The organism is Planotetraspora sp. GP83 (assembly GCF_041262585.1).
GTDB lineage: Bacteria > Actinomycetota > Actinomycetes > Streptosporangiales > Streptosporangiaceae > JAOEGB01.
Genome location: NZ_JBGCBZ010000030.1, coordinates 1 through 56,880, shown reverse-complemented (window position 1 = coordinate 56,880; position 56,880 = coordinate 1). Strand labels below are relative to the sequence as shown.

Annotated in this window: 55 protein-coding genes (1 of these 55 only partly in view); 40 read left to right on the top strand and 15 right to left on the bottom strand. The window is 69.6% G+C overall.

All coding sequences use genetic code 11. The features are described from left to right. The 10 genes from rpsP to ABH927_RS30590 all read left to right on the top strand — a co-directional run. Positions 1–298, top strand: partial view of a 30S ribosomal protein S16 gene (rpsP, locus tag ABH927_RS30635; protein WP_370027318.1) — the 3' portion only. It extends 161 nt beyond the left edge of the window; only the last 298 of its 459 coding nucleotides appear in the window; the start codon falls outside the window, past its left edge; its stop codon occupies positions 296–298. Position 299: 1 nt separating this feature from the next. Continuing rightward, entirely contained in the window at positions 300–542 is a 243-nt protein-coding gene (locus ABH927_RS30630; protein ID WP_370027316.1) for an RNA-binding protein, read from the top strand. A 141-nt stretch (positions 543–683) separates the two neighbouring features. After that, a complete protein-coding gene (gene rimM / locus ABH927_RS30625) occupies positions 684–1,202 on the top strand; it encodes a ribosome maturation factor RimM (RefSeq protein ID WP_370027314.1) in 519 nt (172 codons plus the stop codon). Between the two features lie 10 nt (positions 1,203–1,212). Continuing rightward, the gene (gene trmD / locus ABH927_RS30620) at positions 1,213–2,133 is read left to right on the top strand and encodes a tRNA (guanosine(37)-N1)-methyltransferase TrmD (protein ID WP_370027312.1); all 921 of its coding nucleotides are present in this window, start codon (positions 1,213–1,215) and stop codon (positions 2,131–2,133) included. Between the two features lie 168 nt (positions 2,134–2,301). Then, entirely contained in the window at positions 2,302–2,667 is a 366-nt protein-coding gene (rplS, locus tag ABH927_RS30615; protein WP_261581774.1) for a 50S ribosomal protein L19, read from the top strand. Between the two features lie 109 nt (positions 2,668–2,776). Next, positions 2,777–3,625 (top strand): signal peptidase I, encoded by an 849-nt coding sequence (lepB, locus tag ABH927_RS30610; RefSeq protein ID WP_370027310.1) that lies wholly within the window; start codon positions 2,777–2,779, stop codon positions 3,623–3,625. A 4-nt stretch (positions 3,626–3,629) separates the two neighbouring features. Then, positions 3,630–4,229 (top strand): signal peptidase I, encoded by a 600-nt coding sequence (lepB, locus tag ABH927_RS30605; RefSeq protein WP_370027308.1) that lies wholly within the window; start codon positions 3,630–3,632, stop codon positions 4,227–4,229. 78 nt (positions 4,230–4,307) lie between these two features. Next, on the top strand, positions 4,308–5,033 hold the full coding sequence (locus ABH927_RS30600) for a ribonuclease HII (protein WP_370027306.1): 726 nt from the start codon (positions 4,308–4,310) through the stop codon (positions 5,031–5,033). A gap of 39 nt (positions 5,034–5,072) precedes the next feature. Then, on the top strand, positions 5,073–5,396 hold the full coding sequence (locus ABH927_RS30595) for a DUF2469 domain-containing protein (RefSeq protein ID WP_030511723.1): 324 nt from the start codon (positions 5,073–5,075) through the stop codon (positions 5,394–5,396). 136 nt (positions 5,397–5,532) lie between these two features. Next, entirely contained in the window at positions 5,533–6,411 is an 879-nt protein-coding gene (locus ABH927_RS30590; protein ID WP_370027305.1) for a murein hydrolase activator EnvC, read from the top strand. A 101-nt stretch (positions 6,412–6,512) separates the two neighbouring features. On the opposite strand, the gene ABH927_RS30585 is transcribed toward ABH927_RS30590, so the two are convergent. The 4 genes from ABH927_RS30585 to ABH927_RS30570 all read right to left on the bottom strand — a co-directional run bounded on the left by ABH927_RS30585 (position 6,513) and on the right by ABH927_RS30570 (position 10,846). Then, positions 6,513–7,424, bottom strand: coding sequence for a tyrosine recombinase XerC (locus ABH927_RS30585; RefSeq protein WP_370027303.1), 912 nt, complete (start codon positions 7,422–7,424; stop codon positions 6,513–6,515). 270 nt (positions 7,425–7,694) lie between these two features. Beyond that, positions 7,695–8,888 carry a DNA-processing protein DprA gene (gene dprA, locus ABH927_RS30580; protein WP_370027301.1) on the bottom strand — a complete coding sequence of 398 codons (1,194 nt, stop codon included), beginning with the start codon at positions 8,886–8,888 and terminating at the stop codon, positions 7,695–7,697. Position 8,889: 1 nt separating this feature from the next. After that, on the bottom strand, positions 8,890–10,491 hold the full coding sequence (locus ABH927_RS30575; RefSeq protein ID WP_370027299.1) for a YifB family Mg chelatase-like AAA ATPase: 1,602 nt from the start codon (positions 10,489–10,491) through the stop codon (positions 8,890–8,892). 1 nt (position 10,492) lies between these two features. Further along, positions 10,493–10,846, bottom strand: a complete 354-nt coding sequence (locus ABH927_RS30570) for a YraN family protein (protein ID WP_370027297.1) — start codon at positions 10,844–10,846, stop codon at positions 10,493–10,495. A 128-nt stretch (positions 10,847–10,974) separates the two neighbouring features. On the opposite strand from ABH927_RS30570, the gene ABH927_RS30565 reads away from it, so the two are divergent. The 6 genes from ABH927_RS30565 (at position 10,975) to ABH927_RS30540 (ending at position 17,263) form a co-directional block, all read left to right on the top strand. Beyond that, on the top strand, positions 10,975–12,486 hold the full coding sequence (locus ABH927_RS30565) for a CoA transferase (protein ID WP_370027295.1): 1,512 nt from the start codon (positions 10,975–10,977) through the stop codon (positions 12,484–12,486). A 221-nt stretch (positions 12,487–12,707) separates the two neighbouring features. Further along, a complete protein-coding gene (gene rpsB, locus ABH927_RS30560) occupies positions 12,708–13,673 on the top strand; it encodes a 30S ribosomal protein S2 (protein ID WP_370027294.1) in 966 nt (321 codons plus the stop codon). Positions 13,674–13,828: 155 nt separating this feature from the next. Next, on the top strand, positions 13,829–14,662 hold the full coding sequence (gene tsf / locus ABH927_RS30555) for a translation elongation factor Ts (RefSeq protein ID WP_370027292.1): 834 nt from the start codon (positions 13,829–13,831) through the stop codon (positions 14,660–14,662). Positions 14,663–14,787: 125 nt separating this feature from the next. Further along, positions 14,788–15,486, top strand: coding sequence for a UMP kinase (gene pyrH, locus ABH927_RS30550; protein ID WP_261581874.1), 699 nt, complete (start codon positions 14,788–14,790; stop codon positions 15,484–15,486). A gap of 9 nt (positions 15,487–15,495) precedes the next feature. Next, a complete protein-coding gene (frr, locus tag ABH927_RS30545) occupies positions 15,496–16,053 on the top strand; it encodes a ribosome recycling factor (protein ID WP_370027290.1) in 558 nt (185 codons plus the stop codon). 103 nt (positions 16,054–16,156) lie between these two features. After that, positions 16,157–17,263 (top strand): phosphatidate cytidylyltransferase, encoded by a 1,107-nt coding sequence (locus ABH927_RS30540; RefSeq protein WP_370027288.1) that lies wholly within the window; start codon positions 16,157–16,159, stop codon positions 17,261–17,263. A 21-nt stretch (positions 17,264–17,284) separates the two neighbouring features. Here the strand turns inward: ABH927_RS30540 and ABH927_RS30535 are convergent, their stop codons facing one another. Then, positions 17,285–18,322, bottom strand: coding sequence for a suppressor of fused domain protein (locus tag ABH927_RS30535; RefSeq protein WP_370027286.1), 1,038 nt, complete (start codon positions 18,320–18,322; stop codon positions 17,285–17,287). 129 nt (positions 18,323–18,451) lie between these two features. Here ABH927_RS30535 and rlmN point away from each other — a divergent pair, with 129 nt between their 5' ends. After that, a complete protein-coding gene (gene rlmN, locus ABH927_RS30530) occupies positions 18,452–19,570 on the top strand; it encodes a 23S rRNA (adenine(2503)-C(2))-methyltransferase RlmN (protein ID WP_370027284.1) in 1,119 nt (372 codons plus the stop codon). A 15-nt stretch (positions 19,571–19,585) separates the two neighbouring features. Here the strand turns inward: rlmN and ABH927_RS30525 are convergent, their stop codons facing one another. After that, positions 19,586–20,248: a hypothetical protein gene (locus ABH927_RS30525; RefSeq protein WP_370027282.1), complete on the bottom strand. Its 663-nt coding sequence runs from the start codon at positions 20,246–20,248 to the stop codon at positions 19,586–19,588. Positions 20,249–20,294: 46 nt separating this feature from the next. Beyond that, positions 20,295–21,056, bottom strand: a complete 762-nt coding sequence (locus ABH927_RS30520) for an ATP-binding cassette domain-containing protein (protein WP_370027281.1) — start codon at positions 21,054–21,056, stop codon at positions 20,295–20,297. Between the two features lie 161 nt (positions 21,057–21,217). Here ABH927_RS30520 and ABH927_RS30515 point away from each other — a divergent pair, with 161 nt between their 5' ends. Beyond that, positions 21,218–22,120, top strand: coding sequence for a DivIVA domain-containing protein (locus ABH927_RS30515; protein WP_370027279.1), 903 nt, complete (start codon positions 21,218–21,220; stop codon positions 22,118–22,120). A 105-nt stretch (positions 22,121–22,225) separates the two neighbouring features. Beyond that, complete coding sequence (locus tag ABH927_RS30510; protein ID WP_370027277.1) at positions 22,226–23,644, top strand: M1 family metallopeptidase; 1,419 nt, start codon at positions 22,226–22,228, stop codon at positions 23,642–23,644. Here ABH927_RS30510 and ABH927_RS30505 read toward each other — a convergent pair. Next, positions 23,641–25,176, bottom strand: a complete 1,536-nt coding sequence (locus ABH927_RS30505; RefSeq protein WP_370027275.1) for a PucR family transcriptional regulator — start codon at positions 25,174–25,176, stop codon at positions 23,641–23,643. The genes ABH927_RS30510 and ABH927_RS30505 overlap by 4 nt on opposite strands. A 258-nt stretch (positions 25,177–25,434) precedes the next feature. On the opposite strand from ABH927_RS30505, the gene ABH927_RS30500 reads away from it, so the two are divergent. The 3 genes from ABH927_RS30500 to speB all read left to right on the top strand — a co-directional run bounded on the left by ABH927_RS30500 (position 25,435) and on the right by speB (position 28,647). Next, entirely contained in the window at positions 25,435–26,961 is a 1,527-nt protein-coding gene (locus tag ABH927_RS30500; protein WP_370027274.1) for a cytosine permease, read from the top strand. A 22-nt stretch (positions 26,962–26,983) separates the two neighbouring features. After that, positions 26,984–27,625 carry a cyclase family protein gene (locus tag ABH927_RS30495; protein ID WP_370027272.1) on the top strand — a complete coding sequence of 214 codons (642 nt, stop codon included), beginning with the start codon at positions 26,984–26,986 and terminating at the stop codon, positions 27,623–27,625. A 62-nt stretch (positions 27,626–27,687) separates the two neighbouring features. Beyond that, a complete protein-coding gene (gene speB, locus ABH927_RS30490; RefSeq protein ID WP_370027270.1) occupies positions 27,688–28,647 on the top strand; it encodes an agmatinase in 960 nt (319 codons plus the stop codon). Between the two features lie 31 nt (positions 28,648–28,678). On the opposite strand, the gene ABH927_RS30485 is transcribed toward speB, so the two are convergent. Further along, positions 28,679–29,167: an Lrp/AsnC family transcriptional regulator gene (locus ABH927_RS30485; RefSeq protein ID WP_370027268.1), complete on the bottom strand. Its 489-nt coding sequence runs from the start codon at positions 29,165–29,167 to the stop codon at positions 28,679–28,681. Between the two features lie 221 nt (positions 29,168–29,388). Between ABH927_RS30485 and ABH927_RS30480 the strand changes: the two genes are divergently transcribed. From ABH927_RS30480 to ABH927_RS30455, 6 genes are all read left to right on the top strand, one after another. After that, positions 29,389–30,822 carry a gamma-aminobutyraldehyde dehydrogenase gene (locus tag ABH927_RS30480; RefSeq protein ID WP_370027266.1) on the top strand — a complete coding sequence of 478 codons (1,434 nt, stop codon included), beginning with the start codon at positions 29,389–29,391 and terminating at the stop codon, positions 30,820–30,822. Positions 30,823–30,874: 52 nt separating this feature from the next. Continuing rightward, on the top strand, positions 30,875–32,023 hold the full coding sequence (locus ABH927_RS30475; protein WP_370027264.1) for an ABC transporter ATP-binding protein: 1,149 nt from the start codon (positions 30,875–30,877) through the stop codon (positions 32,021–32,023). Between the two features lie 101 nt (positions 32,024–32,124). Continuing rightward, a complete protein-coding gene (locus ABH927_RS30470) occupies positions 32,125–33,384 on the top strand; it encodes a spermidine/putrescine ABC transporter substrate-binding protein (protein WP_370027262.1) in 1,260 nt (419 codons plus the stop codon). Continuing rightward, entirely contained in the window at positions 33,381–34,244 is an 864-nt protein-coding gene (locus ABH927_RS30465) for an ABC transporter permease (RefSeq protein ID WP_370027260.1), read from the top strand. The genes ABH927_RS30470 and ABH927_RS30465 overlap by 4 nt, the downstream gene beginning before the upstream one ends. Continuing rightward, positions 34,241–35,026 (top strand): ABC transporter permease, encoded by a 786-nt coding sequence (locus ABH927_RS30460; RefSeq protein ID WP_370027258.1) that lies wholly within the window; start codon positions 34,241–34,243, stop codon positions 35,024–35,026. Before ABH927_RS30465 ends, ABH927_RS30460 begins: the two co-directional genes overlap by 4 nt. Before the next feature lie 46 nt (positions 35,027–35,072). Continuing rightward, the gene (locus ABH927_RS30455) at positions 35,073–36,467 is read left to right on the top strand and encodes an NAD(P)/FAD-dependent oxidoreductase (RefSeq protein ID WP_370027256.1); all 1,395 of its coding nucleotides are present in this window, start codon (positions 35,073–35,075) and stop codon (positions 36,465–36,467) included. A gap of 281 nt (positions 36,468–36,748) precedes the next feature. Here ABH927_RS30455 and ABH927_RS30450 read toward each other — a convergent pair whose 3' ends face one another. From ABH927_RS30450 to ABH927_RS30435, 4 genes are all read right to left on the bottom strand, one after another. Continuing rightward, positions 36,749–37,633, bottom strand: coding sequence for an aryldialkylphosphatase (locus tag ABH927_RS30450; protein ID WP_370027254.1), 885 nt, complete (start codon positions 37,631–37,633; stop codon positions 36,749–36,751). Positions 37,634–37,776: 143 nt separating this feature from the next. Further along, complete coding sequence (locus ABH927_RS30445; RefSeq protein WP_370027252.1) at positions 37,777–38,427, bottom strand: hypothetical protein; 651 nt, start codon at positions 38,425–38,427, stop codon at positions 37,777–37,779. Next, positions 38,382–38,567, bottom strand: a complete 186-nt coding sequence (locus tag ABH927_RS30440; RefSeq protein WP_370027250.1) for a hypothetical protein — start codon at positions 38,565–38,567, stop codon at positions 38,382–38,384. Before ABH927_RS30440 ends, ABH927_RS30445 begins: the two co-directional genes overlap by 46 nt. 119 nt (positions 38,568–38,686) lie before the next feature. Further along, the gene (locus tag ABH927_RS30435) at positions 38,687–39,412 is read right to left on the bottom strand and encodes an SDR family oxidoreductase (RefSeq protein WP_370027248.1); all 726 of its coding nucleotides are present in this window, start codon (positions 39,410–39,412) and stop codon (positions 38,687–38,689) included. 102 nt (positions 39,413–39,514) lie between these two features. Between ABH927_RS30435 and ABH927_RS30430 the strand changes: the two genes are divergently transcribed. Further along, on the top strand, positions 39,515–39,982 hold the full coding sequence (locus ABH927_RS30430; protein WP_370027246.1) for a nuclear transport factor 2 family protein: 468 nt from the start codon (positions 39,515–39,517) through the stop codon (positions 39,980–39,982). A gap of 38 nt (positions 39,983–40,020) precedes the next feature. On the opposite strand, the gene ABH927_RS30425 is transcribed toward ABH927_RS30430, so the two are convergent. Next, a complete protein-coding gene (locus ABH927_RS30425) occupies positions 40,021–40,671 on the bottom strand; it encodes a VC0807 family protein (RefSeq protein ID WP_370027244.1) in 651 nt (216 codons plus the stop codon). A 245-nt stretch (positions 40,672–40,916) separates the two neighbouring features. Here ABH927_RS30425 and ABH927_RS30420 point away from each other — a divergent pair, with 245 nt between their 5' ends. Continuing rightward, positions 40,917–41,762: an LLM class F420-dependent oxidoreductase gene (locus ABH927_RS30420; protein WP_370027243.1), complete on the top strand. Its 846-nt coding sequence runs from the start codon at positions 40,917–40,919 to the stop codon at positions 41,760–41,762. Positions 41,763–41,771: 9 nt separating this feature from the next. On the opposite strand, the gene leuE is transcribed toward ABH927_RS30420, so the two are convergent. Next, the gene (leuE, locus tag ABH927_RS30415; protein ID WP_370027241.1) at positions 41,772–42,461 is read right to left on the bottom strand and encodes a leucine efflux protein LeuE; all 690 of its coding nucleotides are present in this window, start codon (positions 42,459–42,461) and stop codon (positions 41,772–41,774) included. 119 nt (positions 42,462–42,580) lie between these two features. On the opposite strand from leuE, the gene ABH927_RS30410 reads away from it, so the two are divergent. The 10 genes from ABH927_RS30410 to ABH927_RS30365 all read left to right on the top strand — a co-directional run bounded on the left by ABH927_RS30410 (position 42,581) and on the right by ABH927_RS30365 (position 56,725). After that, entirely contained in the window at positions 42,581–43,969 is a 1,389-nt protein-coding gene (locus ABH927_RS30410; RefSeq protein ID WP_370027239.1) for a selenium-binding protein SBP56-related protein, read from the top strand. Beyond that, entirely contained in the window at positions 43,966–44,580 is a 615-nt protein-coding gene (locus ABH927_RS30405) for a hypothetical protein (RefSeq protein ID WP_370027237.1), read from the top strand. The genes ABH927_RS30410 and ABH927_RS30405 overlap by 4 nt, the downstream gene beginning before the upstream one ends. Before the next feature lie 248 nt (positions 44,581–44,828). Next, on the top strand, positions 44,829–45,419 hold the full coding sequence (locus tag ABH927_RS30400) for a hypothetical protein (protein ID WP_370027236.1): 591 nt from the start codon (positions 44,829–44,831) through the stop codon (positions 45,417–45,419). After that, positions 45,374–46,060 (top strand): hypothetical protein, encoded by a 687-nt coding sequence (locus ABH927_RS30395; RefSeq protein ID WP_370027234.1) that lies wholly within the window; start codon positions 45,374–45,376, stop codon positions 46,058–46,060. Before ABH927_RS30400 ends, ABH927_RS30395 begins: the two co-directional genes overlap by 46 nt. Then, the gene (locus ABH927_RS30390) at positions 46,057–48,216 is read left to right on the top strand and encodes a peptidase domain-containing ABC transporter (RefSeq protein WP_370027232.1); all 2,160 of its coding nucleotides are present in this window, start codon (positions 46,057–46,059) and stop codon (positions 48,214–48,216) included. Before ABH927_RS30395 ends, ABH927_RS30390 begins: the two co-directional genes overlap by 4 nt. 307 nt (positions 48,217–48,523) lie before the next feature. Next, entirely contained in the window at positions 48,524–50,620 is a 2,097-nt protein-coding gene (locus ABH927_RS30385) for a cellulase family glycosylhydrolase (protein WP_370027230.1), read from the top strand. A gap of 290 nt (positions 50,621–50,910) precedes the next feature. Beyond that, positions 50,911–52,032 (top strand): glycoside hydrolase family 18 protein, encoded by a 1,122-nt coding sequence (locus ABH927_RS30380; protein WP_370027229.1) that lies wholly within the window; start codon positions 50,911–50,913, stop codon positions 52,030–52,032. 253 nt (positions 52,033–52,285) lie between these two features. Further along, the gene (locus ABH927_RS30375) at positions 52,286–53,641 is read left to right on the top strand and encodes a cellulose binding domain-containing protein (protein ID WP_370027227.1); all 1,356 of its coding nucleotides are present in this window, start codon (positions 52,286–52,288) and stop codon (positions 53,639–53,641) included. A gap of 5 nt (positions 53,642–53,646) precedes the next feature. Further along, positions 53,647–55,254: a chitinase gene (locus tag ABH927_RS30370; RefSeq protein ID WP_370027225.1), complete on the top strand. Its 1,608-nt coding sequence runs from the start codon at positions 53,647–53,649 to the stop codon at positions 55,252–55,254. A gap of 7 nt (positions 55,255–55,261) precedes the next feature. After that, on the top strand, positions 55,262–56,725 hold the full coding sequence (locus ABH927_RS30365; protein ID WP_370027223.1) for a carbohydrate-binding protein: 1,464 nt from the start codon (positions 55,262–55,264) through the stop codon (positions 56,723–56,725). The last annotated feature ends 155 nt before the right edge of the window (positions 56,726–56,880 follow it).

Sequence of the window (56,880 nt, the reverse complement as noted above, 5' to 3'; positions counted from 1 at the left end):
GCGGGCGCAGTACTGGCTGGGCGTCGGCGCGCAGCCGACCGACCCGGTCCTCAAGCTCTTCAAGCTGACCGGCGACTGGCAGAAGTTCAAGGGCGAGGCCGCTCCGGCTCCGCTCCTGGTCGCCGAGGCGAAGCCGGACCGGCACGCCGCCTACGAGGCCGCGGCCAAGGAGTCGCTGTCGGGTGACACCGGCGGCGCCGCCACCACGCAGAAGAAGGCCAGGAAGCCCGCCAAGGCCGAAGAGACCGCCGAGACCCCGGCCGCCGCCGCCGAGGAGAAGCCGGAAGGCGAGGCCTGAGGTGCTCGAGGAGGCCCTCGAGCACCTGGTTAAGGGCATCGTCGAGCATCCCGACGACGTCCAGGTCCGGGCTCGGCGCATCCGCACCGGGCGCGTTCTCGAGGTCCGGGTCCACCCCGAGGACCTCGGCAAGGTCATCGGTCGCGGGGGCCGTACGGCCAAGGCGTTGCGCACCGTCGTCAACGCCCTGTCCGACGGCAAGTACGTGCGGGTCGACCTGGTCGACCTGGATGAGGCCCGCTGAGCAGAACCGCATGTCCGGGGGACCCTCGTACGGGGGTCCCCCGGCTCGGTTTCCGGGGTCTCACAGTTTCGGCGGCGGTTCCGGCGGCGGTTCCGGCGGCGGTTCCGATGGCGGTTCAAGGGTCTGGAGGGAAGGCGAGAAGTGCAGCTAGTCGTGGGCAGGATCGGCCGACCGCACGGCGTGCGGGGTGAGGTCACCGTCGAGGTGCGCACCGACGACCCCGAGCTGCGCTTCGCCCCTGGTACGGCTCTCGCCACCGATCCCGCCAATGTCGGGCCGCTCACCATCGAGCGGGCCCGCTGGCACTCCGGCATCCTGCTGCTGACCCTGGCCGGCGTCCACGACAGGGACGCCGCCGAGGAGCTCCGCGGCACGATGCTGGTGGTCGACTCCGCCGAGATCCCGCCCTCCGACGATCCGGACGAGTTCCATGATCACCAGCTCATCGGCCTCGCCGTCGTGACGACGGAGGGGGAGAAGGTGGGAGAGGTCAGCGACGTCCTCCACCACGGCCAGGACCTCCTGGTAGTCAGCCGCTCGTCCCGGGACGACGTCTATGTCCCGTTCGTCAAGGCGCTGGTCCCCGAGATCGACCTCGGCAAGGGCGTCCTCGTCGTTGACGCCCCGCCTGGCCTGCTCGACCTCGATAGGGCCGAGTAGAGGGGGACGGATGCGCGTCGACATCATCTCGATCTTCCCGGAGTATTTCGCACCACTCGACGTCTCCCTGATGGGCAAGGCGCGTGAGCGTGGCATCCTCGACATCCGCCTCCACCAGCTCCGCGACTGGACCCGCGACGTCCACAAGACCGTGGACGACACGCCGTACGGCGGCGGCCCCGGGATGGTGATGAAACCGGAGATCTGGGGAGAGGCCATCGACTCCGTCGTCGCTCAGGGGCAGCGGGACCAGCAGGCTCACCAGGGTCATCAGGCTCACCAGGGCGGTGTGGAAGGCGGTATGCCGGCCGTACTGCCCCGGATGATCGTGCCCACGCCGAGTGGCCGGCCGTTCACGCAGGAAGTGGCCCTGGAGTACGCCAAGGAGCCGTGGCTTCTCTTCGCCCCCGCTCGCTACGAGGGGATCGACTCCCGCGTCATGGCCGAGTACGGCTCCCGCCTGCGGGTCGACGAGGTCAGCATCGGCGACTACGTCCTGGCGGGGGGAGAGGCGGCCGTCTTAGTGATCGTCGAGGCGGTCGGGAGGCTGCTGCCCGGGGTCCTCGGCAACGCGTGCTCGGTAGCCGACGACTCCTTCGCCCCCGGCGCGATGGCCAACCTGCTCGAAGGGCCCGTCTACACCAAGCCGCCCGTGTGGCGCGGCCACGAGGTGCCGGAGATCCTCCTGTCGGGCCACCACGGGAAGATCGCCCGCTGGCGGCGCGACGAGGCGCTGCGCCGTACGCTGGAGAAGAGGCCGGAGCTGGCCGCCAGGCTCGACGCCGGCAGCCTCGACGCGCTCGACCGGCGCGTACTTGAAGAGTTCGAGGGCCGGTCGTCCCGTGGCTCTTCCGGTGGCGCTTCCAGCGACCTGTCCGGTGGCGCTTCCAGCGACTCGTTTCGCGCCGGGCCGGAAGATGTGGCAAACTAAATCGCTGCTGCCGACTTTCGTTGTCGCGGCATGGCCGGGCGAGGTCCGGTCCCAGACGTAAAGTCAGACGTATCAAAAGCCAAGCGTGCGTGTCCCCCTCGTCGCCGAGCCCTCCGGGCCGGCCGGGTGGACCTCCGTGCGCGCTCATGTCAATGAGGAACCGCTGCCATGCACACGCAGATCCAGGAGCTCGAGAAGGCTGCCCTCCGCAGCGACGTACCGGCGTTCCGCCCGGGTGACACGCTGGAGGTCCACGTCCGCGTCGTCGAGGGCAACCGGTCCCGCATCCAGGTGTTCAAGGGCTTCGTCCTGCGCCGCCAGGGCGGTGGTGCCCGCGAGACGTTCACCGTCCGCAAGGTCAGCTACGGCGTGGGCGTCGAGCGGACCTTCCCGGTCCACAGCCCGGTGATCGAGAAGATCAACGTCCTGACCCGCGGTGACGTCCGCCGGGCGAAGCTGTACTACATGCGTGACCTGCGCGGCAAGGCCGCCCGCATCCGCGAGAAGCGTGAGGCGCTCCCGGCCTCCAAGTAGGCGATCGATGATCGTGGTCCGTGCCGTACGGTGCGGACCACTTTCTTTTGCCGCCGATGGCCGAGTCCACGACCATGACTGTCGTGGACATCATCTAGGCTCAGCAGCGATGGCTATTGAGGGACAGGGGTCCGGCGGGCGCCGCCCTGCCGAGGACGGGGTGGACGTGGTCGCGGAAGACACCCAGCAGGCCGCCAAAGGCGGCGGGGGGAAGAAGGGCTCCTTCTGGCGGGAGTTGCCCGTCCTGATCGTGGTCGCCGTCGTTCTGGCGCTGCTCATCAAGTCCTTCGTGGTCCAGGCGTTCTACATCCCGTCCGAGTCGATGGAGGACACGCTCCTCACGAACGACCGGGTCCTGGTCAACAAGCTCGTCTACCGGGTGCGCGACATCGAGCGCGGCGACATCGTCGTGTTCAGCGGCGTCGACTCCTGGGACCCCGAGGTCAAGCTCGAGGAGCCGTCGAATCCGATCGCCGCGTTCTTCCGCTGGGTCGGCACCGCGTTCGGGTTCGTCCCCGGCGAGAAGGACTACATCAAGCGGGTCATCGGCGTGCCCGGCGACAAGGTCAAGTGCTGCGACGCCAAGGGCCGGATCACGGTGAACGGCGTGCCGCTCGAGGAGAAGTCGTATCTCTACCCGGGTGACGTCCCGTCGTCGCGCGACTTCGAGGTCACCGTGCCGAAGGACCGGCTCTGGGTCATGGGCGACCACCGGTCGGTCTCGCTCGACTCCCGGTCCCACCAGGGTGATCCGGGCGGGGGCACCATCCCCGCCAACGAGGTGATCGGGCGGGCCTTCGTCATCGTCTGGCCGTTCAACCGGGCCAAGATCCTGCCGATCCCCGAGACGTTCGCCCAACCCGCCCTGCAGGCCGCGGCCGGGGCCGCCCCGGCGGTCCTCGGGCTGGCCGGAGCCGTCCCGCTCGTGGCGCTGCGCCGCCGTCTGGCCAGGCGGTAACGCGGTGGCCAAAACCGAAGACAAGGCATCCTCCGCCAAGAAACGCTCGAGCCTGCGTGAGACGCTCACGTTCACGCTGGGCGGGATCGCGGTGGCCCTGCTGGTGCACGCCTTCGTCCTGCAGTCGTTCTACATCCCGTCCGAGTCGATGGAGAACACGCTGCTGATCAACGACCGGGTCGTGGTGAACAAGCTCGCCTACCGGTTCGGCGACGTGAAGCGCGGCGACATCGTCGTCTTCAAGGGCTGGACCGGAGAGGACACGATCAAGCGGGTGATCGGCGTCGGCGGCGACGTCGTCAAGTGCTGCGACGCCAAGCGCCGGATCACGGTCAACGGGACGCCGCTCGACGAGGAGGGCAAGTACCTCTATCCCGGGGCATACCCTTCGGGCCGGCCGTTCGAGGTCAAGGTCCCCGCCGGGCGTCTCTGGCTCATGGGAGACCACCGGAACAACTCGCAGGACTCCCGGTATTTCATGGAGGACGGGCATTACGGCACGGTCTCGGAGGACGACGTGATCGGCCGGGCGTTCGCGCGCTACTGGCCCCTGTCACGCCTGTCCTTCCTGTCCCGGCCCGAGACTTTCTCGGCCGTCCACTGAGGCTGCCTGCGACGACGTCCTCCGGGTGCGCTCCTGCCGTACCGCGGGGGCTGAATGGGGCGTAATCTGCTTGTCGTCATGACAGCTCTGTATCGCCCGCGTCCCAGTGTCGTCCGCCGGGATTCTGGACTCTACGGTTACGAGCGAGCTCTCGCCCGGCGGGGGCTCACGCCGGTCGCCGGGGTGGACGAGGCCGGTCGCGGCGCCTGCGCCGGGCCGCTCGTCGTGGCCGCGGTGGTGCTGGGCCGGGAGATCGACGGGCTGAGCGACTCCAAGCTGCTGACCGAGGCCGTCCGCGAGCGCCTGTACGACCGGATAGTGGCCACGGCCAAGGCCGTCAGCGTCGTCGTGGTCCCGCCCCAGGACATCGACTCACGGGGCCTGCACAAGTGCAACGTCGCCGGGATGCGCCGCGCTGTGGCCGGCCTGGGGAGCGACCTCGGCTACATCCTGGTCGACGGGTTCCCCGTTCCGGGGCTCCCGGCGCCGTCGCTGGCGGTGTGGAAGGGCGACCAGGTCGCGGCCTGCATGGCGGCCGCCTCGATCGTCGCCAAGGTCACCAGGGACCGCATGATGCACAGCCTGGACGAGATCTACCCCCAGTACGGCTTCGCCGTACACAAGGGATACGTGACGCCCGGCCATCGGCGGGCTTTGGCGGTTCACGGACCGAGCCCGCATCATCGGTTCTCGTTCGTGACTGTGGCAAGAGTGACTCGTGGGATCGAGATCCGGCACGCGAGCCCGTGGACCGGGCAGGATGAGGACATGCGGGAGAATGAGGTAGGGGCCGGTGTCGTCTGAACGGGCGATCTCGACGGGGAGCGCAAGAGGAGGACCGGGATGAGCGCGGAAGATCTCGAAAAATACGAGACTGAGATGGAGCTGCAGCTCTACCGGGAGTACCGCGATGTGGTGGGGCTGTTCACCTACGTCGTCGAGACGGAGCGGCGCTTCTATCTCACCAACTCGGTGGATCTCGACGTCCGCACGGCCGAGAACGGCGACGTCTTCTTCGACGTGAAGATGCAGGACGCCTGGGTCTGGGACATGTACCGCCCGGCCAGGTTCGTCAAGAACGTGCGGGTCGTGACCTTCAAGGACGTCAACGTCGAAGAGCTGGCCAAGCCCGATCTGGAGATGCCCAAGGAAGGCTTCTCCAGCTAGGTTCTCCGCCCGGCCGCCCACCAGCGGCCGGGCCTTTTGGGCTCTGCGGGGGCTTTGCACGGGCGGCGTCTCGGCGTTATGCACAGAGCGGCGTTCGGCGGTCCTTGCTCGTGCGGGAAGTCGCAGTGTTGCTCCCGTGCGTTTTTTCGCCCGCGTGCTGCTTGTGCTGTGTCCGGTCGCGTCGCAGGTCCTTTGGCTGGTCGCGCCAGCGGTCGCCGAGCCGCGACCGTCGGTCTCGCCCCGGCCCTCCTCCGGCTGGCGCCTGCCGTTGGTGGGTCACCCAACATTGATCAGGCGCTTCGATCCTCCGGCGCAGCGATGGCTGGTCGGCCATCGCGGCGTCGATCTCGAGGCCAGGCCGGGCCAGGAGGTCCATGCCGTGGGTCCGGGGACGGTCGGACATGCCGGGCCGGTCGGCGGGAGGGGAGTCGTCACGATCGTCCACGCTGACGGCCTGCGGACGACCTACCTGCCGGTCCAGCCGTCGGTACGGCCCGGCGAGGCCGTCGCGGCGGGCGATGTGATCGGCGTGGTAGCCGGTTCCCCGGGGCACTGCATGGTCACGTGCCTTCACTGGGGCCTGTTGCGCGGGGACTCTTATCTCGACCCGCTGCTTCTGCTCGGCGTCGGTCAGGTGCGCCTGCTGCCGTTGTGGTCCCGTCCGGGGTCACCGCCCGTCGCCCACCCGCCGCGGCGGGGGGCGGGGCCGGGGGCGGGATCGGATGCTGGGTCGGACGGGCCAACGGTGACTGCGCCCGCCGCGCGGCCTGGGCTTCCGGCGGCGTCAGAGGCGTCAGAGGCGTCAGAGGCGTCAGAGGCGTCAAAGGCTGAGCATCCTCAAGGCAGGGACTCCACCGGGCCTCCTGCCTCTGCGCCTGCTGGGCGGCCTGAGCTCTCGGCGGTTCTCGTCAGCGCCGTCCTGGCCGGCCTGGGCACCACATCGGCGCTGTGGTTGCTGATGGCTCTCGGCTCCGCGAGGGCGGCGAGCCGGCGCATGATACGCAACAAGGGGTAGAAGCCAGGTGGCGGGCGGAGCGCGGCGTGTAGCTACCAGGCGCGAGCGCTTGGTCGGGCCGCATCCCCGGGCGTGGCTGGGAGCGGGGGTGATGGCTGGTGTCAGGCGCGAGGGTGGGCCTGGCGGTAGGCGGCGCGGAGTCGATCGATCGAGACGTGCGTGTAGATCTGGGTAGTGGCCAGAGATGCGTGGCCGAGGAGCTCTTGGACGCTGCGCAGGTCGGCTCCGCCCTCCAGCAAATGCGTCGCAGCGGTGTGGCGCAATCCGTGCGGGCCCATGTCGGGAGCCTCGGCCTCCGCCAGGCGGGCGTGCACGACCCGCCGTACGGTCCCCTGATCGACCCGGCCGCCACGCACCCCGAGGAACAGCGCCGGGCCTGTTCCCTCGCGGATCCACAGCGGCCTGCCACGCACGCACCAGGCGTCGAGGGCGTGGAGCGCGGGCAGCCCGAAGGGCACGGTGCGCTCCTTGCGTCCTTTGCCCATCACCCTCACGGTGTTGCGGTCACGATCGACGTCGTCCACGTCCAGCCCGCAGAGCTCGCTCACGCGCATTCCGGTCGCGTACAGCAACTCCATGATCGCCCGATCCCGCAGGTCCCGGGGGTCGCCGGAGCCGTCCAGGTCGAGCACGGCCTGCGCCTCTGCCTGGTCCAGAACCACGGGAAGAGCGCGGCTCGACCTGGCCGTGCCAAGGAGCAGGCCCGGATCGGTCGCGAGCAGGCCGCGCCGATGGCAGAAGGCCGTGAATACCCGGGCACAGGCCGTTCGCCGCGCGAGCGTCGCCCGCGAGCGCCCGGCCTGATGCTGTTCCCCGAGCCAATCACGCAGGACGGTGATGTCGAGGGCGTCGAGGCTGTCATGACCGGCGGCTTCGAGGTGCGCCAGCAGCGAGGTGATGTCACCCAGGTACGCCCGGACGGTGTGCGGCGACAGATCTCGTTCCAGGCGGAGATGTCGCTCGAATGCCGCCAGGACGGTGTCGTTCACGCCGGAGACCATGCCGTCGGTCATGGCCGCCATGCTATCCACCCCCACTGCGGCGGCCCCGGCCCCAGAAGTAGCCCCGAACCCCGTCGCCGTGATCATGCAGGGTTTCCCGGGAAGCTCGGGGACGTGCGGTTCTCGGATGGTGATCATGCATGGATTCGCCGTACGCGGTCTGATCAGTGCCGACACCGTTTGTGATCATGCGGTGTCTGTCTGTCGGGTGCACCCGCGTCATGCATGATCACGCTGTACGAAGCGCCCGGTAGGACGGTGCGTGCGGGAACATGTGCATGATCACGTGGCAAGGGCGGGGCGGAGTCGCCAGCCGCGGGCGACGGGCTCTACGAAACCGGCCGCCGTGAGACTGCCAAGGCAGCTCAGCGCCGTTGTCATGTCCACACCCGCAGCCACGGCGATGGTGGCCGGCCCGGCGCCGCCACGTGCGGGTACCGCTTCCAGGACTCGTCTCGTCTCATCGTCCAGGCCGTCGCGTGGCCGGACCGGTCCTCGCCGCTCGGGTGCCAGGTCCGCGCCGATCGAGCCGACCAGCTCGATCACCTCCTCGACGGAGGTCACGCAGACCGCCTTTCCCTGACGGATCAGCACGTGGCAGCCCTCGGAGTTCTCGCTGGTGATCGGCCCCGGCACGGCCATGAGCTGCCGGTTGAGGGTGGACGCGTGCGTGGCGGTGTTGAGCGCTCCGCTGCGCACGGCGGCCTGCACGACGACCGTGCCCCGCGACAGCGCCGCGATGACCCGGTTCCTGACCAGGAACCGCGGCCGCGTGGGATGGACGCCGGGAGGCCACTCGCTGATCACCACGCCCTGCGAGCGGACCGCGCGGAACAGGTCCTCGTGGGCGCGGGGATAGCAGACATCCGTTCCGCAGGCGAGCACGACGACCGTGGGGGAGCCGCCCGCGAGCGCCCCGCGATGGGCGGCGCCATCGATCCCGTAGGCTCCGCCGCTGATCACCGACCACCCTTCGTCGGCGAGCCTTGAGCCGAACTCGGCCGCCACCGTGACCCCGTAGGGGGTTGCCGCCCTCGACCCGACGATCGCGACCGAGCGCAGGCAGGTGAAGCGCAGGTTGGCCTCGCCGTCCAGCCAGAGCCCGTAGGGCCGGTAGTCGCCGAGGTCGTCGAGCTGGGTCGGCCATTCCGGATCACCGGGAATGATCAGCCGTGCTCCGCGTCGCCGCCCCTGGGCCAGGTCGGCGGCCGGGTCGGCCTGGCGGGCCGCCCAGCCGGCCACCAGCTGTTCGAGGTTGAGCCGTCGCCGGGAGGCCTCGGCGAGCTCTGTCTCCCTCCTGGCGAACTCCGGCTCCAGCGTTCCCCGCCGAGCCTGGTCAAGCGCGCTCCGCGGGCCGTACCAGGCGATCAGCCGGCCCATCACGGGGTCGCCGGCCTCGGCGATCCGCATGAGCGCGACCCTGGCCAGCCGATCGTCTTCCAGCGGCTGCCCGCCGCAGTCGAGCGACATCGACATGTCACTCCACCCCCAACCACATCGCCAGTGCCGCGGACGTCTCGGGCTCGCCCGGCCTGTCCTTGCCGCTCAGATCCGAAAGGGTCCAGGCCACGCGCAGAACGCGGTCGAGTCCGCGCGCGCTCAGCGTGCCCAGGTCGAGCCCCCGGTGCAGCGGCGCAAGGGCGCCGGCGGACAGCCGGAAGTCGTTGTGCAGGGCCGCCGAGGCCACTTCGGCGTTGCTGCGCCAGGGCATGCCCGCGAGGCGCTTGGCGGCCCGCTCACGCGCGAGGTGCACCCTCTCGGCCACGACCTGGCTGGGCTCGGTGAAATGCCGGTCCGCCAGCAGCTCGGCCCGGGTCGCGCGGCCGATCCTGACCTTCACGTCGATCCGGTCGAGCAAGGGACCCGACAACCGCGCCAGGTAACGACGGCGGGCGGTCGGCGTGCACCGGCAGGGATGCCCCGGCGTGCCGGAATTGCCGCACGGACAGGGATTGGCCGCCAGCACCAGAGTGAACCGCGCGGGGAAGGTGATCGTGCCCATCGCGCGGGCGATCGTGACCTCCCCGGATTCGAGCGGCTGCCGGAGTGAGTCCAGCACCCTGGTCTGGAATTCGGGGGCCTCGTCGAGGAAGAGCACGCCCCGGTGGGAGAGCGACACGGCACCCGGACGGATGAGCCCGCCGCTTCCGCCCCCGACGACGGCGGCCACGGTCGCGGTGTGGTGAGGCGCTGTGAAAGGGGGCCGGGTGAGCAGTGGCCGGCCGGTCGGGAGCGTCCCCGCCACCGAGTGGATCGCGGTGACCTCCAGCGCCTGATCAGGCTCCAGAGGAGGCAGCAGCGTCGGCAGCCGCTCGGCGAGCATGGTCTTGCCGGTGCCCGGGGGGCCGAGCATCCACAGGTTGTGCCCTCCCGCGGCGCACACCTCCAGTGCCTTGCGGCCCACCGGCTGGCCGATGACATCCCGCATGTCCGGCTCACGCCTGCCGTACGGCCCGCCGGAGGGCGGCTCGCCCGCTCCGAGGTGGGTTCCGCCCGGCCCGGTGGCGGGTGCGTCGTCCGGATTGAGTGAGGCGACGTCGGCGACGACGGGGAGGCGGTGAAGGTCGCCGGAGCGCAGCCATTCGACCAGTTCGCCCAGGCTGACGACCGGGACCACGGTGAGCCCCGGTACGAGGGCCGCCTCGGCCGCGTTGAGCGACGGCACCACGATGGTGCGCGCGCCGGCCTCCGCCGCCGCGAGCGCCGCGGGCAGCACACCCCGGACCGGCCGGACCCGGCCGTCCAGCCCCAGCTCGCCGAGGAACACCGGCTCGGCGACCCGCTGGACCGGGACCGCCCCCGCGGCCGCCAGCACGGCGATCGCGATGGCGAGGTCGAAGATCGACCCGCGTTTGGGCAGGCTCGCCGGAAACAGGCTGACCGTGACGCGGGCGTCCGGCCAGTCGAACCGGCTGTTGATCAGCGCTGACCGGACGCGTCCGCGGGCCTCGCTGATGGCCATGTCGAGCAGTCCGATGAAATGCGTGCCGACCATCCCGGGCCCCACGTCGGCCTCGACCTCGACGATGTGCCCGTTCACGCCGACCAGGGCCACGCATCGCGTCCGCGCCACGGCCATGTCAGATCACCCCCCGCTCATGGCGGATGGCGAAGTCGCCGGCGAACCGCTCCAGCGCGATGACATCGACCCGGATCGTGTCGAAGCTCTCCGGCCGCGCCGCCAGCCAGCGGCCCGCCAGCGAGCGCAGTCTGAGCAGTTTGTCGCGGGTCACCGCCTCGAACGCCGTCCCGTGGCTCCGGCCCGAGCGGGTCTTGACCTCCACGACAACGAGGGCGTGGCCGTCACGCGCCACGATGTCGATCTCACCTTCGGGACAGCGCCAGTTGCGATCGAGGATGCGCAGACCGAGGGCATCCAGATAGTCGGCGGCGAGCTGCTCGCCGTGCCTGCCCAGCTGATCTTTCGCGGCCATGAAACCACCTCCGGCCGCCGAGGTTCGTCGAGAAGGCCCCATCCCCGGACACCCGAACCGGTTTCTGTGGATAAGCCGGTGGATTGTGGATCGCTACTGTGGACGAGCCGGCCGAAGGAGGGACCGCAGTGATCGAGGGCCTGATCAAACAGCTGGGAGAGGACGCCGGAGTCGTGCTCCCCGAGGTTGAAGTGACCGGTGAGGAGCCCGCGCTGCCGTCCGTATTCATGATCGGTACGGCTGCCGCAGCCGGCATCGCCGCCGCCACGGCAGCCGCGGCCGCCTACTGGCGCCAGCGAAAGCACGAGCCCCTCGGTTCCGGCCGCGAGCCTGCCGCGCCGCGCGGCTCCCGCCCTGAGGTGGGTATCGACCTCAGGCACGCGGCGATCGCCTTTCAGAGTGAGCGGCATTTCCGGATCGATAGGACGCCGCTCGACCCCTGGGCGCCTCTGTCGGGCGACTACCGCGCCTCGGACGGCTGGATCAGGCTGCACTGCAACTTCGACCATCACAGGGACGCCGCCCTCAAAGGTCTCGGGCTGTCCGCCCATGCCGGAAAGGACGATCTCGTCCGCGTCTGCGCCGGCCGTACCGCGATCGAGATCGAGGAGGCGGTGACCCGTGCGGGCGGCTGCGCGGCCGCCATGCGGACCCGGGCCGAATGGCTCGCGCATCCGCAGGGACGTGCCGTGGCCGAGCTGCCGCTGGTCGGCCTGTCCCGGCTGCCGGAGCCGGCCGATCGGGTACGGCACGGCCGTGCCATGCCCTCTGAGAGGGCGTCGCGGGCCCCATCATCACCGGAAGAGGAGGGCGCTCGCACGAGTGCCGGGGACCGGCCGCTCAGCGGGGTGCGGGTCCTCGACTTGACCAGGGTGATCGCGGGGCCGGTGGCCGCCCGGACCCTCGCCGGCCATGGCGCTGAGGTCCTGCGCGTGGGGGCCGCCCATCTTCCCGAGGTGCCGGGGCTGGTCGTGGAGACGGCATTCGGTAAGCGTTCGTGTCACATCGATCTCCGCTCCGAGCCCGAGGCGCTGCGACAGCTTGTACGGCAGGCCGACGTGGTCATCCAGGCCTACCGGCCCGGCGCGCTGCGCGAGAAGGGGTTCGGGCCCGAGGACCTGGCCGAGTCGCGGCCGGGGATCGTGTCCGTGGAGATCTCCGCGTACGGCTCTCGCGGTCCGTGGGCGGGCAGGAGGGGGTTCGACAGCCTGGTCCAGATGGCCTGCGGCATCGCCCACGAGAACGGCGACGGCTCGCGGCCCCATCCGCTGCCGGCGCAGGCCCTCGACCACGCCAGCGGCTTCCTGGCGGCCTTCGGCGCGATCGCCGGGCTGCTGCGCCGTACCGTCGAAGGAGGCTCCTGGCAGGTCGAGGTCTCGCTCGCGCGGACCGCCAGGTGGCTGGACGGGCTCGGCAGGCTCCACGGCGACGGCGTCCCCGAGCCCTCCACGGACGGCCTGCTGGCCACCATGCCGAGCCAGTTCGGCATGCTCACGTATGTAACACCCCCGGGCCTCATCAACGGGGTCAGTCCGTACTGGGCGAGCCCGCCACCCCGCCCAGGCGAGCACTCGGCCTCATGGATGCGGGCCCCCGTAGGAAACGTGGCCGGATCAGGGGGCGGTCGGCGAGGCGGGTAACGGAGCCGGTCAACCGACGGGGCGGATCCGGGTAGACTGTTCGACGGTCTACAACTACGTGGGCCAAATTCACACGCTCATTCACGAGTCGCCCTCTCGGTCCGGATTCCGTCCGGCAGGGGCGGCGCGGGGCGTCAGGCCGTGAGCAGACGGGCTCACGGACAACCGAGGCAGTGCCGGGCAGGAACAGCCGGCACACAACCATGGAGGAAATCATCACCATGGCCCCTGTCGTCACCATGCGGCAGCTGCTCGAGAGCGGCGTTCACTTCGGCCACCAGACTCGCCGGTGGAACCCGAAGATGAAGCGCTTCATCTTCACCGAGCGCAACGGCATCTACATCATCGACCTGCAGAAGTCGCTGTCGTTCATCGACCGCGCCTACGACTTCGTGAAGGAGACCGTCGCGCACGGCGGCTCCATCATGTTCATCGGCACGAAGAAGCAGGCCCAGGAGTCCATCGCCGAGCAGGCGTCGCGCGTCGGCATGCCGTACGTGAACCAGCGCTGGCTGGGCGGCATGCTCACCAACTTCTCGACCGTGCACAAGCGGCTCCAGCGCCTGAAGGAGCTGGAGGAGCTCGACTTCGACAACGTGGCCGGCTCCGGGCTCACCAAGAAGGAGCTCCTGATGCGCCGCCGCGAGAAGGACAAGCTGGAGCGCACCCTCGGCGGCATCCGCGACATGGCCCGGGTTCCCAGCGCCATCTGGATCGTGGACACCAAGAAGGAACACATCGCGATCAACGAGGCCAAGAAGCTTGGCATCCCGGTCGTCGCGATCCTCGACACCAACTGCGACCCGGACGAGGTCGACTACCCGATCCCGGGCAACGACGACGCCATCCGCGCCGTCAGCCTGCTCACCCGCGTGATCGCGGACGCCGTGGCCGACGGTCTGATGACCCGTGCGGGCGCCGGTCGCGGTGACGAGAAGCCGGCCGGTGTCGCCGCCGCCGAGCCGCTGGCCGAGTGGGAGCGGGAGCTGCTCGAGGGCGCCCCCGCCGGTGAGGCCGCCGCCGAGGCTCCGGAGACCGCCGAGGCCGCTCCGGCCGCCGAGACCAGCGAGTCCGCCGAGACCGGCGAGACGGGCGAGACCAGCGAGTCCGCCGAGTCGGCCGATTCCGGGGAGACGGGCGAGACCGCCGAGACGACTGAGGCGCCCGCCGCCGACGAGCAGGCATAGTTCCACCGTTCCCCGTACGGGAACGCAAGGCTCCACCGGGTGGGCGCCCGCGCGCAGGCGAGAGCGCCCACCCGGCTCCACGAGACATCTGATCTCATGCCGACGTCTGAGATCACCACTGATTCGCACCTGGGTCCCGAAGAGGAAATAGGACAATGGCTTCCGTGAACATGGCCGACGTCAAGCGGCTCCGTGAGCTGACCGCCGCCGGCATGATGGACTGCAAGAAGGCCCTTGAGGAGTCCGAGGGGGACATCGACAAGGCCATCGACATCCTGCGTCTGAAGGGCGCCAAGGACGTCGGCAAGCGTGAGGCCCGCACCGCCTCCAACGGCCTCGTCGCCGTCAAGCACGAGGGCGAGTCCCTCGCCGCGCTGCTGGAGCTCAACTGCGAGACCGACTTCGTCGCGAAGAACGAGCGTTTCCAGGAGCTCGCCGCCGAGATCGTCGCGCACATCGTCGACACCAAGCCCGCCGACGTGCCGGCCCTGCTCGAGTCGGAGCTGAACGGCAAGGCCGTCAAGGAGCTTCTCGACGAGGCCAACGCCGCGCTGGGCGAGAAGATCGAGATCCGGCGGTTCTCGCTGCTTGAGGGCGGCTACATCGGGTCCTACATGCACAAGATCGACCCGCAGCTCCCGCCGGCCGTCGGTGTGCTGGTCCAGCTCGACAAGCCGAACGCCGAGGTCGCCAAGGACATCGCGCAGCACGCCGCCGCGATGGCGCCGAAGTACCTCAGCCCGGCCGAGGTGCCCGCCGACGTCGTCGAGAAGGAGCGGTCGCTCTTCGAGCAGATGACCCGCGACGAGGGCAAGCCCGAGGCCGCGATCGCCAAGATCGTCGATGGCCGCGTCAACGGCTGGTACAAGGACTTCACGCTGCTGGAGCAGGCTTTCGTGAAGGACGGCAAGAAGACGATCGCCAAGGTCGCGGACGAGGCCGGCGTAAAGGTGCTGGCCTTCACCCGCTTCAAGGTCGGCCAGGCTTAGGCTTACAGCCAGGAGCCGTTTGAGTCGAAGTCACAACCGAGGAGGCCGCCGTCGTGCAGGAGAACACCAGACCCGCCACGCCGGCGGCTTCGTCGTACGACGGGCCGCTGCGCTGGAAGCGCGTGATGCTGAAGCTGTCAGGCGAGGCCTTCGCGGGCGGCGAGCCTCTCGGGATCGACCCCTTCGTCGTCGCCCAGCTCGCCGACTCCATCGCCGAGGCCGTCCGTGAGGGCGTGCAGGTGGCCGTCGTCGTCGGCGGCGGCAACATGTTCCGCGGCGCGGCCCTGTCGGAGCGCGGCATCGACCGCGCCCGGGCCGACTACATGGGGATGCTCGGGACGGTCATCAACTGCCTCGCCCTGCAGGACTTCCTGGAGAAGCGGGGCATCGACACCCGCGTTCAGACCGCCATCACGATGCAGCAGGTCGCCGAGCCGTTCCTGCCGCGCCGGGCCATCCGGCACCTGGAGAAGGGCCGTGTGGTCATCTTCGGCGCCGGGCTCGGGTCGCCGTTCTTCTCGACCGACACCTGCGCCGCGCAGCGCGCCCTGGAGATCGGGGCCGAGGCGCTGCTGAAGGGCACCCAGGTCGACGGCGTCTACGACTCGGACCCGCGGAAGAACCCCGACGCGGTCCGGTTCGACCAGCTTGAGTACGGTGAGGTGCTGACGCGTGGTCTCGGGGTCATGGACGCCACCGCGATCAGTCTGTGCATGGACAACGGCCTGCCCATCGTGGTCTTCGACCTGATGGGCGAGGGCAACATCCTGCGGGCGGTCCGCGGTGAGAAGATCGGCACGCTGGTGAGTCCGGCAGGGAAATAGGGAGCCACAGTGATCGACGAAACCCTCCTCGAGGCGGAGGAGAAGATGGACAAGGCGGTGACGGTCGCCAAGGACGACTTCGCGGGCATCCGCACCGGTCGCGTCACGCCCTCGATGTTCAACAAGATCAACGTGGATTACTACGGATCGCCGACCCCGATCCAGCAGCTCGCGTCCTTCCACGTTCCCGAGGCGCGGATGGTGCTCCTCCAGCCCTACGACAAGGGCGCGATGACCGCGATCGAGAAGGCCATCCGCGACAGCGACCTGGGCGTCAACCCCGGCAACGACGGCGCGGTGATCCGCGTGGTCTTCCCAGAGCTTTCGGAGGAGCGCCGCAAGGAGTACATCAAGGTCGCCCGCACCAAGGCCGAGAACAGCCGGGTCTCCGTGCGGAACATCCGCCGCCACGCCAAGGAGATCCTCGACAAGCTGGTCAAGGACGGCGAGGTCGGCGAGGACGACGTCCACCGCGCGGTCAAGGAGCTCGACGACCTTACTCAGAAGCACGTCGCCAAGATCGACGAGCTGCTGAAGCACAAGGAAGCCGAGCTGCTCGAGGTCTGAGACCACGACCTGAGGGCACTGGGACAACCGTGATCCTTGTGCCGCGCTGTCCCGGCGGGACCAGCGCGGCACAAGGATCACGTGTATAGGGGAGTAGGACGCTTTGGACGGAACGGCTGCCGCGGGTGACCGTGACTCCGCGGAGGGTACGGCCAGGCCCTCCGGGGCCGGCCCACTACCGGCCACGCGGGGCCGCGGGATGAACGGCCCCGGCGACGGTCTGCCGCACGACCCGGAACCCGCCGGTGGGCCCGCGTCGCAGCCGAACGGCGAGCCGGGACCCCGGCCTGACGCTGTCCCCGGGCCGGGTCCGGCGGGCGGCCGTGTGCCGGAGGCGTCCGGCGAGCCCGCCCCCCAGCCGGACGGAACCCCCGGGACAGGGCCCGGTGCGGCGGTCGGAGGCGGGAGCCGTACGGGGCGGAACCTCCCGGCCGCGATCGGCGTGGGCGCCGGGCTGGGCGCCGTGGTCATCGCCTCGCTCTACCTCTTCAAGGCCGCCTTCCTGATCGTGGTCCTCGCGGCGGTCGGCGTGGGCGTCCACGAGCTGTCGAAGGCGTTCGCCGTCCGGGGCATCCGCGTGCCCCTCGTCCCGCTGCTCGGGGGCATGGCCGCGATGGTCGTCGGCCCCTGGTGGGGCGGGACTAACTTCCTCCTGGGCGCGTTCGCCGTGACCGTGATGGTGCTGCTCGCCTGGCGGATGTTCCAGGGGACGGAGGGCTACGTCAGGGACGCGACCGCCGCCCTGTTCATCGCCGTCTACCCGTCGCTCCTCGCGGGATTCATCCCGCTGCTGCTGGCTCCCGATGACGGGCCCGACCGGGTGATCATCTTCGTCGCTGTGACGGTATGCAGCGATATCGGCGGATATTTCGCCGGAATCCTCTTCGGCAAGCACCGCATGTCGCCTCTCATCAGCCCGAAGAAGACCTGGGAGGGCTTCGCCGGGTCTGCCCTGGCGTGCGTCGTCGGCGGGGCGTTACTTGTGCACTTCCTGCTCGACGGCGCGTACTGGCAGGGCGCCGTCGTCGGCGCCGTCGTGGTCGTCTGCGCGACCCTCGGCGACCTCATCGAGTCGGTGATCAAGCGCGACCTGGGCATCAAGGACATGGGCACGCTCCTGCCCGGCCACGGCGGGGTCATGGACCGGCTCGACTCCCTGCTCTTCACGCTCGTCCCGGTCTGGCTGCTGCTCACCTTCTTCGTGCGCTGACTCCTGACCCTCTTTCGTGCGCTAGATCCTGGTCTGTACGGCGAGGCGGTCCGCGATCACCTGATGCCCGCGCTCGGAGGCGAGGCGGAGCTCGGTGTCGGTCACCGGGACGAGCCACAGCCAGCGCACCGCGTCGCCACCGAACGCGAATCCATTGAGATCTGGCATTCCCGGCGGGTCCGCCAGCATGATGACCCCCTGGTGGCCGCCCCGCAGAGGGAACGTTCCGGGGTCCTGGAACCACCGGGCCGTGTGGCCGTGCCCCAGCCAGGTCACCGACTTCCACGGGTACTGGCCCAGCCAGAGGAACAGCCGCGCGGCGGCCCGCGGGTCCTGACGGGTCGCGATGGCCAGCTCCACCCGGCAGGCCGTGTCGTAGAGCTCGGCCCGCGGCATCCGCTGGCAGCTCATCCCGACCGTGGACAGCACGGTGTAGTCCCGCCCGAAGGTGGCCGGCCGTTCGCTCACGGCGACCATGGGCTGCCTGCCGCCGCCCACGTCCCAGAACCGTCCGGGCGGCCCGAGCCTGCCGTCCAGGTGGCCCATGACGAACTGCTGGAACGAGGCCCAGCTTCCCTCGGCCTCCCGCCAGTTCCAGTAGGACCGCGCCTTGGCCACGCGGGGCGCGAGCCCCTCCAGCGCCTCGCTCAACGACCACGCGAACGGCGACTCGCCCACGGCGTCCCTGGCGTACCCGGGCATGCCGCGCTCCAGGTCGGCCCAGCCCGGAATGACGGCCAGGAGCTCGTCGTTCTCGAACAGGGCGACGCCGTCGCCCTCCTCGAACCAGAGCACCGACAGCGTCGCCGGATCCAGTGGCGGCGTTCCGGAGGGGTGTGTGGTGTTGGCGAGGGGCATCACCGGCGGCAGCCCCGCGTTCGCCCGGCCCAGGTCGATCGACTCAGGGGCGGGCACGTGGTTGGCCAGCCAGACCGCTCCGTGGACCGCCCCCTTCGGATCCCGAAGGTAAGCTACGGAGGACCCCCGGTCGTGCTCGATGGTAAGAGTGCGGCTCCCAAAGGGATTGGGGCTGGTGAGCACGATGGCAGTGCCGACCACGCCTCACCTCCGGGATCACCGCGGGATCGCCACCGGATCACCGCCGGGACTACACCGTCACAGATGAGAATGTAGAGCTGCTTGCCGCAGCCGTTAAGACCGCATCTGCAGGAGATCGGAAGGGTTTGCGTGAGCGAGCAGCCAAAGACCGGCCAGCTGACCTTCGTGGCGCCGCGCCGGGCGAAGCCGCAGCGCCACCTGGCCGACCTCACGATGGCCGAGCGCCGGGCCGCCGTCGCCGAGCTGGGGGAGAAGCCGTTCCGCGCGGATCAGCTCTCGCGGCACTACTTCGCCAAGCTCACCGGCTCGGCCGAGCAGATGACCGACCTGCCGGGAGACAGCCGCGACCGGCTGGTGTCCCAGCTCATGCCGTCACTGCTGAGCCCCGTCCGGGAGATCACCTGTGACGACGGGATGACCCGCAAGACGCTGTGGAAGCTCTTCGACGGCTCGCTCGTCGAGTCGGTGCTGATGCGCTATCCGGACCGCGTCACGATGTGCGTCTCCTCTCAGGCCGGTTGCGGCATGAACTGCCCGTTCTGCGCCACCGGCCAGGCCGGCCTCACCCGGAACATGTCCACGGCCGAGATCGTCGAGCAGGTCGTCGCCGGAGCCCGCTCGCTGGCCCGGGGCGACGTCCCCGGTGGCCCCGCCCGCGTCAGCAACGTCGTCTTCATGGGCATGGGCGAGCCGATGGCCAACTACAAGGCCGTGATCGGCGCCGTGCGCCGCCTCGTCGACCCGGCCCCCGAGGGGCTCGGCATCTCCGCCCGCGGGATCACCGTGTCCACCGTGGGCCTGGTCCCCGCGATCGAGAAGCTGGCCGGGGAGGGCCTCCCCGTGACGCTCGCCGTCTCGCTGCACGCCCCCGACGACGAGCTCCGCGACACGCTCGTGCCGATCAACACCCGCTGGAAGGTCGCCGAGGTGCTCGACGCGGCGTGGAACTACGCGGCCAAGACCAAGCGCCGCGTCTCCATCGAGTACGCGCTGATCAAGGACATCAACGACCACGAGTGGCGGGCGGATCTCCTCGGCCGCCTCCTGAAGGGCAAGCTCGTCCACGTCAACCTCATCCCGCTGAACCCCACGCCGGGCTCCAAGTGGACCGCGTCGCGCCCCGAGGACGAGCGCGCGTTCGTCCGCCGTCTCGAGTCCCACGGTGTCGCGGTGACCGTGCGCGACACCCGCGGCCGGGAGATCGACGGCGCCTGCGGCCAGCTCGCCGCCGCCACCCCCGGCTCCTGAGCGTCGCCGGCGGCCCTACGGACGGGTACGGCGGAGCCAGGCATAGGCGGCGAGGCCGGCCATGGGCCAGAGCAGCGACCAGGCGGCGAGCCACGGCAGGTTGTCCGGCAGCACGCCGTGGTGGCCGTCCTTCATCCAGGTCAGGACCGGAACCGTGAGCCAGCGCGCCCCGGACGCGCTGAGGAGCAGCATCGCGAGATAGCCGAAGATCAGGACGAGGCTGGACACGGCCGGAGACGGCAGGATGGGGCGGCTGGTCAGGGCCCCGAGCGCCACGCCCGCGGTGACGGCCAGGAAATGCAGGCACACGCCCGTGAGGAGCACGACCGGGCTTGGGCCGGCCGAAAGGCGGGCCAGCAAGGCGGCCTCGGCGATCGCGGCCAGGACCAGGTCGAAGGCGTAGGCCGCGAGGATCCCGCTGATGATCTCCCTGCGCCCGACGGCGGTGATGGAGATCATCCGCTGCTCGTCCGGCTCGCTGTCGAGTAAGCCGCGAGCCGCCCAGGCGAACACCGGGATGAGGATGCCGGCGGAGTCCGCCGTGGCGCCGATCTCCTGGCCTGCCGGGACCGGCGTGGCATAGAGAATCGCCAGCAGCGGCAGCAGCCCGATGAGCGGCTGGAGGGCGCGGTGCGACCTCACGTATCCGGCGATTCTGAACCGGACGAGGGCGATCATCCCGGCGACTCCTCGGCGAGCGTGGGAACCGCTGCTTTCAGCGAGATCATCTGGCCGCCTCCCGCGTGACGCGGACGGCGTGGCCCTCGGCGCGCAGGCGGTCGGCCAGTTCGGCGGCCTTCGGCGCGGCTACGGCGACCTCCAGCACGGTCATGGGCATGGGGGCGCCCGCGTCATGAGCCGGTGCGTCACCGGCCGCGGCCTCCGCCGGGAGGTCCCTGACCGTCCCGTCTCGGACCTCGTGACGCCGGAGCGCCGGGAAGGCGCGGAGACCGCCCTGGTGGTCGCTCACGACCACGATGCCGCCTCTGGCCGAGACCTCGCCGATGATCCGGGGCAGTTCGGCCCGGGTGGCGGCGTCGAGGCCCGCGAAGGGTTCGTCGAGGATGAGCAGCCCGGGCTCGCAGACCAGCGCCTGGACAAGGCCGACCTTGTGGGCGCTCCCCTTGGACAGCTCGGGGAGCCGCCGGCCGAGCAGATGGTCCATGCCCAGCCGTTCCGTCCACTCGCCGATCCGTGCCGGGTTCACGCGTCTGATGTCGGCCATATGCCGCAGGTAGGCGGCCACCGTGAACGGCTGGTCAGCCGGAAAGCGTTCCGGGGCGTATCCCACCGTGCCGGGGCGCTCCTCGATCGCTCCCTTGACGGGTCTCAGAAGCCCCGCCAACAGCCGCAGCAGAGTGGATTTCCCCGTGCCGTTGGGTCCCACGACCTCGACCACGTCTCCCGGGTCGAAGGCCAGCCCCACGCCGGACAGCACCCACGGATCCCGCCGCCCGTAACGGAAGGACAAGTTAGAGAGGCGCATAGATCCCGCAGCGTATCGGGATATATCGGTTCATGCTCCTGCATCGCGCTTGGTGTGGACGATCACGAGGGCTCGCTTTTGCCTTCGCCGTACCGACACAATGGATGTCGCTTTTACCGAGCGGCGGGCCGGAGGAGTGCGTGAATCGCTTTCCACGTGTCATGGGAGTACGGCTGGGCTACGACCCCCAGCAGGTCGACGAGCTGATCCAGAGGATCGAGCGCACACTCGGCCGTGCCCCCCTGGAGGGTCCGCCGGTTACGGCCGACGACATCCGGGGCGCCAAGTTCGGCGTCAAGCTGGGCGGCTACAACGAGATCGCCGTCGACTTCGCGCTCGACGCGTTCATCGTCGCCATGGAGAGCCGCGCCGCCCAGACGGAGCCCCCGCCCGCCCTTCCTGCTCTTCCCGCTCTTCCTGGCCGTCCCGGCGAAGCCCCCAGTGCCCCCAGTGCCCCCAGTGCCCCTGTGGCCGACCAGGTCACGGGTCCTGGCGAGTCCCGTGGCCCCGTTCAGGACGTCGTCGTACGGCCCGCCGATCGTCGGCCTGAGGACACCGTACGGCCTGCGGAGCCTGGCCTCCCGGTGGAGGGCGCCGCGCCTGAGCTTGCGAAGACTGAGTTCGCGAAGACTGAGTTCGCGAAGACGCTGGAGATCGCCCCGCAGGCGCACGCCGTACGGCAGGCCGGCCTGGCACCCGAAGGGGCCACGGGCAACCCGGGCCCAGCCAGGCAGCACGGCCCAGCGGGGGAGCCGGCCCCGATCCGGGAGCGCGGCTCGGCCGAGGGCGACAGCCCGCCGAGCCGGTGGGAGACGGAGGCCGCCAGGGTGGAGCGGGTGGCGTTCCGGCCGGGCAGGTTCGGCATGGGCTACAAGGAGGCCGAGGTCGATGCCTTCCTCGACCGGGTGGTGGCCACCTTGCGCGGCGCGGCTGATCGGCCGGTGACGCCGGAGCAGGTCAAGAGCGCCACCTTCGCCACCGTCATGTTCCGAGCGGGCTACGCGATCAGCGAGGTGGACGGTTTCCTCGCGCAGATCGCCGAGATCCTGGAGCGCCGCGCGTAGCCGCTGCGGAGCACGCATCCCCCCAAAAGCGGCAGAACGGGACGTGTATGCCGTAATCATCGCTCAGGTCAACATTCAGTGAGACAATGCAGCACGATAGGACGCATGCTTCGCAGACGATCCCCCCTCGCGGCGCTCGCTTCCGCCGCCGGTTTCTCGTTGCTCGCCGCCGCTGTGATCCCGGCCGCCGCCGCTGACGCGGCGAGGGCGACCTTCACCCCCGGATCCGCCGGGGTGGGCGACCCGTACTTCCCCAAGGCCGGCAACGGCGGCTACGACGTCGGGCATTACGACCTCAACCTGCGGTTCGACCCGAAGAGCCGCCACCTGAGCGCGACCGCGACGATCACGGCGACCGCGACGCAGGACCTGGCCCGGTTCGACCTCGACTTCTCCGGACCCAAGATCCACAACGTCCAGGTGAACGGCAGGAAGGCCGCCTACACCCGCAAGGGCCAAGAGCTCATCATCACCCCCAAGAGCGGGCTGCGGTCGGGGGCCACGTTCACGGTCGAGGTGTCCTACGCCGGCAAGCCGAAGGCGATCAATGACAAGGCGATCGGCCTGGAAGGGTGGATCAACACCAAGGACGGCGCGGTCGTGCTGTCCGAGCCGGACGGCGCGAGGAGCTGGTTCCCGGCCAACGACACCCCCAGGGACAAGGCGACCTTCACCTTCCACGTCACCGCGCCGGTCAACGTGACCGTCCTGGCCAACGGCGAGCCGAAGAACCCCGGAATCGTGGGCGTGCGCAACGGCTACACCACGGTGAAGTGGGAGATGACCCAGCCGATGGCGACGTACCTCGCCATGGTCGCGATCGGCAAGTTCAAGGTCACCGAGGGCGTCGTCAACGGCGTGCCCAACATCACGGCCTACGACCCGGCGCTCGCCAAACAGGCCAAATACCTCCACCGGACCACCGCCAAGGCGATCAAGTGGGAGTCGAAGGTCTTCGGCGCCTACCCGTTCTCCTCGACCGGTGGAATCGCCGACAAGCTCAACGTCGCGTACTCGCTGGAGACCCAGGGCAGGCCCGTCTACGACGGCGGTTCCCAAATGGCCGGCGACGACCTGGTGATCGTGCACGAGCTGGCCCACCAGTGGTTCGGCGACAGCGTGGGCCTGCGGAGCTGGAGGGACATCTGGCTCAACGAGGGCTTCGCCACCTACGCCGAGTGGCTGTACGAGGAGCAGCACGGCGGCTCCTCGGCCCAGAAGACCTTCGCCGGCCTCTACAAGCAGAAGGGCCGCTTCTGGAAGGTCAAGACCGGTGACCCCGGCAAGGCGGAGATGTTCAACGGCGACGCGATCTACACGCGAGGCGCGATGACGCTGCACGCGCTCCGCAAGAAGATCGGCGACGAGACGTTCTTCAAGCTGCTCCCGGCCTGGACCGAGGAGAACCGGCACGGCACGGTCACCACGCAGGACTTCGTGGATCTGGCGGAGAAGCTGTCCGGCCAGGACCTCGACGGCCTCTTCGACGCCTGGCTCTACCACGAGGGCAAGCCGGCCCTCTAGGAGATCCTCCCGAGCTGGCGTCCGGCCCGGATGGCCAGCCACACCTCGGCGAAGTCACCGGTCGCGGCGAGGTCGCGGCCGGTGAGCGCGCCGAAGCGGCGGAGCCGGTAGGCCAGCGTGTTGGGATGGATGTGCAGCGCACGTGCCGCGTCGTCGGTCCTGCGGTCGCGTTCCATCCACGTCCGCACCGAGGCGACCAGGCCGGACCCGTGCTCGGCGTCGTAGCGCAGCGCGTCGCCGAGCACGTGCTCGACCAGGCCGGCCAGCACGCCCGTGTCGTCGGGCAGCCATCGGCCGGTGGTGTCCTCGCCGTACGACACCAGGGGCCGGCCCGACTCGGCGGCCCGCGCCGCCGCCCACAGCGCCTCCCGCTGGGCCACCTTCAAGGATGAGCCCGGGGGCAGGGGCCGGCTCACGCCGACCGCGATCCCCGGAATCTCCCGCAGCGCCGCCACCTCGAAATCGACCCCGCCCCTGCCCGTGGCCCCGGGATCGGCTACGGCGTGGCCGGGACGGGCGGGCGGGTCCGTCGTGAGGTGCGGCATCAGCACGTACAGATCCTGGTGGCGGCGGAGCATCAGGTGCGGATGGTCGTCCAAGGCCCGGACCACCGCGTCATCGGCCGCGTTCCGCACCACGAGAAGCACGACGTCGGCCTCCGGCGGCAGGCCCATCCGGACGAGCCGGCGCCGGGCGGCCGCCGGGTCGAGCAGGTCCTGCAGCAGGTCGGCCAGCGTCTCCGCGCCCTGCCGCCGCAGCGTCTCGCGCTCGGTTCGCACCATGGCGACCTGGAGCGCGGCGACGGTCGCGATGTGCTGCACGACGGCAAGCCCGGCGGGGCGGGCGCCCTCGCGCTCGAACGCCACCAGGAAACCGGCCGGACCGCCGGGAGCGGGCACCGGCAGGGCGAAGCCGCCCGGGATCGTCGGCGGGGCGTCCGGCGACGACGGCAGGGCGGCGCCGTCCGGGGGAACGGGCACTCCGGGCAGCAGTGGCCGCCCCTGCGGCGTGCTGAGGTAGACGTCGTAGCCCGACAGCCGCTCCAGCCGCTTGAACACCCCGGCCGCGTCGAGCCCTTCCGACGCCAGCCAGCGCAGCGCGCCGAACACCTGGAGCTGCGCGCCGAGCCGCTGCCGCGCGTCCTCCTGTACGGCTGCCGCGACCTCCTGCGCGATGGCGATGAACGGCACCGCGAGCGGGACCTCCAGCACCGGGAAGCCCCGCTTCTCGGCGGCGTCGAAGAAGCCCTTGTGCAGCGGCGGCACGTGGAGGCCCGCGCTGAGCGCGAGCGCGGCCACCCCGGCGTCGTCCAGCCGCTCCAGGTAGGCCCGCTGCGCGGCGGCGCTCCGGGGCACGCCGATCCCGGTCGTCATGATGACCTCCGACCCGAGCAGCCAGGGCGTCGGGTCCTCCAGCTCGCTCACGTGGGCCCAGGAAACCGACCTGCCGAGGCCGTTCTCGCCCGCCATCACCCGGAGCTGGAGCGCCGGAAACCGGACCAGCTCCTCCACGGTCACCTTGTTGTCACCCACAAGACACACCGTATTTCTCCGTGAATACACCAATTGCCGCTTATGGGCCGCAGGTCGGAAAATTTGGACATACATCCCCTGAGCAGGGACTTCTCCGCGAGCCGCCATCCCGTGCGCCGCCGTACGCACCGCCCCCGCGCATCGACCCCCGCGCATCGACCCCCGCGCATCGACCCCCGCGCATCGACCCCCGCGCATCGACCCCCCACGCTTGACCCGCCGCGCACTGACCCATAATGCGAACCCTGAGGAGAGGCTGTGGCCGAGGCACCCCCGATAACCGAGATCGAGACGTACGGGGTCGAGCGCATCCCCGACGCCGACCGCACCGCCCGTCCTCTTGACCTGTTCCGCGTGGCCTTCGGCGGAGCGAACACGTTCGCCACGTGCCTGCTGGGCTCGTTCCCCATCCTGTTCGGCCTCTCGTTCTGGCAGGGCGTCGCGGCCACGCTCCTCGGCCTGGTCGTCGGGGCGCTGCTGCTCGCGCCGCTCGCCGTCTTCGGCCCCGCCAACGGCACGAACAACGCGGTCTCCTCCTCGGCGCATCTCGGCGTCCACGGGCGGGTCGTCGGCTCGTTCCTGTCGCTGCTCACCGCGATCGCGTTCTTCTCGATCTCGGTGTGGTCGTCCGGCGACGCGCTGGTGGGCGGGGCCGCCCGCCTGGCCGGGGTGCCCCAGAACGACGCGACCTACGCCGTCGCCTACGGCCTGTTCGCCGCCCTGGTTCTCACGGTCTGCGTGTACGGCTTCCGCTTCATGCTGTTCGTCAACAAGATCGCGGTGGCGGCCGCCTCGGTGCTGTTCGTGCTGGGCCTGTTCGCGTTCGCCGGGGACTTCGATCCGTCCTACCCCGGCACGTTCAAGTCCACGGCCGACCCGCTCTTCTGGCCGTCGTTCATCGGTGCCGCGCTGATCGTGCTTTCGAACCCGGTGTCGTTCGGGGCCTTCCTGGGTGACTGGTCCCGATACATCCCGGAGTCGGTTTCCCGCAAGCGCGTCATGGCGGCGGCGTTCCTGAGCCAGATCGCGACCGTGCTGCCGTTCTTCTTCGGCCTCGCGACCGCGTCGATCATCGCCGCCAAGGCCGCGCCGTACCTCGACCCGTCCGCGCCCAACTACGTCGGCGGCCTCCTGGCCGTGGCCCCGGCCTGGTATTTCCTGCCGGTGTGCCTCATCGCCCTGATCGGCGGCATGTCCACGGGCACGACCTCGCTGTACGGCACGGGCCTCGACTTCTCCAGTGTCTTCCCGAGGTTCAGCCGGGTGCAGGCCACGATGTTCATCGGCACGCTGTCGATCGTCTTCATCTTCGTCGGCCGGTTCGCCGCGAACCTGACCGCGAGCATCTCGACGTTCGCCACGCTGATCATCACCTGCACGGCGCCCTGGATGGTGATCATGATCCTGGGCTACGTCACCCGGCGCGGCTGGTACGACCCCGACGCGTTGCAGGTCTTCAACCGGCGCCAGCGCGGCGGGCGCTACTGGTTCTCCCACGGGTGGAACTGGCGCGGCATGTCGGCCTGGCTGATCTCCGCCGTCGTGGCCATCCTGTTCACCGACATCCCGGGGCAGTACGTGGGGCCGTTCGGCGAGCTCGCCGGAGGCGTGGACATCTCGCTTCCGCTCGGCCTCGTCCTGGCCGCCGTCCTCTACCTCGGCCTGCTGTTCGCCTTCCCCGAACCACGCGCTGTGTACGGCCCGGCCGGCCCGCGCCTGACCCGCGCGGCCGAGACTCCGGTGCCGCCTATCGTGGACGCCGGCAAGCTCCTCGCGGAGGCATAGGCGTGTACGGCCAGGGGGCAATGTGATCATCGACCTGTCGGTGCCGATCGTGAGCGGGATGCCGGTCTATCCGGGAGACCCCGAGGTGGAGGTCTCCCGCGCGCTCACGGTGGGGGTGGAGGGCGTCAACGTCCTCGGCCTCCATCTCGGGTCGCAGTCCGGCACCCACGTGGACGCGCCGTACCACATCGACGACGCCCTCCCCACGCTCGACGACCTGCCGCTGGACCGGTTCGCCGGCCCGGCGGCGGTCGCCGACGCGCGCGGCCTGCCGCCCCGCTCGCCCATCGGCCCAGAGACCCTGGCGCCCTGGCTCCGGCCCGGAGTCATCCTCCTGATCGCCACCGGATGGGCGTCCCGGTGGGGGAGCCACGACTACCTCGCCCATCCCTGGCTGACCCCGGAAGCGGCGGCGCTGATCGTCGAGTCGGGCGTCCGGACGGTGGGGATCGACGCGCTCAGCGTGGACCCGACGCCGGCGGAGGAGTTCCCGGCGCACCGCCTCCTCTGCGGGGCCCACGCCGTCATCGCGGAGAACCTGCGCAACCTGGACCCCGTCCTCGACGCACAGGCGGCGGGCCGGGAGATCGAGGTGTTCCTGCTGCCGATCCGGCTGGCGGCGGCGGACGGCGCCCCGGTGCGGGCGGTCGCCCGGGTGCGGTGACCGCCCAGCCCGTACACCCCAGCCGTAGAGCCGCCGGCTCTTGAACGAAAGGACTGAGCAGAATGACCGAGCCTCGGGGGCCCGTCGACTCCTCCCGTGTTCCCCGCTTCGCGGGCCCGGCGACCTTCGCGCGCCTGCCGCGACTGGACGAGGTGCCCCGTGCCGATGTGGCCGTCGTCGGCGTGCCGTTCGACAGCGGCGTCTCCTACCGGCCGGGCGCCCGGTTCGGCCCTTCGGCGGTCCGCGAGGCCAGCCGGCTGCTCCGGCCGTACAACCCGGGGCTCGACGTCTCGCCGTTCGACGCCGTGCAGGTCGCGGACGCCGGAGACATCGCGTGCAACCCGTTCGACATCAACGAGGCCGTTGAGACGATTGAGGACGCCGCGTCGGCGCTGATGCGCGACGGTGCCCGTCTCGTCACGATCGGCGGCGACCACACGATCGCACTGCCGCTGTTGCGCGCCGCCGCCAAGGTCCACGGTCCCGTGGCGCTGCTGCACTTCGACGCCCACCTGGACACCTGGGACACCTATTTCGGGGCCGAGTACACCCACGGCACGCCGTTCCGCCGGGCCGTCGAGGAGGGCATCCTCGACACGGAGGCGCTCAGCCACGTCGGCACCCGTGGCCCGCTCTACGGCAGGAAGGACCTGGAGGACGACCGCCGCATGGGCTTCGGCATCGTGACCAGCGCAGACGTGATGCGCCGGGGCGTGGACGAGATCGCGGACGCGCTGCGCCGGCGGATCGGCGGGCGGCCGCTGTACGTCTCGATCGACATCGACGTGCTCGACCCGGCGCACGCGCCCGGCACGGGCACTCCGGAGGCGGGCGGCCTCACGAGCCGGGAGCTGCTGGAGATCCTGCGCGGGCTGGCGGGAAGCGACCTGATCGGCGCGGACGTCGTGGAGGTCTCTCCGGCGTACGACCACGCCGAGATCACCTCGGTCGCCGCTTCACACGTGGCCTACGACCTGGTCAGCCTGCTCGCGCTCCAGCTCGGAGCCGGACGCGGGGCCTGACCGCCGGTCTGCCGCCGCTGGAGGAACCCGATCAGCGGGTTCCCCAGGAGTAGGTCTGCTTGTGCAGCTTGAGGTAGACGAACGTCTCGGTCGCCCGCACGCTGGGGATCGTCCGGATCTTGCCGAGGATCTCCAGCAGGTGGCTGTCGCCCTCGCAGACCACCTCGACCATGATGTCGAGCGAGCCCGCCGTCAGCACGACGTAGTCGATCTCGTCGATCGACGACAGCTCGTCGGCGACGGTCTCCAGATCGCCCTCGCACTTGATGCCGATCAGCGCCTGCCGGGGGAAGCCGAGCGTGAGCGGGTCGGTGACCGCGACGATCTGCATGACGCCGAGATCCAGGAGCCGCTGCACCCGCTGGCGCACCGCCGCCTCCGACAGCCCCACCGCCTTGCCGATCGCGGCGTACGGCTTGCGCCCGTCCATCTGGAGCTGCTCGACGATCTGCTTGGAGATCTCGTCGAGCACGACGGGTCCACCCTTGGCGGCCGCGCGTACCTTTGGCGGAGTCGTCATCCTTGGGGGGTGTCCTCTCTTGGCGGGCGTGCCCTGTAGCGCCCTCGTGTTACGGGACGGTTTTTAACATGTTGCCGTCCAGGTCTGACATGTTGTCAGCTGCATCGCTCGTGTCAAGCGATTCCGTAGCAATTTGGTATCTTAGCCACGAAATCCCTTGTCGTGGGTTCTTTCGTCTGTCAGAGTCGCGACAACTCAGCCACCTCAACAGGAGGTCAACGGTGACCACCCGTCTCCAGAACTTCGTGAACGGGAAGTTCGTCGACGCCGTCAGCGGTCGTTTCTCCGACGTGGTCGACCCCACGACCGGTGAGGTCTACGCGCAGGCACCGGTGTCCGGCCAGGAGGACGTCGACGCCGCCTACGCCGCCGCGACGGCCGCCTTCGAGACGTGGGGGCAGACGACGCCCGCCGAGCGCGCGACGCTGCTGCTGAAGATCGCGGACGCGATCGACGCCCATGCCGACGAGATCAACGAGGCCGAGTGCCGCAACACCGGCAAGCCCCGCGCCCGGATGGCCGAGGACGAGACGCCGATCGCCGCCGACCACTTCCGGTTCTTCGCGGGAGCGGCCCGCACGCTGGAGGGGCCGACCGCGGGGGAGTTTCTCGCCGATCACACCTCTATGATCCGGCATGAGCCGATCGGGGTCATCGGTCAGGTCACCCCCTGGAACTACCCGATGATGATGGCCGTCTGGAAGATCGCCCCGGCCCTCGCGGCGGGCAACACCATCGTGCTCAAGCCGTCGGACACCACCCCGGTCTCGACGATCAAGCTCGCCGAGATCATCGGTGACGTCCTCCCCGCCGGCGTGTTCAACGTCGTCACCGGCGACCGCGAGACCGGCTCCCTGGTCGTGAGCCACCCGGGCGCGAGCATGGTGGCCATCACCGGCTCGGTCGGCGCGGGCATGTCGGTCGCCAGGTCCGCCGCCGAGGATCTCAAGCGCGTCCATCTGGAGCTGGGCGGCAAGGCCCCGGTCGTCGTCTTCGAGGACGTCAAGGACATCAACGCCGTCGCCGAGGCGATCGCGGGCGCGGGCCTCTACAACGCCGGCCAGGACTGCACCGCCGCCTGCCGCGTGCTGGTGCACGAGAGCATCCACGACGAGTTCGCCGCCGCGCTCGCTCAGGCCGCCGCCGACACGAAGCTGGGCGGCCTCGACGACGAGGACGCGTACTTCGGCCCGCTCAACAACGCCGGCCAGCTCGCCCGCGTCGAGTCGTTCTTCCAGCGCGTCCCCGGCCACGCGACCGTCCTCACCGGCGGCCACCGGGTCGGCGACAAGGGGTACTTCTTCGCCCCGACGGTCGTCGACGGCCTCCAGCAGGACGACGAGATGGTGCAGGACGAGATCTTCGGTCCGGTCATCACGATCCAGACGTTCACCGACGAGGCCGACGCCCTGGCCAAGGCCAACGGCGTGCGGTACGGCCTGTCCGGCTCGGTGTGGACCTCCGACCACGGCCGGGCCATGCGGATGTCGAAGAGGCTCGACTTCGGCGTCGTGTGGGTCAACACGCACATCCCCTTCGTGTCGGAGATGCCGCACGGCGGCTTCAAGCACTCCGGTTACGGAAAGGATCTGTCGGTCTTCGGGCTGCACGACTACACCCGGGTTAAGCACGTAATGCACTACATCGGCGAATAGGTTTCGCGGCGGGAGCCGTACGACCTATCGAATGAAGAGGGATAAGCCTGGAATGACAGAGATCCAGGCGGGTCCGGGGGCAGCCGTCGCGGCTGCCCCCGATTCACAAGATGTGCCCGCCATCGAGCTCGACCACGTCGTCAAGGAGTACACCTCGCACGGCGAGGTCGTACAGGCGGTCAAGGGCGTCAGCCTGACCATCGCCGAAGGGGAGTTCTTCTCCCTCCTGGGCCCGTCCGGTTGCGGCAAGACCACCAGCATGCGGATGATCGCCGGGTTCGAGGAGCCCACCCGGGGAGTGGTCAGGCTCCTCGGGGAGGACGTCACGGCCGTCCCCCCGAACAAGCGCGACATCAACATGGTCTTCCAGTCCTACGCCCTCTTCCCGCACATGGACGTGTGGGAGAACGTGGCGTTCGGGCTCAGGCGCAAGAAGGTCGCCGACGCCGAGATCAAGCGCCGCGTGGGCGAGATCCTCGAGGTGGTCGACCTCGTCGGCCGCGAGAAGCGCCGCCCGCGGGAGATGTCCGGCGGCCAGCAGCAGCGCGTCGCCCTCGCCCGCGCCCTGGTCAACCGGCCCCGCGCGCTCCTCCTGGACGAGCCGCTGGGCGCGCTCGACCTCAAGCTCCGCCAGCACATGCAGATCGAGCTCAAGCGCATCCAGCGCGAGGTCGGCATCACGTTCGTCTACGTGACCCACGACCAGAGCGAGGCGCTCACGATGAGCGACCGCATCGCCGTCATGAACGACGGCCTCGTCGAGCAGCTCGCCGGGCCCCGCGAGATCTACGAGCGGCCCGCGACCAAGTTCGTCGCCGGGTTCATCGGCACGTCGAACCTGCTGAGCGGCACCGTACACCAGGTCAACGGCGGGACCGCCGTGCTCGACCTCGGCCCGAGCGACCGGATCCTCGCTCCCGTCGACGGCACGGCCTCCGTGGGGGACAGGCTGGACCTCACCGTGCGCCCCGAGAAGGTCACGATCTCGACCGAGGAGCCCCGGGGCGACCTCAGCGTCGTGCGCGGCATGGTCTCGGAGGTCGTCTACCTCGGGACCTCCAACAGCTACGCGGTGGTTCTCGCCGACGGCGCCGAGATCACCGTCTTCCAGCAGAACGCGCACGACAGCACGACCACGGCCGAGCGCGGCGACACGGTATGGCTGTCCTGGCAGCCCCAGCACTCCTACCTGTTGCGGTAGTCGCGAACCCCCTGAAGCGCGAACGCCCACAGCGCGAACCCTCCACAGCGGCAACCCCGTAGTGCGAACCCCACAGCACGACTTCCTGGAGCACGAACCTCATGACAGACTCCTTCAGGCAGGACTCCGCCTTCCTCCGTGGCCTGACCCAGGGCCGCGTCGGCCGCCGCGACGCCATGCGCCTGGCCGGGCTCTCCGCCGCCGGTCTGGCGCTCGCCGCCTGCGGTGTGCAGGGCAAGGGCGTGGCCAAGCCAAGCTCCTCGGCGCAGGCCCAGTCCGAGGTGGACAAGTACTGGTCGGGCAAGGTGAAGAACGGCCACGTCGACTTCGCCAACTGGCCCCTCTACATGGACCCCAAGCACCCCGAGCTCCAGCAGTTCACGCAGCAGACGGGGATCACGGTGACCTACAAGGAGGTCATCCAGGACAACGCGGGCTGGTTCGCCAAGATCCAGCCGCAGCTCGCCGCCGGGCAGACGATCGACTACGACCTGATGGTCGTCACCAACGGCATCCAGTTCACCCAGCTCGTCGAGCTCGGCTACCTGGTCCCCCTGGACCACTCCAAGCTCCCCAACTTCACGGCGAACGCCGGGGCCCGGTACAAGAACGAGTCGTACGACCCGGGCAACGTCTACAGCATCCCGTGGACCTCGGGGATGACCGGCATCGCGTACAACCCGAAGTACATCGACACCCCGCCCACCAGCTACTCCGCCCTGTGGGACCCGAAGTACAAGGGCAAGGTCGGGATGATGTCCGACTCCCAGGAGATCGGCAACTTCGCGATGTTCCTGCTCGGCGTCGACCCGGAGAAGTCGACCCCGGCCGACTGGGAGAAGGCGGCGGCGAAGCTCAAGGAGCAGCGCGACGCCGGAATTGTGCGGAAATATTACGATCAGTCGTACGTTGACCCGCTGAGCAAGGGCGACATCTGGATCTGCCAGGCGTGGTCCGGCGACATCTTCCAGAAGAACGTCTCCGACGGCACGGACCTCAAGTTCGTGATCCCCGAGGAGGGCGCCACCATCTGGACCGACAACATGATGATCCCGAAGACCGCGGCCAACCCCGTGGACGCGATCACGCTGATGAACTTCTTCTACGACACGCAGGTCGCCGCCCACCTCGCCGAGTACATCAACTACGTCACGCCGGTCCCGGGCGCGAAGGACGTCGTCCTCGCCGACGCGGCCAAGGCCACCGGCGACGACAAGAAGCTCCTCGAGTCGGTCGCCGGCAGCCCCCTGGTCTTCCCGACGGACGCCGATTACGCCAAGCTGCGCACCTACCGCTCTTTCAAGACCACGGCGGAGCAGAAGCAGTACGAGAACCTCTTCCAGTCCATCACCACGTCATGAGCAGACTGAGGACGGCGCTGACGCCGTACGCGCTGATCTTCCCGGGCGGGCTCTGGCTGGCGATCTTCTTCGTCATCCCGACCGTGGTCATGCTGTCGCTGTCCCTCCAGTCCGGCGACGTGGTGAACGGCTTCGCCTTCACCTTCAACTGGCACAGCTATGTGGACGGGTTGAGCAACTACCACGACCAGATCATCCGGTCGCTGGTGTACGGCCTGGCCGCGACGCTGATCCAGATCGTCATCGGGTTCCCCGTGGCGTACTGGATCGCGTTCAAGGGCGGCAGCCGCAAGTCGCTCTATCTGTTCCTGCTCCTGCTGCCGTTCCTCGTGTCGTTCGTGCTGCGGACGATCTCGTGGCAGTTCTTCCTGTCCGACAACGGGTTGCTCCTCGGCCCGCTGAAGAGCGCCGGGCTGGTGCCGCAGGACTTCCACATCCTGGCCACCGGCGTCGCGGTGATCGGCGGCCTGGCGTACAACTTCCTGCCCTTCATGGTGCTGCCGATGTACGTCGCGCTGGAGCGCATCGACCCCCGGGTCCTCGAAGCGGCCCAGGACCTGTACGCCAGCAAGACGCAGACGTTCCTGAGGGTCGTGCTGCCGCTGTCGCTGCCGGGTGTGTTCGCCGGGGTCCTCATGACGTTCGTCCCGGCGACGTCCGACTACGTGAACGCGTCGGTCCTGGGTGGCACGAGCAACACGATGATCGGCAACGTCATCCAGAACCAGTTCCTGGTCAACCAGGACTACCCGGTCGCGTCGGCCCTGTCGTTCACGCTGATGGCGCTGCTGCTCATCGGCATCTTCGTCTATGCCAAGGCGCTCGGGACCGAGGACGTGCTGGAGGTGGCCGCCCGATGAACCGGGGACTGCTCAAGGGGCGCGGGCTCCAGATCTACACCTGGCTCGTGATCGCATGGCTCGTCCTGCCGATCGCCGTCATGATCCTGTTCGGGTTCAACGACACCCACGGCCGGTTCAACACCACCTGGCAGGGCTTCACGCTCAAGTGGTACGGCAAGCTGTTCGAGATCGGCGACCTGACCGACGCCCTCGTCAACTCGATCGTCATCGCCGTGCTCACGATGGTGATCGCGGGAGTGCTGGGGTCGCTCATCGGCCTCGCGCTCGGCCGCTACCGCTTCCGCGGGGCCGGCGTGACCAACCTGATCATGTTCGCGGCGATCTCCTGCGCCGAGATCGTGATGGGCGCCTCGCTGCTCTCGCTGTTCGTCACGCTCGCCGTGCCGCTCGGGTTCTGGACGATCGTGATCTCGCACGTCATGTTCTCGATCTCGTTCGTCGCCGTCACGGTGCGGGCGCGGGTCATGACGCTGGACGCGTCGCTGGAAGAGGCGGCCCGCGACCTCGGCGCGGGCACCTGGGACACCTTCCGCCTGGTGACCCTGCCGATGATCTTCCCGGGTGTGATGGCCGGCTCGATGCTGGCGTTCGCGCTGTCGATCGACGACTTCGTGATCACCAACTTCAACTCCGGCGGCACGGTGACGTTCCCGCTGTGGATCTGGGGCGCCACCCGGGTGGGCATCCCGCCGCAGGTCAACGTCATGGGAACACTCATTTTCGCGGCCGGCGTGCTGATCGCCGTGGGCAACGCCCTCCTGGCACGCCGCCGCGCCTAGGTCGTATAGCCGTCTAGCTTGTACAGCTCGTGGGGAAGTGAAATGTGTGGATCCGCTGAGGGCGCTTGCTGACGCGGAGCGCAAGCCGTACTGGCTGGATCGCGCGATCGCGCCCAAGCCGCTGCCGCGGCTGACGGGCGAGGTCACCGCCGATCTGGCCGTCGTCGGAGGCGGGTTCTCCGGCCTGTGGACAGCGCTGATGGCCAAGGAGCGCGATCCCGCGCTCGACGTGGTCCTGCTGGAGGGCCGCGAGATCGGCTGGGCGGCGTCGGGACGCAACGGCGGCTTCTGCGCCGCCAGCCTCACCCACGGCCTGGGCAACGGCCTGGAACGCTGGCCGGAGGAGATGGCCGCGCTGGAGCGGCTCGGGCGGGAGAACCTCGACGAGATCGAGGCGTCCCTCGCCCGGCACGGCGTGGACTGCTCGTTCGAGCGGACCGGTGAGATGCATGTCGCGACGGGGGAGTGGCAACTTCGCGGGCTCGACGAGGAGGCGGCCGCCGCCTCCTCGCTCGGCCTGCGCGTGGACCGTCTCGACCGCGACCAGGTGCGGGCCGAGGTCGACTCGCCGACCTACCTGGGCGCCCTGTGGGACCGCGACGGCGCGGCCATGGTCGACCCCGCCCGGCTGGCGTGGGGCCTTCGGGACGCCTGCCTCCGGCTCGGGGTGCGGATCTTCGAGCACACCCCCGCCCGGTCGCTCAGGGACGGCGGCGGCCTCCTGGAGCTGGCCACGCCCCAGGGCACTGTCAAGGCCCGGCGGGTGGCCCTGGGCACGGGCGCCTTCTCCCCGCTGCTGCGCAGGCTGCGGCACTTCCTCGTGCCGGTCTACGACTACGCCCTGATGACCGAGTCCCTTCCGGAGGCTCGGCTGGCGGAGATCGGCTGGCGCAACCGGCAGGGCATCGGCGACTCGGCCAACCAGTTCCACTACTACCGGCTGACCGACGACAACCGGATCCTGTGGGGCGGCTACGACGCCGTCTACCACAACGGCGGCCTCGTCAAGCCCGAGTACGAGCAGAGGGACGAGACGTTCGTGACGCTCGCGCGGCACTTCTACGAGACGTTCCCCCAGCTCGGCGACGTGCGGTTCACCCACCGCTGGGGCGGGGTCATCGACACGTGCAGCCGGTTCAGCGCCTTCTTCGGCACGGCGTACGGCTCCCGCCTCGCCTACGCCGCCGGATACACCGGGCTCGGCGTGGGGGCCACCCGCTTCGGGGCGAACGTGATGCTCGACCTCCTCAACGGTGAGGACACCGAGCGCACCCGTCTCCGCATGGTCAGGCGCAAGCCGGTGCCGTTCCCGCCCGAACCGGTCAGGTCGGGCGTTATCCAGCTCACCCGCTGGTCGCTCTCCCGCGCCGACGCCCACCAGGGGCGCCGCAACGCCTGGCTCCGCACCCTCGACGCCCTCGGCCTCGGCTTCGACTCCTAGACTGGCCGCCCCCACCCCCCGGCGTGATCATGCATGGATTCCCACACGCGCCGTCCTACCTGGCACTTTGTGTTGTGTGATCATGCACATGTTCCGGCACGCACCGTCCTGCCTGGCGCTTTGTGCAGCGTGATCATGCATGACGAGGGCGCGCCCGATGGGCAGACACCGCATGATCACGAACAGTGTCGGTCCTGATCAGACCGCGTACGGCGGAATCCATGCATGATCACGATCCGGGGAACCCGACGTCCCCGAGCTTCCCGGGAAACCCTGCATGATCACGGCGAGGGTTGGCCGGCCAGCCAGCGGAGGGGGTTGTCGTGGGTGATCAGCCGCACGGTCTCCTCGTCGACTCCGGCCTCGTGGAGCGCGGGGACGAGATCGCGGAACAGCCGCCCGTACCCGTGCCCGCCGTACTCGGCGAGGTGTCCCTGCCGGGAGACGCCGCTGCTGAGCAGCACCTGATCGGCGTGGCCGGCGTCGAGCAGCGCGAGGACGTGCTCGGCGTTCGACACGCTCACATAGGCGCCGGTCTCCGCCACCTTGCGCTGGGCCGGAACGTCGGCCGTGCGCGCGCTCAGCCGCCTGGCGGGCACGCCCTGGGAGAGCAGTAGCTCCAGCAGCCCGAGACCCTCCGTGGACACGGGGAGGTCGGTCCGCAGGGAGGCGCGGGCCGCCGCGACGAGCGCGCGCTCCTCGGCCGCGGTGGGCGCCTCGTCCCAGGCGGTGGCCACGATCAGTCCCGGCCGCGATCCCGTGCCGTCGAGCCCGGCGCCGATCTCGTGGAGCAGGTCGGCGGTGAGGTCCTCGACGCCGTATTGCCGGATCAGCGCGCCGGAGAACGGCTCGGCGGCGAAACCCGTGGCGGCGACCACGGCGACCCGCCCGCCCATGGCGATGCGGGCGAGGGAGGCCGGGTCGCGCGCCATGCCGATGCCGCTGTGCTCGACCACCAGGCTCAGCCCGTCGCCGGTCGAGAGCCGCCTGAGCTCGTCGACGACGTACGTCTCCTCGTCGAGCCAGCGGTACGGGTCGGAATCCACGCCGATTCCCCAGCGGGTGTCGGTGCGCAGATGCTCATGGGGGAGCACCGGCCCGTCGATCTCGGCGACGGGAACGGCTCCCGTGACAGTCTGGATTCGGGGAAAATATGCGCCGGACATGCTCGGACATTAACCGATTTTTAACTGAACAAAGGCCTCTTCCCGCCATGAGCTGTGCGTGAACCTCCTTGAGGCGGCGGCTTCTCAGGCGGTCAACCGGCCAGCGGGGGCAATCGATCAGCGCGGTCAACCGGTCAGCGGGATCAACCGGTCAGCGGGGTGGTCCGGGCGAGGACGACGGTGCCGGCGCCGGCCAGCAGCGCCGCCGCGACGGCGGCGGCCGCGTTGGCCGGCAGCGGCTCGCCGAGGAGCAGGGCTCCACAGGCGACCGCCGTGACAGGGTCGGTCACCTGCAACGTGGCGTACGCCACGGCGAAGTGGCCGATGGCGTAGGCCCGCTGCAGCAGGGTCATGGCCGCCATCACCGGGAACGGGAGGACGGCCAGGAACCACAGGTGCTCACTGGGTCCTTCGACCAGGACGCGGGTGAGCGTGGCGCTCGTGCCGTACATCACGCCCGCGGCGACCGCGAGCAGTGCCGTACGGCCGGCGGCCCCGGAGCGCCGGGCCGCGGCGAAGCAGGCGAAGGCCGTGAGAGCGGCGACGGCGAGCAGCCCGAGGGCGCTCGCGCCGTCCAGGTCGGGGGTCCGCGTGGCGGGAGGAACGAGCAGCACGAGCCCCGCGAGGCCGACGCTCCCCGCCAACTCCTTGCGGGCGGGCCTGCGGCCGTGCAGCGCGGCGGCGATCGGCAGGGCGAACATGAGGCTCGCCACCCCCATCGGCTGCACCACGATCAGCGGGCCGGCGCTCAGTGCGTAGATGTGCAGCAGGCCCCCGACGGCGACCGCGCCCACCCCGGCCAGCCAGCGGGCCTGCGCAGCAGCGCGCGCATGCTGGGCCCCGCGGCGCCCGACGCCTCGTGCTGCTGGAACGCCGCCCCGAGGGCGAAGAACAAAGAACCCAGGAGTGCCACGCCGGCCGCGAGCACAGTCATGCGCCCTCCCTTCAGCTGAATGAAGACACGGCGTTGTTGCCGGAATGCCTCATAACGGCGTCCAGGGGTAAAACGCGGGACTAATGCCCACCGCCACCTTGGTGGCGGGAGGAAACAGCTCAGGTCATGGTCTTGCCGCCGTTGACGGCCAGCCGCTGGCCGGTGACGAAACGGGCGCCGGGGGAGGCGAGGAAGGCCACGGCCTCGGCTACGTCGAGCGGCACGCCCATGTGCCCGAGCGCCACGCCGCGCAGGTAGCCGTCGAACTCTGCGGCAGGAATGCCCGCGTGGCGTTCTACGGGGATCCAGCCCGGCTCGACCGTGTTCACGGTGATCCCGTACGGTCCCAGCTCGCGGGCCCACGACCGGGTCAGCCCATGCATGGCGGCCTTGGCGGCCACGTAGTGGCTGTACTCCGGATTGCCGAGGTCGGTGACCTCGCTGCCCACGTTGACGATCCGGCCCGATCCGGCGTCTCGCATTCCGGGCAGTACGGCCTGCAGGATGAGCAGCGGAGCCTTGACGAAGAATCGCAACTGGCCGAGGTGGTCCTCCCAGGTCTGCTTCTCGACCGGCATCAGCGCGTGCGGGCCGGTGGCGTTGTTCACCACCACGTCGATGTGCCCGATGGCGGCGACGCCCTGCCGTACGGACTCCTCGTCCGTGACGTCGAACCGGGCCAGGGCCGCGGAGTGGCCGCGGGCCAGGACACGTTCGACGACGGCGGACGCGCCCGCGGTGTAGTGGGCGTAGTTGACCGCGACGTGCCAGCCGTCCGCGGCGAGCCGCTCGGCGATGACGGCGCCCAGACCTCGTGAGGCGCCGGTGACCAGTGCTGTTCTCATGGCCGTTCCTCCTATCAGGGGCTCCTCCTGTCACGCGACTTGAGGGCGGGGAAGCGGCCTGCCTCGTGCGGAGGTCGCCCGCCGTGGTGCATAGTGATCGGCATGGATGAGATCGCCGCACTTGTGGATCGGGCCGAGATCGTGGACGTCGCCAACGCCGTCTTCGACACGGCGGACGCGAAGAACTGGCCCGTCTGCCAGGAGTTGTTCGACGACGAGGTGAACGTCGCCTTCCCCAACCTGAACGGCGGCGAGCCCGCCCGGGTGACCGCCGCGCAGCTCATGGACAGATGGGAGACGGTGCTCCACGCCAGGAAGCAGAGCTTCCACATGGTCGGCAACTACGCCGTCAACGTCGACGGCGCCGAGGCTGGGATGACCGCCAAGGCATACGCCTACATGCTGCTCGACGCCGATCTGGGCGGCGGCATGTGGGAGGTGTGGGGCGTCTACCGGTTCCGGCTCGCGCGGCAGGCGGAGGGCTGGAAGGTGACCGCGATGACGTTCGACGCCTGGCACTCCCGTGGCGATGACGCCGTGCCGGCGCACACGCTTCCCGCCGGCGAATGAGCGTGACCGGCGGATAGACGGGACCGGGCGCGGAGCGGTCAGCGGGTGAGCGCGGGCGTCACACGGGTCTCGGTGTGGAGCCGCTGGAGGACCCGGCGGAAGGCCCATGCCGAGCCGACGAAGGCGAGGCTGCTGATGACCGCTACAGCCGTCGTCCGGATCAGCAGGTAGGTCCCGATCGACTCGTGGAGCAGCAGCCAGATGCTCACCGTGGAGTTGGCCAGCAGGACGAACGCCCACAGCAGGGTGATCCGCGCGAAGAACCTGCGGACCCGCTCATGCTTGAGCACGGACGACGGCAGGTGGATGTAGTCGAGCGTCAGCTTCTGGACCAGGGGGCGGCGCATCCGCACCGACGCGAGGAAGACCATGCTGATGCAGATCGTGCCGAGCTCGGGCTGGATGAAGTAGACGACGGCGCTGCCGCTCCACAGCCCGAGGACGGCGCGCGCGGTGATCGCGATGGCGGCGAGGACCATGGTGCCCGGCACCGGGCGGCGGCGGACGAGCCGCCACAGCAGCCCGGAGTACACCCACGCCACCGCCGCGATCAGCGCGCCGTTCAGGCCCAGCAGGGCGAGGGCCGCGTAGAAGACGGCGAGGGGAGCCACCACACCTTCGAGGAGCCGCGGCACCGCCTGCTTGATCAACGCGGTGAGCCGGGGCAGGGCGAGAGGTGCGTGGTTCATGACACTCCAACGGGCCGGCTGAAGGACCGACCCTAAAGCTACGACGCCTACCCAGGCGTGGGTCGCCGAAAACACTTGGGCAGGCCTTTACCGGTGGCCTACCGTACCCGACCCTCAGCGCTTTATGGGGACCTTTCCGGCACCTCTCCGCCCCTCGCCCATTCCCGTACGGCATGGCCGCCGCTTTACGGTCCGCGGGCGGGTGTCGCTTCGGACTCAGCCATCACTCCGGTTACTTTGATCCCATGGACTCTGGTTTTGGCTACTTCGCAACGCACGACGCCGTCAGTCCTGAGGATCTCGCCCGGCTGGTGGAGCAGCGAGGGCACGAGGGCCTGCTGTTCACCGAGCACACCCACATCCCGATCCCGCCGGGCGGCGAGGTGCTGAAGGACGATCGGGGCCGTGTGCTGCCGCGCAGATACTGGCACACCTATGACCCGTTCGTGGCCTGCACCGCGGCGGGCCTCGCCACGACGCGGCTGCGCGTCGGGACCGGCGTCTGCCTGGTCCCCCAGCACGAGCCGATCAGTCTCGCGAAGACCGTGGCCAGCATCGACAGGCTCACGGGCGGGCGGTTCGACTTCGGCGTGGGAGCGGGCTGGAACGAGCCGGAGACCCGCAATCACGGGGTGGACCCGCGGCGGCGCTTCGCCGTGATGAAGGAGCACATCGAGGCGATGAAGCGGATCTGGACCGACGACGAGGCCGAATACCACGGCGAGTTCGTGTCGTTCGATCCGATGTGGTCGTACCCGAAGCCGGCCCAGTGGCCGCACCCGCCGGTGCTGGTCGGCGGCATGGGGCCGCGCGTGCTGGAGCGGGTGCTGGCCTACGGCGACGCGTGGCTGCCGAACTACTCCCCGGGCATCCTCGATCGGGTCGCCGAGTTGTTCCGGCTCGCCGAGGAGGTGGGCAGGCGGGTCAAGGTGATGATGCTGTCGGCGCCGTCGGATCCCCGGGTTCTGGAGGAGTGCGAGAAGGCCGGGGTGGCCCGCGTCATGGCGTGGCTGCCGTCGGCCAATCTGGGCCGCGTCGAGCGCGCGATGGACGAATTCGAAAACGCCCTCGCCGAGATGCGCGGGGAGTGACCCCGCTTTTCAGTTGAGGGTGGCGGTCGCGAGCTTGGCCCCGAAGCCGAGGAACAGCGCGCCCACGCCCGAGGTCAGGCCCGCCGCCAGCTTGCGGCGGCGCCGGAAGTGGTTCGCCAGGAAGGTGCCGCCGAAGATCAGCGTGGTCAGGTAGGCCACGCTGAACACCTGCACGATCAGCGCCAGGATGAGGAACGACAGCGCGGGCGCGCCGTACGACGGGTCCACGAACTGGACGAAGAACGCCACGAAGAACAGGATCGCCTTCGGGTTGAGCAGGCTGATGGCCAGCGCCTTCCGGAAGGGGCGCTCCTGCTCGTACGGCGCGGCCGGCTGAGCTGCGGCCGCCTGAGCCGTGTCCGCCTTTGGCGCGTCCGCCTGGGCGGCGGCCGGAGCCCGCCACGACCTCCACGCCGAGCGGAGCATGGTGAAGCCGATCCACGCCAGGTAGGCCGCGCCGGAGTACTTCACCAGGGAGAACAGCAGCGGCGTGGACTTGAGCAGCGACGCCACCCCGGCCGCCGAAAGGAACATGAGCACGGAGTCGCCGACGAAGACCCCGGACGCGGCGCGGTAGCCGTACCGGACGCCTCGCCGGGCGGCGCTGGACAGCACGTAGAGGGAGTTCGGCCCGGGCAGCAGGATGATCAGGAACGATCCGACGACGTAGGTCCAGATATTGGTGATCCCAAAGAACATCCTTGCTCCCCTAAAGAACGATATCTCTTGTTATAGCGGTTTACTGACCGTGGTCACAGCACGCTAGAGCGTCAGTATGCCTATTGACCCGATGGGAAAAGTAGGAAGATCCTGGGCGTATGACGCTCTGGAAACCGGATCCCACGTTCTATCCTTCTCCTCGCGACGCCGCCGCGGCCCCGCCGGAGAAGCTGGCATATGTCGCCGCCTTCGACCGCTCCGCGCAGAAGCCGGACGCGCTGGCCGTGCTGGACACCGATCCCGAGTCCTCTTCCTATGGGAAGGTCGTCGGCTGGACGGACCTTCCGTACACCGGGGACGAGCTGCACCACTTCGGCTGGAACGCGTGCAGCAGCGCCCTGTGCCCCTACGCGCCGCACCCGCACGTCGAGCGGCGATACCTGATCGTCCCCGGCCTGCGGTCCTCCCGGATCTACGTGTACGACACCAAGGACCGGGTCAGCCCCGAGCTCGTCAAGGTCATCGAGGCCGAGGAGCTGGGCAAGCGCGCCGGATACTCGCGGCCGCACACCGTCCACTGCGGACCCGAGGGGCTGTACGTCTCGGCGCTCGGCGGGTACGGCGAGGAGGGGCCGGGCGGCATCGCCCTGCTCGACCACACGTCGTTCGAGGTGCTCGGCCGGTGGGAGGTCGACAGGGGTTCGCAGTACCTCGCCTACGACTTCTGGTGGCACATCAACCACGACGTGCTCGTCACCTCCGAGTGGGGCACGCCGTCGATGATCGAGGACGGCGTGGTCGGCGAGTTGCTGCTCGGCCGCAAGTACGGCCACCGGCTGCACTTCTGGAACCTCCGCAAGCGCAAGCACGTCCAGGAGGTGGACCTCGGCGACCAGTACCAGATGACGCTGGAGCTCCGGCCCGCCCACGACCCGACCAAGAAGTACGGCTTCGTCGGCGTCGTCACCAGCGTCGAGGACCTGTCCGCCTCCGTCTGGGTCTGGTACGAGGAGGGCTCCCGCTGGGCCGTGAAGAAGGTCATCGACATCCCGGCCGAGCCGGCCTCGCCCGACGACCTGCCCGACGTGCTCAAGCCGTTCGGCGCCGTCCCGCCGCTCGTCACCGACATCGACCTGTCCGTCGACGACAGGTACCTCTACGTGTCGTGCTGGGGGACCGGCGAGCTCAAGCAGTACGACGTGTCCGACCCCTTCGCGCCCGTGGAGACCGGTTCGATCCACCTCGGCGGGATCGTACGGCGGGCCGCCCATCCCGCCGCGCCCGCGGAGCGGCTGGCGGGCGGGCCGCAGATGGTCGAGGTCAGCCGCGACGGCAAGCGGGTCTACGTGACCAACTCGCTCTACGGCTCCTGGGACGACCAGTTCTACCCTGATGGGGTGGGCGCCTGGATGGCCAAGGTGGACACCGCGTCGTTCACCCTCGACGAGCGGTTCTTCCCGCACGGCGACGACTTCCGCGGCCTGCGCCCGCACCAGACCCGGCTGCAGGGCGGAGACGCGTCCTCCGACTCCTACTGCTACCCGTGACCCTTACCGCGGTCATCTTGCTCGGAGCCTTTCACGGGCTCAACCCCGCGATGGGCTGGCTCTTCGCCGTCGCCCGGGGACTGCAGGAGCGCAGCCGCGACCTGCTGCTGCAGTCTCTCCCGGTCATCGCGCTGGGCCATCTCGGATCGGTGGCGCTGGTGGTTCTCGCCGTCAGCGCCACCGGCTCCCTGGTCACCGGCTCGGCGCTCGGGATCGGCTCCGGCGTCCTGCTCGTCGGGTTCGGCCTGTGGCACCTGCTCGCCAGGCGGCACTTCCGCTGGGTCGGCATGCGGCTGTCGCTCCCGCAGCTCGCCGCCTGGTCGTTCCTCATGTCGTCCGTCCACGGCGCCGGCCTCATGCTGCTGCCCGTGCTGACGCGCATCCCCCAGAGCGGCCACCAGAGCGGCCACCACGACCACGGCCTGTCCGGCGGCATGTTCGTCGCCGGGATCCACACGCTGTCCATGTTCGTCGTGGCGACGGTGATCGCGCTCGTCGTCTACGAGTTCGCCGGCCTGGTGATCCTCAGGAAGGCCTGGTTCAACCTCGACCGGATGTGGGCCTTCGCCCTGGTCGGAGCGGGCGTTTTCACCCTGGTCGCGGCCTGGTGACAAGACGATCAAGTCATCGGCAAGCCAGACGGAAGTGAGCTCCAAGACCGGTCAGGCAGGGTTCCCTCGTAAGCGAGACCCATGGAAGAGGGGGAACTCACATGGACTGCCGGCTGTTCCCGGCGCGGCACTCCGTCATGGACTTCGCGCAGCGGAGATCAATCCCTCAGGTCAGTACCTCTGGATCGAGACACTGACCGGCCTCCCGATCAGCGCCGCCGTCTGCGACTTCCTCCTTGGACGATGACATGCTCACTCAGGCGACAGCCGTACTCCAAGAGATCGCGGAGCTCGACCCCGGTGAGGCGCGAGAGCGCCTGCGGGGGCTCCGCGAGGCCTATCCCGATCACCGGTTCAGGCTGGTCTGGCAGCGCGAGGCCCACGACGCCTCCCTCCACTACGACCTGCTGATCACTCGACCGGATCGCTCGACGCTCTCGCTGTCCCACTGCCCGGACAGGGGGTTGCCCTGCGCGAGGGTCGTACGGCTCGACTTCCCCGACGAGGCGACGGCACGGACGGCGGCGAACGCTCACCGCCACGCGGAGGTCGGCTTCTATGAGCTCGCCGAGCGCGAGGGAGTGGAAGCCGCGTTCACCGAGGTACGGCGGGCCGACGCGCCGGCCGAGATCTTCGACGCGCGGCCGGGAACGGTGGCCGGCCCCTTCGGCGTGACCCTGTTCAAGGTGATCGAGGTGAAGGCGGCGACGCTCGACGAGGAGACGAGAAAGGCCGTCCAGAAGACGCTCTTCGACGAATGGATCGAGGAACGGCGCTCCGCCTCCAAGGTCGAGTGGTTCTGGGGAAGCGCGAGCCGTACGGCAAGGCCGTCACCATGAGCGGGCAGGTCTTCCGGACGGCCGCGCTGCGGCGGCGGGCCGCCGCGGGTCTGCCCGCCGAGGAGTTGTGGGTGACGCCACGGCGGCGCTTCGCCGTGATCTGGGCGGTCGTCCTCCTGCTCGTCCTGAGCTTCGCGGGGCTGGCCCTCATCCGGATTCCCCGTCATGTCAGCGGGCCCGCGACGGTCAAGACGGCCGCCGCGCTCGCGGCGGCCCAGGAGGTGAGGGGCGCTCCGGGCGCGCCTGCGAGTGGCTTGAGCCTGGTCGCCATCCTGCCCCCGAGCGCTGACCCGGTCGTCGCGGGGTCGCGGGCCCTGCTCACCCTGCCGAACCGGCCCGCGGCCGTGGACTGCGCCGTCGTCACGGCGGCCCCGAAGGCGGCGGCCCGGAGGACGGCGGGCCCGAGGACGGCGGGCTCCGGCGGGGAGAGGTGGGAGATGACGCTGGCCTGCCCCGGCGACCCGGATGCCCCGGGCAGCCCGGACGCGGCGCGTGGCGCGGGCAGGCTGGCCGGCCGTGTCGTCGATGAGGTCGTCGATGAGGTCGTCGGCGAGGTCGTCGGCGAGGTCGTCGGCGAGGTCACCGTCGAGCGCGGCACCGACACCGTCGGCGCTGTGCTGCTGGGTGGAGGTTCGAGATGAGCCGCCGGGTGCCCGTACGGCTGCAGAGCAGCCTCGCCGAGTGCGGGGCGGCCTGCCTGGCCATGGTGCTGGGGTTCCACGGCCGGCACGCGACCGTCCGTGAGGTGAGCGACCACGCCGGAGTGGGCAGGGACGGCCTGTCCGCCCTGGCCATCCTTCAGGTGGCGCGAGAGCACGGCCTGGAGGCGAGGGCGTTCTCCACGGAGCCCGGACGGCTCGGCGAGATCCCGCTGCCCGCCGTGGTGCACTGGGAGTTCAACCACTTTCTCGTCGTCGAGCGTTGGACCTCCAGGCGTGTCGACGTCGTGGACCCCGCCCAGGGGCGGCGCAGGCTCACGCCGGAGGAGTTCGACGAGGGTTTCACGGGCGTCGTGCTGGCCTTCTCACCTGGTGACGGCTTCGCGAAGGCGGGCTCGCGGCGCAGGCCGTGGCTGAGGGAGTTCGTCCGTGCCATGCTGCTGACCCGCCGGGGGTTGCTCGTCCAGACCCTGGTCGTCTCGCTGATCCTGCAACTGGCCGGCCTGGTCGTGCCGGCGTTCTCGCAGATCCTGGTGGACGACGTGCTCCGGGTCCATGCCGACCGGCTGCTCGCGGTGCTCGGCGCTGGGCTCGGCATCGTCGCCCTGGCCCAGCTCGTGCTTCTCTATCTGCGGTCGATCACGCTCGTCTCGCTCCGCACGCGGGTGGACGCCGAGCTGAACGACCGGGTCGTGCGGCACCTGTTCGCCCTGCCGTACCGCTATTTCATTCACCGGGGCACCGGTGACCTGGTTCAGAGAGCGGGCAGCATCGGCGCGTTACGGCAGATGCTGACCGGGCAGGTCACCTCGGCGCTGCTGGACGGGCCGCTGGCGCTCGGCTACATCGTCCTGGTGCTGGTCAGGGACCCGATCTTCGGGGCCTGCCTGATGGGGGTCGCCGCCGCGCAGGTCGCCTTGCTGCTCGCCGCCCGCAGGAACATCAGCGATCTCACGCAGCGCGGGCTGAGCGCGCAGGCGGCCACGCAGGGGCAGCTGATCGAGGCGATCAGCGGGATCGAGACGCTCAAGGCCTCCGGCTCGGAGAAGGGAGCGGTGGATCGCTGGGGGAAGCTGTTCACGGCTCAGCTCAACGCCGACGCCCGTACGGCTGTCGCGTTCGGGACGATCGAAGCCGTGCTCGCCTGCTTCCGGTTTCTCGCCCCGGCCGGGCTGCTCTGGGTCGGCGCGTGGCGCGTGCTCGACGGCCGGCTCAGCCTGGGCGCGATGCTGGCGCTGGGCGGCGTCGCCATCGCCGCGCTCACCCCGCTCGGGTCCCTGCTCACCAGCCTGCAGGTCCTGCAGCAGGCGGCGGCGCACGTGGAACGGCTGGCCGACATCATGGAGTCGGCTCCCGAGCCGCGGGGCGCGAGGGTGGTCACCCGGCTCAGCGGCCGGATCGCCCTGCGCGGGGTGTCGTTCCGCTACGACCCCCGGGCGCCGTGGACTTTGCGCGACGTGTCGATCGGGGTCGCGCCCGGCCAGAAGATCGCCCTGGTCGGCCGGTCGGGTTCGGGCAAGAGCACGCTCGCGCGCGTGATGCTGGGCCTGCTCGATCCCACCGAGGGCTCGGTCAGCTACGACGGCCTGCCGTTCACCGAGCTGGAGCGCGGCTCTCTCCGGCGGCATTTCGGCGTGGTCACCCAGGACCCGTCGCTGTTCTCCGGGACGATCAGGGAGAACATCAGCCTCGGCAACCCGGGCGCGCCCCTCGACGACGTGATCGAAGCCGCCCGGATGGCCTGCGTCCACGACGACATCGAACGCATGCCGCTCAACTACGAGACCCGGCTCTCGGAGGGCTCCGGCCTCTCCGGCGGGCAGCGCCAGCGCATCGCCCTGGCCCGCGCGCTGCTCGCCAGGCCGCGGATCCTGCTCCTCGACGAGGCCACGAGCAACCTGGACACGGCGACCGAGGCCGGCATCGAGGCGAACCTCGCCGGGCTCTCGCAGACTCGCGTGGTGATCGCCCACCGTCTCAGCACGGTCAGGGACGCGGACCAGATCTTCGTGCTCGACCAGGGCGAGGTCGTCGAGCGCGGCACCCATGAGCAGCTTCTCGCCCTCGGCGGCCACTACGCCGATCTCGTCGCCCACCAGTCGAGCGACTATCTGTCCGGCGCCCACCAGGGCCTTTGAGCTGCGGCAAGCCAGAGCCTTCGCGCTGCGGCGAGCCAGGGCGGCCTTCGCGCTGCGGCGAGCCAGGGCCTTCGCGCTGCGGCGAGCCAGGGCGGCCTTCGCGCTGCGGCGAGCCAGGGCCTTCGCGCTGCGGCGGGGTGGCCCGGAACATCGGGCCGCCGGCGGCTCCGCACGGCGGCGGCGAGCCCGCTCGGTTCGCAGATCACACTCAGGGAATCTTCAGCATTCTCCAAGAATTGGGCCTTGCCGAGTCGGCACACTCCCCGTAAGTGTTAGTAAACCTTACTAACGATTGGAAGGAGTGATCATGCGACGACGCTCCCCGGCCCTTGTCCTGGCCGGGTTGGTCTCGGTCGTCCTGGCGCTCATCGTGCCGGACGGCGCGAGCGCCGCGACCCGTTACGAGGCGGAATCGGCGACGATCTCGCAAGGTGTGGTGGAGTCCAACCACCTCGGCTTCAGCGGCACCGGCTTCGTGAACGGCGACAACGTCACCGGCAGCTACGTGGAGTGGACGGTCACCGCGCCTTCGGCGGGCACCGCGACCATCTCCCTGGTGTACGCCAACGGCACGACGATCAACCGGCCCATGGACATCAGCGTCAACGGCACGGTGGTGTCGGCGGCCCGCGCCTTCAACGGGACGGGTAACTGGGACACCTGGGCGACCAGCACGCTCACCGCTCCCGTGAACGCCGGAACCAACAAGATCAGGGCCACCGCCACCACCGTGAACGGCGGACCCAACCTCGACTACGTCGACCTCGACGTGACGACCACCGCGCCGTCCACGGAAGTCCAGGCGGAGGACGCGACGATCTCCCAGGGTGTGGTGGCGAACAACCATCTCGGCTTCACCGGGACGGGCTTCGTCGACTACACCAACGTGACCGGGAGCTACGTCGAGTTCAACCTCACCGTGCCCGCTCCGGGAGCGAACTCGCTGATCTTCCGCTTCGCCAACGGTACGACGGTCAACCGGCCCCTGGACATCAGCGTCAACGGCACGGTCGTGGCGGCGAACGTGGCCTTCAACGGGACCGGGAACTGGGACACCTGGCAGGAAGCCACGATCAACACCCCGCTCAACGCCGGGCTCAACACCGTGCGGGCCACCGCCACCACCGCCAACGGCGGGCCGAACCTCGACCGGCTCCGCGTCGCGGGCGGCGGCGAGCCGGGCGAGCCGCCGACCGTTCCGGGCAACCCCCGGGTGACCGGCACCACCTCCAGCAGCATCAGCCTGGCCTGGGACGCCTCGACCGACAACGTGGGCGTCGTCGGCTACCGCGTCTACGAGGGAACCACGGTCGTGGCCAGCCCGACCGGCACCACCGTGACGATCAGCGGGCTCGCGCCGTCGACCACGCACACGTACACGATCAGCGCCCTGGACACGCAGGGCAACGAATCGGCCAAGAGCGCCCCGGTGACGGGCACCACCACGGGCGGCACCACCGGCGGCACCCCCGTGGCGATCAACGGGCAGCTCCACGTCTGCGGCGTTCACCTGTGCAACCAGTACAACCAGCCCATCCAGCTGCGGGGCATGAGCACCCACGGTCTCCAGTGGTACTACCAGTGCCTGAACACCGGCTCGCTCAACGCCCTGGCCACCGACTGGAACGCCGACATCATCCGGATCTCCATGTACATCCAGGAGGGCGGTTACGAGACCAACCCGAGGATGTTCACCGACCGGGTGCACAACCTCATCGAGCAGGCCACGGCACGCGGCATGTACGCGATCGTCGACTGGCACATGCTCACCCCCGGCGACCCCAACTACAACCTCAGCAGGGCCAAGACGTTCTTCACCGAGATCGCCCAGCGGCACAACAACAAGGTCAACCTGCTCTACGAGATCGCGAACGAGCCGAGCGGCGTGTCCTGGTCGACCATCAAGAGCTACGCCAACAACCTCATCCCGGTGATCCGTGCGAACGACCCGGACACCCCGATCCTCATCGGCACCCGGGCCTGGTCGTCGCTCGGCGTGTCGGACGGCGCCAGCGAGACCGAGGTGATCAACAGCCCGGTCAACTTCCCCAACATCATGTACACCTTCCACTTCTACGCGGCCTCGCACGGCACGGAGTACCTCAACGCCCTGTCCCGCGCGGCCGATCGGATCCCGATGTTCGTGACCGAGTTCGGCACGCAGACCGCCTCGGGCGACGGCTCGAACAACTTCACCAGGTCGCAGCAGTACATCGACCTGATGGCCCAGAAGAAGATCAGCTGGACCAACTGGAACTACTCCGACGACGAGCGCTCCGGAGCCGTCTTCAAGGAAGGGACCTGCAACGCCAACGGTCCCTGGACGGGGACCGGCTCGCTGAAGCCCGCCGGGGTGTGGGTGCGCGACCGCGTCCGCACGCCCGACAACTTCCCGACCGGTTGAGCAAGCCCATTTCGAAGCACGTTTCCGAGCAAATCTCGGGAGTGCGTTTCGGAGGAGATGAGCTCGGGTAGGCAGAGGGCCTGAGCTTTCGGCACGCGTCCCGCCGGTGTGTCATAGATCACATCGGCGGGATGGACCGTGCCTTCCAGCGGGATGAGCTGCCCATAAGGGCCTCTTAAGGTTGCGCACCTTGTTGGCGGGGGACGGCCGGGAATACGCTCCCGGGAATTAATTGCCCCCGCCACAGGCGTCTCGTCACCAGACGCCCCCTGATAATCCCGGAGCCCCCCATGGGACCGATCATGCGCGGCGCCTTCGCCGTACTGGTCCTGGCCACCGTCCTGTCCACGCTGTTCGTCACCTGGTACGCCCCCGCCCAGGCGACGGAGACCCCCGCGCCCGAGGTACGGCAGGCGCTGGTCATGGCCCGCGCCACCCAAGAGCCGACGCCCAGCCCCGAGGTGACTTCCAGTTCCGAGATGACATCCGGCTCTGAAGCGTTCGTCCTCGACCCCGGCCCCGAGCCGGAGCCGGAGCCTGTCGTGACCGTCACTGTGACGATCACCCCATCGCCCTCTCCCTCCGTGCCGCCCTCGCAGCGGCCGGGCAAGGTGCGGGTCGGCTACCTGGCGCAGCGTGGCCCCTTCGGCGGCACGTCCACGGTCAAGACGCTCGACACCAGCGGAGAGATCGCCTGGCTCACCCATGTGAACTACGCCTTCGCCAACATCGACCCCGACACGCTCACCTGCGCGAGCGGGGTGACGAGGCCGCCCTCCAGCGATCCCGGCGACCCCGACCAGGGTGACGGCGCGGGCGACGCGTGGGCCGACTACCAGAGGGGCTTCACGGCGGCGGAGTCGGTCGACGGCGTGCCGGACGCCCCGGACGCGGCGCTCGCCGGCAACTTCAACCAGCTCAAGAAGCTCAAGGCCCGGCATCCCGGCCTCAAGACCCTGATCTCGATCGGCGGCTGGACGTACTCGAAGTACTTCTCCGACGTGGCCAGGACGGCAGCGAGCAGGCAGAAGTTCGTGAAGTCGTGCGTCGACACCTATATCAGGGGTGACCTCCCCGTGGCCGGCGGCCGAGGCGGCCCGGGAAGCGCCAGAGGCGTCTTCGACGGCATCGACATCGACTGGGAGTGGCCGGGCGCGCAGGGACACGTCGGCAACCACGTCACCGGTGAGGACAAGGACAACCTGACCGCGCTGCTGGCCGAGTTCCGCGCGCAGCTCGACGCCCTCGGCCGGGCGATGGGCAGGCGCTACCTGCTCACCGCGTACCTCCCGGACGATCCGGAGAAGATCCATGCGGGCTGGGACCTGGACCGGATCTACGACTCCCTGGATTTCAGCAGTATTAAGGGCCGCGGCGCCCACGCTGTCGGAGGCGGCTCCGTGCTGCTCTGACTCGGCTCGTCAGAATCCCCTTCGATTTAGGCCTTGTGGCCCGTTCCGCGCGGGGCTACGATCCCAACAACTCTTAGGAAACTTTACTAAAAGAAACTCCAGCGAGCCGAAACACCGACTAGAAGCCGCGTCCCGTCACCAGACGCCCCAAGTGCCGTACGGCTGACGCCGTTCGTCCGGCCGCCTCCGTGAGGCGTCAGCCGTACGGGTTCCATGACCTCCCTCCATCCCACCCCCCAAAAGAGGTTGTGACATGCAGATCAGGTATGTCTGGCGCGCACTGGTCGCGGTGGCCGCGCTCGGGCTCGCGCTCGTCGCGCTGCCGGCACAGGCCGCGACGGCGAAGGCCGTCTTCTCGAAGGACTCCGACTGGACCTCCGGCTACCAGGGCAGATACACGGTCACCAACACCGGCACGTCCTCGATCTCCAGTTGGATCGTGGAGTTCGACCTGCCGTCGGGATCGTCGGTCGGCGCCTACTGGGACGCCCTGATGACCAAGTCCGGTGACCACTACACCTTCAAGAACCGCGAGTACAACGGCACCCTGGCGCCCAGCGCCTCGGCCGCCTTCGGATGGGTGAACACCGGGGCGGGCGTCCCCGCCAACTGCAAGCTCAACGGCGGCTCCTGCGGCGGCACCACGACGACTCCGTCACCGTCCCCCACGCCGACGAACTCACCGTCACCGTCACCGTCGCCGTCTCCCACGACCACCACGCCGCCGCAGCCGGGCAACCTCCGGAGCGCGCCGTACGTCGACATGGGCTCGTGGCCGACCCCCAGCCTGAGCGCGATGGCCTCGGCCTCCGGGTTGAAGAACTTCACGATGGCCTTCATCACCGCGTCGGGCTGCAAGGCCATGTGGTTCAACGCGTACGACCCGCGGCAGCAGTGGGCCAAGGACCAGATCGACGCGATCCGGGCCGGCGGCGGTGACGTGAAGATCTCCTTCGGCGGCGCGAGCGGCATCGAGCTCGCCCAGGCGTGCACCGACGTGACGGCGCTCTACAACGAGTACAACGCCGTGGTCAACGCGTACGGCCTGAACTACATCGACCTCGACATCGAGGGAGGGGCGTCCGCCGAGCCGGCGTCGATCGCCCGCAGGTCGCAGGCGCTCGCCAAGCTCCAGCAGGCCCACCCCAGCCTGAAGATCTCACTGACCCTGCCGGTCCTGCCGAACGGCCTCACCGCCGACGGGCTCAACGTCGTGAAGTCCGCTCGCGACGCCGGGGTCAAGCTCGACGCCGTCAACGTCATGGCCATGGACTACTACCAGTCCGTCGACTACGGAGACGCGGCGGTCCAGGCGGCCAACAGCACCTTCTCCCAGGTCAAGTCCCTGTACCCGAGCCTGACCGACGCGCAGGCCTGGCGGATGGTCGGCGTCACCCCGATGATCGGCCAGAACGACGACGGCCGGATCTACAACCAGGCCGACGCCCGTCAGCTCGTCACCTTCGCCAAGGGCAAGCACCTCGGGTTGCTCGCCTTCTGGGAGGTGACCCGCGACCGCAACGCCTGCAACGGCGCGCTCTACATGTGCACCAACATCGCGCAGTCGCCGTACGAGTTCTCCAAGATCTTCGCTTCGTACACGGGGTGACTCTCATGAAGAAGCTCATCACAGCCGGGGCGGTCGCGTCCCTTGCCTTCGCGGGGTTCCTCACCGGCACGGCCCAGGCCGCGAACATCGTGGCCAACCCGGGATTCGAGTCCGGGCTGTCCGGGTGGACCTGCGCGGCGGGCGCCGCGGCCGTCTCCAGCCCGGTCCACGGCGGCACCAAGGCGCTGACCGCCACGCCGGCCGGGAGCGACTACGCCCGCTGCCAGCAGACGATCAGCGTCAAGCCGTCCACGGCGTACACCCTGTCCGCCTGGGTCCAGGGCAACTACGTCTTCCTCGGCGCCACCGGCACAGGCACCACAGACGTCCAGACGTGGGCCACCCCCGGCGCGGTCTGGAAGCAGCTCACCACGTCGTTCACCACCGGCTCCTCGACGACCAGCGTGACGGTCTACGTCAACGGCTGGTACGGCCAGGGCGCCTACTACGCGGACGACGTCGTACTGGACGGCCCCGGCGGCACCACCCCGTCGCCGACCCCGACCCCCACACCGACTCCGACTCCCACCCCGACACCCACCCCCACTCCCACGCCGACCCCGACGCCTACTCCGACGCCTACTCCGACACCGCCGCCGCCCGGCAAGCGGGCGCTGGTGGGGTACCTGCACGCGTCGTTCGCCAACGGGTCCGGATATGTCCGGATGGCTGATGTCTCGAACGACTGGGACTTCATCGACCTCGCCTTCGGCGAGCCGACCTCGGTCACGTCCGGCGACATCCGGTTCAACCGCTGTCCCGTGGCCGAGTGCCCGAACGTCGAGAGCGACGCCGACTTCATCGCGGCCATCCGCGCGAAGCAGGCGGCCGGCAAGAAGGTCCTCATCTCGATCGGCGGCCAGAACGGCCAGGTCCAGCTCACCACGACCACCGCGCGGGACAAGTTCGTCCAGTCGGTCGGCGCGATCATCGACAAGTACGGCCTGGACGGCCTCGACATCGACTTCGAGGGCCACTCCCTGTCGCTCAACACCGGCGACAGGGACTTCCGTAACCCGACCACTCCGGTGATCGTGAACCTGATCTCCGCGATCAGGTCGCTCAAGGCCAAGTACGGCTCGAAGTTCGTCCTGACCATGGCGCCGGAGACGTTCTTCGTCCAGCTCGGCTACCAGTTCTACGGGCCGGGCCCGAACGGCTCGGCCGACGCGCGCTCCGGCGCGTACCTGCCGGTCATTCACGCTCTGCGTAACGACCTGACCCTGCTGCACGTCCAGGACTACAACTCCGGACCGATCATGGGCCTGGACAACCAGTACCACACCATGGGCGTGGCCGATTTCCACGTCGCCATGACCGACATGCTGCTCACCGGCTTCCCAGTGGCCGGTGGGGCGACCTTCCCCGCTCTCCGCCCCGACCAGGTGGCGATCGGCCTACCGGCCGCGCCCTACGCCGGGAACGGCTTCACCACAGTCGCCGACGTCCAGAAGGCGTTCGGCTGCCTGGCGAAGGGGACCAACTGCGGCTCCTACCACCCGCACGGCGTCTTCTCGGGCCTACGAGGCCTGATGACGTGGTCCATCAACTGGGACAAGTACAACGGCTTCGAGTTCTCCCGCAGCCACCGCACCTATCTCAACTCCCTGTGAGGACCCCATGAGATTGAACCGGACGGCCGTCGTCGCACTGGCCTCCCTGACCCTGGCCGTCGGCGGCTTCGTCGCCGGGACGACCGGCGCCTCGGCGTCGGCCACCCCCAACCAGCTCGTCATGCTGGCCTACCCGGCCTGGCAGGCCTGGACCCCCTACGCCATCGGCGCGCGCGTGACGTACAACGGCGTGGACTACGAGTGCATCCAGGCCCACACCTCACAGCCCGGCTGGGAGCCGTCGAACGTCCCGGCCCTTTGGAAGCCCGTCAGCGGCGGTGGCAACCCGACGCCGACCCCCACCCCGACGCCGACGGCGGGAGCGCCGGGCAAGCCGGGCACCCCGACGGTCACCAGCACCACGAACTCCTCGATCTCGCTCTCCTGGTCCGCGTCGAGCGGCACGGTCACCGGCTACCGCGTCTACGAAGGCACGAGCGTCAAGGCGACCGTCACCGGGACCAGCGCCACGATCTCCGGCCTCGGCACCTGTGAGACCCACACCTACACCGTCAAGGCGTACAACTCGAAGGGCGAGTCCGTCGCGAGCGGCTCGGTGACGGGCAGCACCACGGGCTGCACCGGCGGCGGTGGCGGCAAGCTCCCTGGCGCGCCGTACCTCTACGAGGGCTGGGGCAGCCCGCCGAGCCCGACCTCGGTCATGAGCGCCACCGGCATCAAGGCGTTCACCATGGCGTTCATGCTCTCTGGCGGCGGCTGCAACCCGGCGTGGGACGGCTCCCGCCCGCTGTCCGGCAGCGCTGACGCGAGCGCGATCTCCCAGATCAAGGGTGCCGGCGGTAACGTCCAGATCTCCTTCGGCGGCTGGCAGGGCAACAAGCTCGGCCCGAACTGCTCGTCGTCGTCCGCTTTCGCCTCGGCCGTCCAGCAGGTCATCAACGCCTACCACCCGGCCGCGGTGGACTTCGACATCGAGAACTCCGACGAGTTCGAGAACGAGGCCGTGCAGGACCGCATTCTCGGCGGCCTGAAGATCGTAAAGCAGAACAACCCGAGCACCAAGGTGGTCGTGACCTTCGGCACCAGCACCACGGGCCCGAACTACTACGGCACCCGCCTGATCAACCAGTCGAAGGCGCTCGGCGTCAACATCGACAACTACACGATCATGCCGTTCGACTTCGGCGGCGGCTCGAACATGTACCAGAGCACGGTCAACGCCTCCGAGGGACTGAAGAACGCCCTCAAGGCGGCATGGGGCTGGTCCGACGCCACCGCGTACGCCCACATGGGCATCTCGGGCATGAACGGCCTGTCCGACCAGCAGGAAACGACGTCCGTCGCGACCTGGACCCAGATCCGTGACTACGCCAAGTCGAAGGGTCTCGGCCGGCTCGCCTTCTGGTCCGTCAACCGCGACCGCGGCTGCCCCGGCGGCGGCGTGGTGTCGGACTGCAGCGGCATCTCCCAGAACACCTGGGACTTCACGAGGATCACTGCCGGTTTCTGATAGCTGAACCGGCCAGTCCATGAACCCGGCGGGGGGGGGGGGGGGGGGGGCCCCCCCCCCGCCCGGCGGGCGCGCCGGGGCGGGGGGGGGGGGGGGGGCGGCCACCATGGGACGCGACCAACGAGCCGGGGGGGTGGGGGAGAAACCCAAAAACA

What these genes read in the sequence shown, in the direction of transcription:
- trmD (WP_370027312.1), top strand. Translation starts at nt 1,213, where the DNA reads ATGCGCGTCGACATCATCTCGATCTTCCCGGAGTATTTCGCACCACTC.
- rplS (WP_261581774.1), top strand. Translation starts at nt 2,302, where the DNA reads ATGCACACGCAGATCCAGGAGCTCGAGAAGGCTGCCCTCCGCAGCGAC.
- lepB (WP_370027310.1), top strand. Translation starts at nt 2,777, where the DNA reads ATGGCTATTGAGGGACAGGGGTCCGGCGGGCGCCGCCCTGCCGAGGAC.
- ABH927_RS30600 (WP_370027306.1), top strand. Translation starts at nt 4,308, where the DNA reads ATGACAGCTCTGTATCGCCCGCGTCCCAGTGTCGTCCGCCGGGATTCT.
- ABH927_RS30595 (WP_030511723.1), top strand. Translation starts at nt 5,073, where the DNA reads ATGAGCGCGGAAGATCTCGAAAAATACGAGACTGAGATGGAGCTGCAG.
- ABH927_RS30585 (WP_370027303.1), bottom strand. Translation starts at nt 7,424, where the DNA reads ATGACCGACGGCATGGTCTCCGGCGTGAACGACACCGTCCTGGCGGCA.
- dprA (WP_370027301.1), bottom strand. Translation starts at nt 8,888, where the DNA reads ATGTCGATGTCGCTCGACTGCGGCGGGCAGCCGCTGGAAGACGATCGG.
- ABH927_RS30575 (WP_370027299.1), bottom strand. Translation starts at nt 10,491, where the DNA reads ATGGCCGTGGCGCGGACGCGATGCGTGGCCCTGGTCGGCGTGAACGGG.
- ABH927_RS30570 (WP_370027297.1), bottom strand. Translation starts at nt 10,846, where the DNA reads ATGGCCGCGAAAGATCAGCTGGGCAGGCACGGCGAGCAGCTCGCCGCC.
- rpsB (WP_370027294.1), top strand. Translation starts at nt 12,708, where the DNA reads ATGGCCCCTGTCGTCACCATGCGGCAGCTGCTCGAGAGCGGCGTTCAC.
- tsf (WP_370027292.1), top strand. Translation starts at nt 13,829, where the DNA reads ATGGCTTCCGTGAACATGGCCGACGTCAAGCGGCTCCGTGAGCTGACC.
- pyrH (WP_261581874.1), top strand. Translation starts at nt 14,788, where the DNA reads ATGCTGAAGCTGTCAGGCGAGGCCTTCGCGGGCGGCGAGCCTCTCGGG.
- ABH927_RS30525 (WP_370027282.1), bottom strand. Translation starts at nt 20,248, where the DNA reads ATGATCGCCCTCGTCCGGTTCAGAATCGCCGGATACGTGAGGTCGCAC.
- ABH927_RS30520 (WP_370027281.1), bottom strand. Translation starts at nt 21,056, where the DNA reads ATGCGCCTCTCTAACTTGTCCTTCCGTTACGGGCGGCGGGATCCGTGG.
- ABH927_RS30515 (WP_370027279.1), top strand. Translation starts at nt 21,218, where the DNA reads ATGGGAGTACGGCTGGGCTACGACCCCCAGCAGGTCGACGAGCTGATC.
- ABH927_RS30510 (WP_370027277.1), top strand. Translation starts at nt 22,226, where the DNA reads ATGCTTCGCAGACGATCCCCCCTCGCGGCGCTCGCTTCCGCCGCCGGT.
- speB (WP_370027270.1), top strand. Translation starts at nt 27,688, where the DNA reads ATGACCGAGCCTCGGGGGCCCGTCGACTCCTCCCGTGTTCCCCGCTTC.
- ABH927_RS30485 (WP_370027268.1), bottom strand. Translation starts at nt 29,167, where the DNA reads ATGACGACTCCGCCAAAGGTACGCGCGGCCGCCAAGGGTGGACCCGTC.
- ABH927_RS30475 (WP_370027264.1), top strand. Translation starts at nt 30,875, where the DNA reads ATGACAGAGATCCAGGCGGGTCCGGGGGCAGCCGTCGCGGCTGCCCCC.
- ABH927_RS30470 (WP_370027262.1), top strand. Translation starts at nt 32,125, where the DNA reads ATGACAGACTCCTTCAGGCAGGACTCCGCCTTCCTCCGTGGCCTGACC.
- ABH927_RS30465 (WP_370027260.1), top strand. Translation starts at nt 33,381, where the DNA reads ATGAGCAGACTGAGGACGGCGCTGACGCCGTACGCGCTGATCTTCCCG.
- ABH927_RS30460 (WP_370027258.1), top strand. Translation starts at nt 34,241, where the DNA reads ATGAACCGGGGACTGCTCAAGGGGCGCGGGCTCCAGATCTACACCTGG.
- ABH927_RS30450 (WP_370027254.1), bottom strand. Translation starts at nt 37,633, where the DNA reads ATGTCCGGCGCATATTTTCCCCGAATCCAGACTGTCACGGGAGCCGTT.
- ABH927_RS30440 (WP_370027250.1), bottom strand. Translation starts at nt 38,567, where the DNA reads ATGACTGTGCTCGCGGCCGGCGTGGCACTCCTGGGTTCTTTGTTCTTC.
- ABH927_RS30435 (WP_370027248.1), bottom strand. Translation starts at nt 39,412, where the DNA reads ATGAGAACAGCACTGGTCACCGGCGCCTCACGAGGTCTGGGCGCCGTC.
- ABH927_RS30430 (WP_370027246.1), top strand. Translation starts at nt 39,515, where the DNA reads ATGGATGAGATCGCCGCACTTGTGGATCGGGCCGAGATCGTGGACGTC.
- ABH927_RS30425 (WP_370027244.1), bottom strand. Translation starts at nt 40,671, where the DNA reads ATGAACCACGCACCTCTCGCCCTGCCCCGGCTCACCGCGTTGATCAAG.
- ABH927_RS30420 (WP_370027243.1), top strand. Translation starts at nt 40,917, where the DNA reads ATGGACTCTGGTTTTGGCTACTTCGCAACGCACGACGCCGTCAGTCCT.
- leuE (WP_370027241.1), bottom strand. Translation starts at nt 42,461, where the DNA reads ATGTTCTTTGGGATCACCAATATCTGGACCTACGTCGTCGGATCGTTC.
- ABH927_RS30410 (WP_370027239.1), top strand. Translation starts at nt 42,581, where the DNA reads ATGACGCTCTGGAAACCGGATCCCACGTTCTATCCTTCTCCTCGCGAC.
- ABH927_RS30400 (WP_370027236.1), top strand. Translation starts at nt 44,829, where the DNA reads ATGCTCACTCAGGCGACAGCCGTACTCCAAGAGATCGCGGAGCTCGAC.
- ABH927_RS30390 (WP_370027232.1), top strand. Translation starts at nt 46,057, where the DNA reads ATGAGCCGCCGGGTGCCCGTACGGCTGCAGAGCAGCCTCGCCGAGTGC.
- ABH927_RS30385 (WP_370027230.1), top strand. Translation starts at nt 48,524, where the DNA reads ATGCGACGACGCTCCCCGGCCCTTGTCCTGGCCGGGTTGGTCTCGGTC.
- ABH927_RS30380 (WP_370027229.1), top strand. Translation starts at nt 50,911, where the DNA reads ATGGGACCGATCATGCGCGGCGCCTTCGCCGTACTGGTCCTGGCCACC.
- ABH927_RS30375 (WP_370027227.1), top strand. Translation starts at nt 52,286, where the DNA reads ATGCAGATCAGGTATGTCTGGCGCGCACTGGTCGCGGTGGCCGCGCTC.
- ABH927_RS30370 (WP_370027225.1), top strand. Translation starts at nt 53,647, where the DNA reads ATGAAGAAGCTCATCACAGCCGGGGCGGTCGCGTCCCTTGCCTTCGCG.
- ABH927_RS30365 (WP_370027223.1), top strand. Translation starts at nt 55,262, where the DNA reads ATGAGATTGAACCGGACGGCCGTCGTCGCACTGGCCTCCCTGACCCTG.